At 63.8% G+C, this 56,342-nt stretch carries 53 protein-coding genes and 1 pseudogene (1 of these 54 running past the window's edge); 24 read left to right on the top strand and 30 right to left on the bottom strand.

Annotated elements, in window-relative coordinates:
* Nucleotides 1-461 carry the 5' portion of a LysR family transcriptional regulator gene (locus FJ425_RS07095; protein WP_140629506.1) on the bottom strand. It extends 427 nt beyond the left edge of the window, so 461 of the gene's 888 nt are visible here — the first part of the coding sequence; the start codon lies at nt 459-461; the stop codon falls past the left edge of the window.
* A gap of 124 nt (nt 462-585) precedes the next feature.
* On the opposite strand from FJ425_RS07095, the gene FJ425_RS31495 reads away from it, so the two are divergent.
* From FJ425_RS31495 to FJ425_RS07080, 4 genes are read left to right on the top strand one after another with little or no spacing between them, the layout of a single operon-like run.
* Nucleotides 586-744 (top strand): hypothetical protein, encoded by a 159-nt coding sequence (locus FJ425_RS31495; protein ID WP_181164860.1) that lies wholly within the window; start codon nt 586-588, stop codon nt 742-744.
* Complete coding sequence (locus FJ425_RS07090) at nt 741-3,671, top strand: molybdopterin oxidoreductase family protein (RefSeq protein ID WP_140629503.1); 2,931 nt, start codon at nt 741-743, stop codon at nt 3,669-3,671. The genes FJ425_RS31495 and FJ425_RS07090 overlap by 4 nt, the downstream gene beginning before the upstream one ends.
* Nucleotides 3,668-4,402 carry a 4Fe-4S dicluster domain-containing protein gene (locus tag FJ425_RS07085; protein WP_140629501.1) on the top strand — a complete coding sequence of 245 codons (735 nt, stop codon included), beginning with the start codon at nt 3,668-3,670 and terminating at the stop codon, nt 4,400-4,402. Before FJ425_RS07090 ends, FJ425_RS07085 begins: the two co-directional genes overlap by 4 nt.
* A 2-nt stretch (nt 4,403-4,404) precedes the next feature.
* Entirely contained in the window at nt 4,405-5,343 is a 939-nt protein-coding gene (locus FJ425_RS07080; protein ID WP_140629498.1) for a DmsC/YnfH family molybdoenzyme membrane anchor subunit, read from the top strand.
* Nucleotides 5,344-5,346: 3 nt separating this feature from the next.
* On the opposite strand, the gene pdeM is transcribed toward FJ425_RS07080, so the two are convergent.
* From pdeM to FJ425_RS07055, 5 genes are all read right to left on the bottom strand, one after another.
* Entirely contained in the window at nt 5,347-6,063 is a 717-nt protein-coding gene (gene pdeM / locus FJ425_RS07075) for a ligase-associated DNA damage response endonuclease PdeM (protein WP_140629495.1), read from the bottom strand.
* Between the two features lie 18 nt (nt 6,064-6,081).
* Complete coding sequence (locus FJ425_RS07070; protein ID WP_140629766.1) at nt 6,082-8,613, bottom strand: ligase-associated DNA damage response DEXH box helicase; 2,532 nt, start codon at nt 8,611-8,613, stop codon at nt 6,082-6,084.
* 274 nt (nt 8,614-8,887) lie between these two features.
* Nucleotides 8,888-9,748, bottom strand: coding sequence for an NlpC/P60 family protein (locus FJ425_RS07065; protein WP_140629493.1), 861 nt, complete (start codon nt 9,746-9,748; stop codon nt 8,888-8,890).
* A 49-nt stretch (nt 9,749-9,797) separates the two neighbouring features.
* Nucleotides 9,798-10,148 (bottom strand): MarR family winged helix-turn-helix transcriptional regulator, encoded by a 351-nt coding sequence (locus tag FJ425_RS07060; protein WP_040985896.1) that lies wholly within the window; start codon nt 10,146-10,148, stop codon nt 9,798-9,800.
* A 67-nt stretch (nt 10,149-10,215) separates the two neighbouring features.
* Nucleotides 10,216-11,580 carry a leucyl aminopeptidase family protein gene (locus tag FJ425_RS07055; RefSeq protein ID WP_140629490.1) on the bottom strand — a complete coding sequence of 455 codons (1,365 nt, stop codon included), beginning with the start codon at nt 11,578-11,580 and terminating at the stop codon, nt 10,216-10,218.
* A gap of 125 nt (nt 11,581-11,705) precedes the next feature.
* On the opposite strand from FJ425_RS07055, the gene FJ425_RS07050 reads away from it, so the two are divergent.
* Complete coding sequence (locus FJ425_RS07050) at nt 11,706-12,533, top strand: tetratricopeptide repeat protein (protein WP_140629488.1); 828 nt, start codon at nt 11,706-11,708, stop codon at nt 12,531-12,533.
* Nucleotides 12,534-12,680: 147 nt separating this feature from the next.
* On the opposite strand, the gene FJ425_RS07045 is transcribed toward FJ425_RS07050, so the two are convergent.
* The 9 genes from FJ425_RS07045 to FJ425_RS07005 form a co-directional block, all read right to left on the bottom strand.
* Complete coding sequence (locus FJ425_RS07045; protein ID WP_140542027.1) at nt 12,681-13,697, bottom strand: type II secretion system F family protein; 1,017 nt, start codon at nt 13,695-13,697, stop codon at nt 12,681-12,683.
* A 13-nt stretch (nt 13,698-13,710) separates the two neighbouring features.
* The gene (locus FJ425_RS07040) at nt 13,711-14,724 is read right to left on the bottom strand and encodes a type II secretion system F family protein (RefSeq protein WP_140542026.1); all 1,014 of its coding nucleotides are present in this window, start codon (nt 14,722-14,724) and stop codon (nt 13,711-13,713) included.
* Between the two features lie 155 nt (nt 14,725-14,879).
* Nucleotides 14,880-16,376 (bottom strand): CpaF family protein, encoded by a 1,497-nt coding sequence (locus tag FJ425_RS07035; protein WP_140629486.1) that lies wholly within the window; start codon nt 16,374-16,376, stop codon nt 14,880-14,882.
* 30 nt (nt 16,377-16,406) lie between these two features.
* On the bottom strand, nt 16,407-17,696 hold the full coding sequence (locus FJ425_RS07030; protein WP_140542024.1) for a CpaE family protein: 1,290 nt from the start codon (nt 17,694-17,696) through the stop codon (nt 16,407-16,409).
* A gap of 39 nt (nt 17,697-17,735) precedes the next feature.
* Nucleotides 17,736-18,467: a CpaD family pilus assembly protein gene (locus FJ425_RS07025; protein ID WP_140542023.1), complete on the bottom strand. Its 732-nt coding sequence runs from the start codon at nt 18,465-18,467 to the stop codon at nt 17,736-17,738.
* 14 nt (nt 18,468-18,481) lie between these two features.
* The gene (locus FJ425_RS07020) at nt 18,482-19,990 is read right to left on the bottom strand and encodes a type II and III secretion system protein family protein (protein ID WP_140629483.1); all 1,509 of its coding nucleotides are present in this window, start codon (nt 19,988-19,990) and stop codon (nt 18,482-18,484) included.
* Nucleotides 19,987-20,799 carry a Flp pilus assembly protein CpaB gene (gene cpaB, locus FJ425_RS07015; protein WP_140629481.1) on the bottom strand — a complete coding sequence of 271 codons (813 nt, stop codon included), beginning with the start codon at nt 20,797-20,799 and terminating at the stop codon, nt 19,987-19,989. The genes FJ425_RS07020 and cpaB overlap by 4 nt, the downstream gene beginning before the upstream one ends.
* Before the next feature lie 223 nt (nt 20,800-21,022).
* On the bottom strand, nt 21,023-21,541 hold the full coding sequence (locus FJ425_RS07010) for a prepilin peptidase (RefSeq protein ID WP_140629478.1): 519 nt from the start codon (nt 21,539-21,541) through the stop codon (nt 21,023-21,025).
* Between the two features lie 159 nt (nt 21,542-21,700).
* A complete protein-coding gene (locus tag FJ425_RS07005) occupies nt 21,701-21,880 on the bottom strand; it encodes a Flp family type IVb pilin (protein WP_095765933.1) in 180 nt (59 codons plus the stop codon).
* 344 nt (nt 21,881-22,224) lie between these two features.
* On the opposite strand from FJ425_RS07005, the gene FJ425_RS07000 reads away from it, so the two are divergent.
* The 3 genes from FJ425_RS07000 to FJ425_RS06990 all read left to right on the top strand — a co-directional run bounded on the left by FJ425_RS07000 (nt 22,225) and on the right by FJ425_RS06990 (nt 24,036).
* Complete coding sequence (locus FJ425_RS07000; protein ID WP_140542019.1) at nt 22,225-22,647, top strand: pilus assembly protein N-terminal domain-containing protein; 423 nt, start codon at nt 22,225-22,227, stop codon at nt 22,645-22,647.
* Nucleotides 22,648-22,817: 170 nt separating this feature from the next.
* Nucleotides 22,818-23,381, top strand: coding sequence for a TadE/TadG family type IV pilus assembly protein (locus FJ425_RS06995; RefSeq protein WP_140629764.1), 564 nt, complete (start codon nt 22,818-22,820; stop codon nt 23,379-23,381).
* Nucleotides 23,382-23,418: 37 nt separating this feature from the next.
* Nucleotides 23,419-24,036 (top strand): TadE/TadG family type IV pilus assembly protein, encoded by a 618-nt coding sequence (locus FJ425_RS06990; protein ID WP_140722578.1) that lies wholly within the window; start codon nt 23,419-23,421, stop codon nt 24,034-24,036.
* 3 nt (nt 24,037-24,039) lie between these two features.
* Here the strand turns inward: FJ425_RS06990 and FJ425_RS06985 are convergent, their stop codons facing one another.
* Nucleotides 24,040-24,978: a PhnD/SsuA/transferrin family substrate-binding protein gene (locus FJ425_RS06985; RefSeq protein ID WP_140629476.1), complete on the bottom strand. Its 939-nt coding sequence runs from the start codon at nt 24,976-24,978 to the stop codon at nt 24,040-24,042.
* A 134-nt stretch (nt 24,979-25,112) separates the two neighbouring features.
* Here FJ425_RS06985 and FJ425_RS06980 point away from each other — a divergent pair, with 134 nt between their 5' ends.
* The 5 genes from FJ425_RS06980 to dnaA all read left to right on the top strand — a co-directional run bounded on the left by FJ425_RS06980 (nt 25,113) and on the right by dnaA (nt 30,904).
* The gene (locus FJ425_RS06980) at nt 25,113-26,351 is read left to right on the top strand and encodes a phosphopentomutase (protein WP_140722575.1); all 1,239 of its coding nucleotides are present in this window, start codon (nt 25,113-25,115) and stop codon (nt 26,349-26,351) included.
* Complete coding sequence (mutM, locus tag FJ425_RS06975; protein ID WP_140629473.1) at nt 26,344-27,234, top strand: bifunctional DNA-formamidopyrimidine glycosylase/DNA-(apurinic or apyrimidinic site) lyase; 891 nt, start codon at nt 26,344-26,346, stop codon at nt 27,232-27,234. Before FJ425_RS06980 ends, mutM begins: the two co-directional genes overlap by 8 nt.
* A 46-nt stretch (nt 27,235-27,280) precedes the next feature.
* Entirely contained in the window at nt 27,281-28,054 is a 774-nt protein-coding gene (locus FJ425_RS06970; RefSeq protein ID WP_140629470.1) for an enoyl-CoA hydratase, read from the top strand.
* 194 nt (nt 28,055-28,248) lie between these two features.
* Nucleotides 28,249-28,515 (top strand): 30S ribosomal protein S20, encoded by a 267-nt coding sequence (rpsT, locus tag FJ425_RS06965; protein ID WP_095765940.1) that lies wholly within the window; start codon nt 28,249-28,251, stop codon nt 28,513-28,515.
* An 841-nt stretch (nt 28,516-29,356) separates the two neighbouring features.
* Complete coding sequence (dnaA, locus tag FJ425_RS06960; RefSeq protein ID WP_140629468.1) at nt 29,357-30,904, top strand: chromosomal replication initiator protein DnaA; 1,548 nt, start codon at nt 29,357-29,359, stop codon at nt 30,902-30,904.
* Here the strand turns inward: dnaA and FJ425_RS06955 are convergent.
* The gene (locus tag FJ425_RS06955) at nt 30,888-31,106 is read right to left on the bottom strand and encodes a hypothetical protein (protein ID WP_140629465.1); all 219 of its coding nucleotides are present in this window, start codon (nt 31,104-31,106) and stop codon (nt 30,888-30,890) included. The two genes, dnaA and FJ425_RS06955, sit on opposite strands and share 17 nt — an antisense overlap.
* On the opposite strand from FJ425_RS06955, the gene dnaN reads away from it, so the two are divergent.
* The 6 genes from dnaN (at nt 31,105) to FJ425_RS06925 (ending at nt 36,467) form a co-directional block, all read left to right on the top strand.
* Complete coding sequence (dnaN, locus tag FJ425_RS06950) at nt 31,105-32,223, top strand: DNA polymerase III subunit beta (RefSeq protein ID WP_095765942.1); 1,119 nt, start codon at nt 31,105-31,107, stop codon at nt 32,221-32,223. The two genes, FJ425_RS06955 and dnaN, sit on opposite strands and share 2 nt — an antisense overlap.
* A gap of 82 nt (nt 32,224-32,305) precedes the next feature.
* The gene (gene recF, locus FJ425_RS06945; protein ID WP_281405765.1) at nt 32,306-33,466 is read left to right on the top strand and encodes a DNA replication/repair protein RecF; all 1,161 of its coding nucleotides are present in this window, start codon (nt 32,306-32,308) and stop codon (nt 33,464-33,466) included.
* Nucleotides 33,467-33,558: 92 nt separating this feature from the next.
* Nucleotides 33,559-34,314, top strand: a complete 756-nt coding sequence (locus FJ425_RS06940; protein WP_140629460.1) for a molybdopterin-synthase adenylyltransferase MoeB — start codon at nt 33,559-33,561, stop codon at nt 34,312-34,314.
* A 4-nt stretch (nt 34,315-34,318) separates the two neighbouring features.
* A complete protein-coding gene (locus FJ425_RS06935; protein WP_140722572.1) occupies nt 34,319-34,807 on the top strand; it encodes a GNAT family N-acetyltransferase in 489 nt (162 codons plus the stop codon).
* Complete coding sequence (locus FJ425_RS06930) at nt 34,804-36,057, top strand: aconitase X catalytic domain-containing protein (RefSeq protein ID WP_140722569.1); 1,254 nt, start codon at nt 34,804-34,806, stop codon at nt 36,055-36,057. Before FJ425_RS06935 ends, FJ425_RS06930 begins: the two co-directional genes overlap by 4 nt.
* Nucleotides 36,054-36,467, top strand: a complete 414-nt coding sequence (locus FJ425_RS06925) for a DUF126 domain-containing protein (protein ID WP_140546042.1) — start codon at nt 36,054-36,056, stop codon at nt 36,465-36,467. The genes FJ425_RS06930 and FJ425_RS06925 overlap by 4 nt, the downstream gene beginning before the upstream one ends.
* Nucleotides 36,468-36,473: 6 nt before the next feature.
* Here the strand turns inward: FJ425_RS06925 and FJ425_RS06920 are convergent, their stop codons facing one another.
* Nucleotides 36,474-37,475 (bottom strand): D-glycerate dehydrogenase, encoded by a 1,002-nt coding sequence (locus tag FJ425_RS06920; RefSeq protein WP_140546041.1) that lies wholly within the window; start codon nt 37,473-37,475, stop codon nt 36,474-36,476.
* Nucleotides 37,476-37,745: 270 nt separating this feature from the next.
* Between FJ425_RS06920 and FJ425_RS06915 the strand changes: the two genes are divergently transcribed.
* Nucleotides 37,746-38,303, top strand: coding sequence for an SH3 domain-containing protein (locus FJ425_RS06915; RefSeq protein ID WP_140722566.1), 558 nt, complete (start codon nt 37,746-37,748; stop codon nt 38,301-38,303).
* On the opposite strand, the pseudogene FJ425_RS06910 reads toward FJ425_RS06915, so the two are convergent.
* Nucleotides 38,293-38,472: pseudogene (locus tag FJ425_RS06910) on the bottom strand (DUF4260 family protein); the annotation flags it as partial. The gene FJ425_RS06915 and the pseudogene FJ425_RS06910 overlap by 11 nt on opposite strands.
* 32 nt (nt 38,473-38,504) lie before the next feature.
* Nucleotides 38,505-38,936, bottom strand: a complete 432-nt coding sequence (gene irrA / locus FJ425_RS06905; RefSeq protein ID WP_095766194.1) for an iron response transcriptional regulator IrrA — start codon at nt 38,934-38,936, stop codon at nt 38,505-38,507.
* Nucleotides 38,937-39,185: 249 nt separating this feature from the next.
* Here irrA and fabA point away from each other — a divergent pair, with 249 nt between their 5' ends.
* From fabA to FJ425_RS06885, 4 genes are all read left to right on the top strand, one after another.
* Complete coding sequence (gene fabA / locus FJ425_RS06900) at nt 39,186-39,701, top strand: 3-hydroxyacyl-[acyl-carrier-protein] dehydratase FabA (protein WP_095765952.1); 516 nt, start codon at nt 39,186-39,188, stop codon at nt 39,699-39,701.
* Nucleotides 39,702-39,816: 115 nt separating this feature from the next.
* Nucleotides 39,817-41,037, top strand: coding sequence for a beta-ketoacyl-ACP synthase I (fabB, locus tag FJ425_RS06895; RefSeq protein WP_095765953.1), 1,221 nt, complete (start codon nt 39,817-39,819; stop codon nt 41,035-41,037).
* Between the two features lie 30 nt (nt 41,038-41,067).
* On the top strand, nt 41,068-41,880 hold the full coding sequence (gene fabI / locus FJ425_RS06890; RefSeq protein ID WP_140629444.1) for an enoyl-ACP reductase FabI: 813 nt from the start codon (nt 41,068-41,070) through the stop codon (nt 41,878-41,880).
* 102 nt (nt 41,881-41,982) lie between these two features.
* Nucleotides 41,983-43,536 (top strand): bifunctional diguanylate cyclase/phosphodiesterase, encoded by a 1,554-nt coding sequence (locus FJ425_RS06885; protein WP_140722563.1) that lies wholly within the window; start codon nt 41,983-41,985, stop codon nt 43,534-43,536.
* Between the two features lie 87 nt (nt 43,537-43,623).
* Here the strand turns inward: FJ425_RS06885 and FJ425_RS06880 are convergent, their stop codons facing one another.
* The 10 genes from FJ425_RS06880 to rimP form a co-directional block, all read right to left on the bottom strand.
* Nucleotides 43,624-44,634: a class I SAM-dependent methyltransferase gene (locus FJ425_RS06880; RefSeq protein WP_140722560.1), complete on the bottom strand. Its 1,011-nt coding sequence runs from the start codon at nt 44,632-44,634 to the stop codon at nt 43,624-43,626.
* A gap of 131 nt (nt 44,635-44,765) precedes the next feature.
* Nucleotides 44,766-46,916: a polyribonucleotide nucleotidyltransferase gene (gene pnp / locus FJ425_RS06875; RefSeq protein WP_140722557.1), complete on the bottom strand. Its 2,151-nt coding sequence runs from the start codon at nt 46,914-46,916 to the stop codon at nt 44,766-44,768.
* A 383-nt stretch (nt 46,917-47,299) separates the two neighbouring features.
* Nucleotides 47,300-47,611 carry a 30S ribosomal protein S15 gene (rpsO, locus tag FJ425_RS06870; RefSeq protein WP_281407501.1) on the bottom strand — a complete coding sequence of 104 codons (312 nt, stop codon included), beginning with the start codon at nt 47,609-47,611 and terminating at the stop codon, nt 47,300-47,302.
* A gap of 147 nt (nt 47,612-47,758) precedes the next feature.
* Nucleotides 47,759-48,853, bottom strand: coding sequence for a magnesium/cobalt transporter CorA (gene corA, locus FJ425_RS06865; protein ID WP_140722554.1), 1,095 nt, complete (start codon nt 48,851-48,853; stop codon nt 47,759-47,761).
* A gap of 209 nt (nt 48,854-49,062) precedes the next feature.
* Nucleotides 49,063-50,022, bottom strand: a complete 960-nt coding sequence (gene truB / locus FJ425_RS06860; protein ID WP_140722551.1) for a tRNA pseudouridine(55) synthase TruB — start codon at nt 50,020-50,022, stop codon at nt 49,063-49,065.
* Complete coding sequence (gene rbfA / locus FJ425_RS06855; RefSeq protein ID WP_140722549.1) at nt 50,023-50,439, bottom strand: 30S ribosome-binding factor RbfA; 417 nt, start codon at nt 50,437-50,439, stop codon at nt 50,023-50,025.
* 123 nt (nt 50,440-50,562) lie between these two features.
* Nucleotides 50,563-53,139 carry a translation initiation factor IF-2 gene (gene infB, locus FJ425_RS06850; RefSeq protein ID WP_140629426.1) on the bottom strand — a complete coding sequence of 859 codons (2,577 nt, stop codon included), beginning with the start codon at nt 53,137-53,139 and terminating at the stop codon, nt 50,563-50,565.
* The gene (locus FJ425_RS06845; RefSeq protein ID WP_140546986.1) at nt 53,136-53,786 is read right to left on the bottom strand and encodes an RNA-binding protein; all 651 of its coding nucleotides are present in this window, start codon (nt 53,784-53,786) and stop codon (nt 53,136-53,138) included. Before FJ425_RS06845 ends, infB begins: the two co-directional genes overlap by 4 nt.
* Nucleotides 53,787-53,818: 32 nt before the next feature.
* Nucleotides 53,819-55,414, bottom strand: coding sequence for a transcription termination factor NusA (nusA, locus tag FJ425_RS06840; RefSeq protein WP_095765964.1), 1,596 nt, complete (start codon nt 55,412-55,414; stop codon nt 53,819-53,821).
* 46 nt (nt 55,415-55,460) lie between these two features.
* Nucleotides 55,461-56,093, bottom strand: coding sequence for a ribosome maturation factor RimP (gene rimP, locus FJ425_RS06835; protein WP_140629422.1), 633 nt, complete (start codon nt 56,091-56,093; stop codon nt 55,461-55,463).
* Nucleotides 56,094-56,342 lie beyond the last annotated feature (249 nt).

The raw sequence follows: 56,342 nt of genomic DNA, 5'->3' as shown, positions 1-56,342 counted from the left end.
ATGTCGGACTCGGTGCGGCCCTCGACCAGGCCGAAATCGGCGCGGCCGTCCAGCACATTGGTCTCGACCTGCCGGGTGTTGCCGATCGTCACGCTAAGCTTCACGGCAGGATAGGCCTCATGGAAGGCAGCCAGGCGGCGCGGCAGCCAATAGCTGGCGATGGTCTGGCTGGCCGCGATCGACAGGCTGCCGGCGACGGTCTGCGAGACATCCTCCAGCACGCCGCGGGCGGCCGCGGCGCGATCCAGGACCGCCTTCGCCTCCGGCAGGAAGCGATGGCCGGTCTGGGCCAGCTCGATGTTGCGGCCGACCCGGTTGAACAGGCGCACACCGTGCTGGCTTTCGAGCGCGCGGATGGCGGCCGACGCCGCCGACTGCGAGATGCCGAGCCGCTCGGCGGCCTTGGTCATATGGCCGTGCTCGGCGACGGCGACGAAGATGCGCAACTGATCGAGGGTCATGGGCTAACTAAGAAGCAAAATCGATTGGAATTACAAGAGCTGCTTGTTAGACGCATCAATGGCTTTGTTCTAAGTTTTTATCGGAAGTTGGAAAAAATTAGCTGCATTTCCGCCAAGGGTTGAAATGATCGAGCGCTTCAAATCCTTGTTCGCGCATTGGAACCGTCGTCTGAAGCGGCAGCTCGCCGGCGAGCGCTATCACCCCGAACTCCATTATATGCGCGGCCCGGGTCCCAAGACGAAGGCCAAGACGGCGAGCGGCAAGAGCGTTCGCGGAGCATGAATCCCGGCGCGCCGCGCGGCACCAATTCCGCCCCTTCGCAGCGGCCGCTGGCCGACAGCCGAGCGCCTGACGAGGGCGACGGCGTCGAGACATCGCCAAGCGTCTCCGACCGCATCGCCAAGACCACCTGCTACATGTGCGCCTGCCGCTGCGGCATCGACGTCCACATCAAGGACGGCAAGGTCCGCTACATCAACGGCAACAAGGACCATCCGGTCAACCGGGGCGTGATCTGCGGCAAGGGCAGCGCCGGCATCATGCAGCATTACAGTCCGGCGCGGCTGAAGAAGCCGCTGCTGCGCACAGGTCCGCGCGGCTCCGGCGAGTTCCGCGAGATCGAGTGGGACGAAGCGCTGACCATCGCCACCGAACGACTGTCGGCGATCCGCCGCACCGATCCGAGGAAGCTTGCCTTCTTCACCGGGCGCGACCAGTCGCAATCGCTGACCGGCTGGTGGGCGTCGAAGTTCGGCACGCCCAATTTCGCCGCGCATGGCGGTTTCTGCTCCGTCAACATGGCGGCCGGCGGGCTCTACACGATCGGCGGCTCGTTCTGGGAGTTCGGCGAGCCAGACTGGGACAACACGAAATACTTCATGCTGTTCGGCGTCGCCGAGGACCACGATTCCAACCCGATCAAGATCGGTCTCGGCAAGCTCAAGGCGCGCGGCGCCAAGGTGGTTTCGATCAACCCCTGCCGCACCGGCTACAACGCGATCGCCGACGACTGGATCGGCATCCGGCCGGGCACGGACGGTCTGTTCGTGCTGGCGCTTGTCCATGAATTGCTCAAGGCCGGCCGCGTCGATCTCGACTATCTGCTACGCTACACCAACGCGCCGGTGCTGGTCGTGCAGGAATCGGGGACCGCCGACGACGGGCTGTTCGTGCGAGACGGCGACGGCAATCCGCTGGCTTGGGACCGTGTGGCCAAGCAACCGATCGACGCAACCGACCCCGAAGCAAAGCCGGCGTTGACCGGCAGCTATGAGATCGGCGGACAGCGCTGCGTGCCTGTCTTCCAGCTCATCGCCGAACGCTATCTTGACGAGACCTATTCGCCGGACGCGGTAGCTGAGCGCTGCGGTGTCGACGCCGACACGATCAGGCGCATCGCGGCGGAGCTGGCGCATGTCGCCTTTGAGCAGGCGATCGAGCTGCCGGTCGCCTGGACCGACTGGGCGGGCCGCCGGCACGAGACGATCAGGGGCCGTCCTGTCTCGATGCATGCCATGCGCGGTATTTCGGCCCATTCCAACGGCTTTCACACCTGCCGCGCCATCCATCTGCTGCAGGTTCTGCTGGGCACTGTCGATGTTCCAGGCGGTTTCCGTTTCAAGCCGCCCTACCCGCGCCCGGCGCCGCCGGAGCCGAAGCCATGCGGAAAAAACGTTCGGCCGATGACGCCGCTGGACGGCATGCCGCTCGGCTTCGTCTGCAGCCCGGACGATCTTCTCGTCGACGATGACGGGCGGCCTACCCGCATCGACAAAGCCTATTCCTGGGAAGCGCCCCTGGCCGCGCACGGGCTTATGCACTCGGTCATCCGCAACGCCTGGGCCGGCGATCCTTATCCGATCGACACGCTGATGATGTACATGTCGAACATGGCGTGGAACTCGTCGATGAATACGGTCGAGGCCATTCGTATGCTGACCGACAAGGACGAGGCGGGCGCCTACAAGATCCCGTTCATCATCTATTCCGACGCCTATTATTCCGAAACGGTGGCTTTCGCCGACCTGGTGCTGCCCGACACCACCTATCTCGAGCGGCACGACTGCATCAGCCTGCTCGACCGGCCGATCAGCCATGCCGACGGTCCGGGCGACGCCATCCGCCATCCCGTGGTGCAGCCGGACCGCGACGTGCGGCCGTTCCAGTCCGTGCTGATAGAGCTCGGCGCGCGGCTTGGCCTGCCGGGCTTCGTCGACGAAGACGGCTCAGCCAAATACCGCGACTATGCCGACTACATCGTCAACCACGAGCGCACGCCCGGCATCGGCCCTTTAGCCGGCTGGCGCGGCGAGAATGGCGGCTCGATCGGCAGGGGCGCCGCCAACCCCAACCAGCTGCAGCGCTACATCGACAATGGCGGCTTCTGGCACCACGCTTTTTCCGACGACCAGCGCTATTACAAAATGGGCAACCGCGCCTATCTCGATTTCGCGGTCGAGATGGGTTTCATTTCCAAGGCCGAGCCTATCGTCTTCCAGCTCTACTCGGAGCCGATGCAGCGGTTCAGGCTTGCCGGGCGCGGCCATGGCAAGGTGCAGCCGCCGGACGCCGAGCGCGGCCGCATCGAGGCCTATATGGACCCGCTGCCCTTCTGGTACGCGCCCTTCGAGGAGGACACCGTCGACCTGCAAAAATATCCGCTGCATGCGCTGACGCAGCGGCCGATGCACATGTACCATTCCTGGGGCTCGCAGAATGCGTGGCTGCGGCAGATCACCAGCCAGAACCGGCTGTTTGTGCATACGCAGACCGCCACCGGTCTTGGCCTTTCCGACGACGACTGGGTGTGGATCGAAAGCGTCAACGGAAGGGTGAAGGGCCAGATCAAGCTGATCGACGGCGTGAACCCGGACACGGTGTGGACCTGGAACGCGATCGGCAAGCGGCGCGGCAGCTGGGGCCTGAAGGACGATGCGGCGGAGAGCAATCGCGGCTTCCTGCTCAACCATATCGTCGGCGACCAGACTGCGACGAACGCCAACGGCAAGCGCTATTCGAATTCGGATCCGGTCACCGGCCAGGCGGCGTGGTTCGACGTTCGCGTGCGGATCATCAAATGCGCGCCTGAGGAAGCCGGCTTCACAGAGCCGCAATTCGAGCGTTTCGCCCAGCCGCCGCATTTCGAGCCTTCGCCTGACGTGCTTCGCTTCGGCGCCGCGTTTCGCATGAAGAGGGAAGCCGCCGAATGACCTGTCTTCCCGCTCGAACCGAGAAAAAACTCGGCCTCGTCATCGACCTCGACACTTGCGTCGGCTGCCAAGCCTGCGTGACCGCCTGCAAGGAGTGGAACACCGGCGGCCACATGGCGCCGCTGACCGATATCGATCCCTATGGCGGACATGTCGACGGCGTCTGGTTCAACCGGGTGCATAGTTACGAGCATACGACGGAGCTGGGCGGCCGCACGGTGAATTTCCCGCGCTCCTGCCTGCATTGCGAGCAGCCGGCCTGCGTCACCGTCTGCCCGACCGGCGCCTCCTACAAACGCGCCTCGGACGGCATCGTGCTGGTCGACGAGGACAAGTGCATCGGCTGCAAATTGTGCAGCTGGGCCTGTCCTTATGGCGCGCGCGAGCTCGACACCGATGTCGGCGTGATGAAGAAATGCACGCTGTGCGTCGACCGCATCTACAACGACAATCTGGCCGAGGAAGACCGCGTGCCGGCCTGCGTGGCGGCCTGCCCGACCAGCGCCCGGCATTTCGGCGATCTCGGCGATCCGGCCTCGGCGATCTCGCAGCTTGTCGAGGAGCGTGGCGGCGTCGCGCTGATGCCGGAGCTCGGCTACCAGCCGACCAACAGATATCTGCCGCCGCGCGCCCGCAGCCAACGCGCGGCGAAGGTGGACGCGCCGGCGCTGGAGCCGATCCGGGCCGAGGGCGGCTTCCTCGGCTGGATCGACCGCATGCTTTCGAACTGACCATGCATCCCGCTTTCTCGGTCGTCTTCTTCACCACTGCCACAGGCGCCGGCTACGGCCTGCTGGCACTGCTCGGCCTGCTTGGCGGATTTGGCGTGATCCCGGCCGATTTCTGGCTTGGCCTTGTCGGCATGGGGCTGGCGCTCGGCCTGATCGCGGCCGGCCTGTTGTCCTCCGCCGGCCATCTCGGCCGTCCCGAGCGCGCCTGGCGGGCCTTCTCGCAATGGCGCAGTTCGTGGCTGTCGCGCGAAGGCGTGGCCTCGGTCGCGACCTTCATCCCGGCCGGCCTGTTCGGCATCGGCTGGGTGTTTCTCGGCAAGAGCAGCGGCGGGGTGGCGGCCGCCGGCCTGCTGACGGCGGCAGGCGCGGTCATGACAATCTGCACGACCGGCATGATCTATGCTTCGTTGAAGCCGATCGCGCAGTGGCACAGCCGCTATACTTTGCCGGCCTATCTCATCTTCGCGGCGATGACCGGAAGCGTTCTCGCCAACGCCTTGCTCCAGGGGTTCAAGCTGGGTTCAACGGCGATGCCGATCTGGGCTCTGCTTGCCACGCTCGCCGGCTGGGGCTGGAAGCTTGCGACCTGGCGCTACAATGACCGGCTGGAGATCCCGACCACCGCCAACACTGCGACCGGGCTCGCAGGTGGCACAGTGCGGTCGATCGAGTGGCCGCACACGGAAGAAAACTATCTGCTGAAGGAAATGGGATTCCGCATCGCGCGCAAGCATAGCGCCAAGCTGCGGCGGATCACGCAGGCGCTGGCCTTTGCCGTGCCCTCCATCCTGCTGGCTGCCGTGTTCTTCCTGCCATGGCCGTTGGGCGCGGTCGCATCCGTGCTTGCAGCCGTCGCCCAGCTTACCGGCATGCTGGTCGAGCGCTGGCTGTTCTTCGCCGAGGCGAAGCATACGGTCACCCTCTATTATGGCAGGGAGTAAGCTTCAGCCCGGCCTGAGCATCGAGCCGGAAATGGCGAAGATGCGCTCGGCACCGAGCATGTAAGCCATCAGCGTTTCCAGGCGGAACAGGCCGGCATAGGCGCGGTCGAGAACGTTGAGCGAGCCGGTATAGGCGCCGAAGGCCGGCATGATCATGCGGCCGCCGTCGCCGGCAAAGCAGCGCCGCCGGACCGAGCGGCCGCGCTGGACGATGCGCGCGCAAGGGTGGAGATGGCCGGCGATCTCGCCTTCGACCCGCAGCTTCGACGGCTCGTGGCGGAAGAGCAGCGAGCCGATGGCGAGTTCCCGCACGGTCTCGCCCGGCAGGTCGGCTGGCGCATCCGGGTCGTGGTTGCCGGCGACCCAGAACCAGTCGCGGCCGGCCATCATCGCCTCCAGCCTTTCGCGGAAACTCAGATGCATGCGCTCGGCACCGCCGCCGTCGTGGAAGGAATCACCCAGGCTGACGACGATCCGCGGCTGGTAGTCGGCGATCACCGCCTGAAGCCGCAGCAACGTTGCGCCGGTATCGTAGGGCGGGATCAGCGCGCCGCGCCTGGCGAAGGATGAGCCTTTTTCGAGATGCAGGTCGGAGACCGCGAGCAGCCGCAGATCGGGGAAATAGAGCACGCCGCGCCGGTCGCAGACCGCGCGCTCGCAGGCGATGCCGACAGGGTCGGCCTCGGCGATCAGCGTTGCGCGCGACAGCGAAAAATTCATCCCCTCCTAGACCTTCTTTCAATCCATCATTTCGGGCCCCATGGCCTCTTCGACGAGGGTGGCGGCATCCATCAGCAGCGTTTCGTCCGCCTCGCCATTCACCGGCATTTTGCCGATTTCGAGCATGATCGGCACGGCGAGCGGCGATATCTGTTCGAGATTCTTATGCATGATTCGACCGCGGATGCGCGAGAGCATCTCGGCAAGCCTGCTGACATCGAGCAACCCGGTCGCGGCATCCGTGCGGGTAGCCTGCAGCAGAATATGGTCGGGTTCATGGCTGCGCAGCACGTCATAGATCAGGTCTGTCGAGACGGTCACCTGGCGGCCGCTTTTCTCTTTGCCGGGATGGCGTTTTTCGATCAGTCCGGAAATAAGCGCGCAGTTGCGGAAGGTGCGCTTTAGCAGCCAGCTGTCGGCAAACCAGGCTTCGAGGTCATCGCCCAGCATGTCCTGATCGAACAGCGTGGCCAGCGACGGTTTTCTGTTCTTGAACATCCAGCCCATGTCGGCCAGCGACCAGATGGCCAGCGCATAATCGGTGGCGACGAAGCCGACCGGCTTGGCTCCCGCCCGATCCAGCCGGCGGGTGAGCAGCATGCCGAGTGTCTGATGCGCAAGCCTACCCTCAAACGGATAGGCCACGAGGTAGTAGCGGTTGCCGCGTGGAAAAGTCTCGATCAGCAGATCATCGCGTTTCGGCAAAACGGACTTGTCCGCCTGAAATCTTAACCAGTCGGCGACCTGCTCAGGCAGTTTCTTCCAGCGTTGCGGGTCATCGAGCATGGCCCGCACCTGCTCGGCGAGATAGGTCGAAAGCGGGAATTTGCCGCCGCCATAATAGGGCACCTTCGCGTCGCTGCCGGGCGCGTTCGAGACGAAGCACTCGTTTTCGCGAATGCCTTCGAAGCGCAGGATCTTGCCACCGAACATGAAGGTGTCGCCGTGGGTCAAAGTCTCCAGGAATGCTTCCTCGATCTTTCCCAGCACCCTGCCGCCGCGCGAGGCCGCCCCTCTGCTGCCGGTCTGGACGTAACGCACATTGAGCGCCGGCACTTCGATGATGGTGCCGACATTGAGCCTGTATTGCTGGGCGACACCCGGATTTGAAACCCGCCACAAGCCTTCCTTGGTCTGCCGGACGCGGGCATAGCGCTCGTAATTTTTCAGCGCGTACCCGCCGGTGGCGACGAAGTCGATGACCCGGTCGAATGTCGGCCTGTCCAGGCTGGCATAAGGCGCAGCCGTCCTTACTTCATCGAACAGCGTGTCGGCATGGAACGGCGCCCCGCAGGCGCAGCCCAGCACATGCTGGGCCAGCACGTCGAACCCGCCATTGACCAGCGGCGGCGTGTCCTGGGCGCCGAGATAATTGGCATCCAGCGCCGCCCGGCATTCCAGCACCTCGAAGCGGTTCGCCGGGATCAGGATCGCTTTCGATGGCTCGTCCATGCGGTGGTTGGCGCGACCGATGCGCTGCGCCAGGCGGCTCGCTCCTTTCGGCGCACCAACATGCACAACCAGATCCACATCGCCCCAGTCGATGCCGAGGTCCAGCGTCGAGGTGGCGACGATGGCGCGCAACGCATTTTCGCCCATGGCCTTCTCGACGCGGCGGCGCTGGGCGACATCCAGCGAGCCGTGATGGAGCGCGATCGGCAAAGTGTCTTCATTGACGCGCCATAGCTCCTGGAACAGCAGCTCGGCCTGGCTGCGGGTGTTGACGAACAGCAGCGTGGTCTTGTGCCGCTTGATCTCGCGGTAGATCTCAGGCGTGGCGTAGCGGGCGGAGTGACCGGCCCAGGGCACCCGCTCTTCCGAGTCGAGGATCGATATCTCGGGCTTCGCGCCGCCCGTGACGACGATGAGCTCGGACATGGCGCCTGGAGAAGCCTGGCTCACCAGCCAGCGGCGCAACTCGTCGGGCTCGGCCACGGTCGCCGACAGGCCTATGGTCTGCAACCCGGGAACAAAAGCGCGCAAGCGCGCCAGGCCGAGCGCCAGAAGATGGCCGCGCTTCGAGGTGACCAGCGAATGGAGCTCGTCGAGCACGACATAACGCAGATCCTCGAAGAAGCGCTTGGCGTCGTTCGAAGCGATCAGCAAAGCGAGCTGTTCTGGCGTGGTTAGCAATATGTCGGGCGGCGCCAGTTTCTGCCGCTGGCGCTTGTGCGAAGGCGTGTCGCCGGTGCGCGTCTCGATGGTGACAGGTAAGCCGATCTCCTCGACCGGCTTGCCGAGATTGCGCTCGATGTCGACGGCCAACGCCTTGAGCGGCGAGATATAGAGTGTGTGGATGCCGCGGCGGGCTTCGCCCGGCTTTCGCTTCGGACGGTTGGCCAGCTCGGTCAGCGACGGCAGGAAGCCGGCCAGCGTCTTGCCGGCGCCGGTCGGCGCGATCAGCAGCACCGACTGGCCGCTTTGAGCCTTCGCCAGCAGCTCGAGCTGATGGACGCGCGGCGACCAGCCCTTCTCGCCGAACCATCTGACGAATGGCTCAGGCAGCAGGATGGCGGCATTCTGCTCGGCAAGGCGCGGCTGCTCGGTCACGCGCAAGACGTAGCGCGGCGGCAAGCAATCGCCAAGGAAAATCGGAACAAAAGGGGATCAGCGCGATTCTTCCTTCCCCCCTTGTGGGGGAAGGTGGATCGGCGTGCTAGCGCCGAGACGGATGAGGGGTGCTGGAAGAAATGAGACCTGACTAGATAGAGGTGCGAAAGACGCTTAGCTCTTCAACGTAGCGATCCGTCCAGCACCCCTCATCCGTCTCGGCGCTGCGCGCCGATCCACCTTCTCCCACAAGGGTGGAGAAGGGAGGCTGGCGCTACGGCCTCCGAAACCCCGTCGGACCGCCATAGAGATAACCGATGCGGTCGACCGCCTCTTTAAGGCCTTCGCGCGAGACCAGCATGGTGTGGCCATTGGCGTGGATCATGTCTCTTTCGTCGGTCATGATCGCGACATGGCCTTTCCAGAAGACGAGATCGCCGCGCCGGAGACCTGAATAGTCCGGACCCGGCTCCAACGGCGTGCCGATCGACGCCGCCTGCATGTCGGCGTCGCGCAGGACATCCTTGCCCGTCATGCGCATTGCCAACTGCACGAGGCCGGAACAATCGATGCCGAAGCCCGAGACCCCGCCCCAGAGATAAGGCGTGCCGAGGAAGCTCTCGGCGACCGTGACGTAGTCCTCCGCCAGTTCCGCGATCGGCCGCAGATGGCCGACGATGACCGCCTGGCCGGAGGGCAGCAGCGCATAATTCGTGCCGCGCGTTTCGGCCGAGCCGGTTACCGTCACTGTCGATCCCATCGACAGCTGTCCGCTGACCGGAAAGCGGAGATCCGGTGCGGGATAGAGGAAGGTGCGCGGCACGGAAACGATATGCGTGGGCGCATGTTCGCGCGCGCCAAGCAGATTGTCGGCCACATAGCCGACATAACCGTCGCGCTCGGCCTGCACCCAGGCCCAACCCTCGGCATCCTCAAAGACCAGCACGTCGTCGCCGAACAGCGCCTGCGTGTTAACGCCGGCGTCGGGACGCGGCGCCTTGCGCAGGTCGGCGACCGACGCCGTGATCCGCGCCGGGCGGCCGTTGACGAAGCGGTCGGCGGCGACCTCGCCCTTCAGCCTCGCATCGGCAAGGTCGGAGCGGAAGGCATGAAGGCGGGCATCTCTGGCGGTCAAATCGATAATCCAGTCAAATCAGCAGTGAACTCAGATGGGGGCAATGAGGTCAGATGGGCAGTTCGTGCGCCCTGGCGACGATACCATCGCCGAAGCGCTCGACAAAGAGCGCGCCTTCCACCGTGCGCCGGATCAGCACGTTGCGCTTGTCGAGCTCGTCGCGGTGGCGCGAGACCAGCTTCAGCGCGCCCATCGTGTCCAGCGCCCGGGTGATGACAGGCTTGGTGACGTTGAGCTTGGCGGCCAGCCCGCGCACCGTATGGGGCGGCGGATCGAGATAGATGGTGAACAGGATAGCCGTCTGGCGCATGGTGAGATCGGGCTCGCCGTCGCGCACCTGGGCCAGCATCACCTGCTGCCACAGTCGCAAGGCCTGGCTCGGGCGCATCGAGATCGACATCGTCCAAGCATGCCGGCAAATTGTTTCGGTTCCGTTTCAGTGACGATCTGCCGCTTGGTCTTCCGGCTCAGGCAAATCGCTGCGTAATTATCCGCTCCAGCGCACGAATGCCTTGGGCTTCGCCGCCGGTCAGGCCGTAGGGTCGGTCGGCCGGGTTCCAGGCGAAGATGTCGAAATGTGCCCAGCTGTCGGTCTTCTCGACGAAGCGCTTGAGGAAAAGCGCGGCGGTGATCGATCCGGCAAAGCCGTCCGTCGTCACATTGTTGATGTCGGCGATCTTCGAGGAAAGCTTTGCATCGTAAGGTCGCCACAAAGGCATGCGCCACAGTGGATCCTCGACCGCCACCGACGCCGCGGCCAGGTCGGCGGCAAGCGTCTCGTCGTTGGTGTAGAAAGGCGGCAGATCGGGCCCCAGCGCGACGCGGGCGGCTCCGGTCAGCGTCGCCATGTCGACCAGCAAAGCGGGCTGCTCCTCGTCGGCCAGCGCCAGCGCGTCGGCCAGGATCAGCCTGCCTTCGGCGTCCGTGTTGCCGATCTCGACCGTGATGCCCTTGCGGCTCCTGAGCACGTCGCCGGGCCGGAAGGCATTGCCGGCGATCGAATTCTCGACGGCGGGGATCAGCACGCGCAGCCGGACATTCAGTCTCGCCGCCATGATCATAGCGGCGAGACCCAGCACGTTGGCGGCGCCGCCCATGTCCTTCTTCATCAGAAGCATGCCCGACGACGGCTTGATGTCGAGGCCGCCGGTATCGAAGCAGACGCCCTTGCCGACCAGCGTCACCTTCGGCGCGTCGCCCGGTCCCCAGCTCATGTCGATCAGCCGCGGCGCGCCAGTGGAGGCCCGGCCGACGGCGTGGATCATCGGGAAATTCCGCATCAGGAGATCGTCACCATGGATCACCGAGATATCGGCGCCGTGGGCGGTCGCCAGTTTTCGGGCGGCTTCTTCCAATTCGACCGGACCGAGGTCGCTGGTCGGCGTGTTGACGAGGTCGCGTGTCAGGAACACGCTGTCGGCGACACGGCTGACATGCGCCGCGTCGGTGCCCTCCGGAAGCGCGAAGCGCAAAGTCTTGCCGGGCTTCTTGCCGTAACGAGTAAAGACATAGCCGCCGAGGACAAGCGCGAGCGCCGCGAGATCGGGTTGCGCCGGGCGCGATGCGAAATGCCAGTCGCCCTCCGGCAACGCCCTTGCGAGCGCGCCGAGGGCAAGAACGCTTTCGCCATCGCCTGTCCCGAACAGCGCGCCGGCAAGCCCGCCACCCTCGCCCGGCAGGACCAGCGTGCGCCCTGCCTCGCCGGAAAAACCGTTGGCTCTTGCCCAGGCGACGGCGGAGGGCGGCAGCGCCGCGGCTTCAAGGGCGTCCTTCGCCACCAGATAGACAGGCAAGGCGGCTTCCGGCTTCTGCTCAATGAGTTCGACAGGCATGCGATGATCTCCGGCCGAACAGTTCGAGTCGGCGCTTCTTAACGGTCCGTTAGGGTTAACAGAATATTTCTGCCGGAGGGAAGACGGCCAGCCAATGGCCGCACAGGAATGGAGACCGGGCGCCGATGCCGACCGAAGCGTTGAACCTTACAGCCAAGCGTCTGATCACCACGGCTTTCATGGCGGCGCTGGCGGCCAGCGTGGCGGGTTGCGGCAGCACCAGCAAGTTCACCACGGGCTCCATCTCCCGCCCCGACAGCAGGCCGCTGGAAACGATGTCGTCCGGCGAATTGCGTACCGCCACGTCCAGGCTCGGCCAGTCCTATGCCCGCAATCCGGGCGACAAGCGCGTCGCGATGAATTTCGCGGCGGCGCTGCAGATGGACGGCGATGCCGACCAGTCTTTGGCGGTGATGCGCAAGCTGGCGATCGCCTATCCCAAGGATCGCGAGGTGCTTGCAGCCTATGGCAAGGCGCTTGCCGCCAACGGCCAGTTCGAACCGGCCCTCGATGCCGTGCGGCGCGCGCAGACGCCCGAATATCCGGACTGGAAGCTGGTGTCGGCGGAAGCCGCCATTCTCGACCAGATGGGACAGAAAGACGAAGCGCGGCAAGACTATCGCAAGGCGCTGGAACTGAAGCCGAACGAGCCTTCGGTGCTGTCCAATCTCGGCATGTCCTATGTGCTCGAAGGCGACCTGCGCACGGCAGAAACCTATATGCGCTCCGCCGCGCAGCAGCCCGGCGCCGACAGCAGAGTGCGGCAGAACCTCGCTCTGGTCGTCGGCCTGCAGGGCCGCTTCGACGAAGCCGAGAAGATCGCCTCGCAGGAACTGTCGCCCGAACAGGCGCAGGCCAACGTCGCCTATCTGCGCCAGATGCTTGCCCAGCAGAACGCCTGGAGCCAATTGAAGGATCAGGACAAGGCCAAGGCGAAGATCGCCACGAACTGACCGCGGACGGCATTGCCAAATCGACCACCGTTCAAAAAAAGCCGCGCGGATCCCGCGCGGCTTTTTGATTTGAAGCGAACGGCCCTAACTCTTTGTTTTTACGCAATTCCGGACGGAAAACCGCTCGACCCTTTTCCTGGAATTGCTTTACTGGCTCGAGGAGCTGTGCTGGTCGCCGAAGATGCCGCGCTGGCTGACCTGGATGCCGGCCGGTCCCAGAATGATGGCGAACAGAACCGGCAGGAAGAACAGGATCATCGGCACGGTAAGCTTCGGCGGAAGTGCCGCGGCCTTCTTCTCGGCGGCGTTCATGCGCATGTCGCGGCTTTCCGAGGCGAGCACGCGTAGCGCGTGCGCCACCGGCGTGCCGTAGCGCTCAGCCTGGACCAGGGCCTGGGATACCGACTTCACCGATTCCAGGCCAGTGCGGCTTGCCAGGTTCTCATAGGCGTTCTTGCGGTCCTGCAGATAGGACAGCTCCGCATTGGTGAGCACGAATTCCTCGGCAAGCGCCACCGACTGCGTGCCGATCTCGTCGGCTACCCTGCGCAGGGCCGCTTCCACCGACATGCCGGATTCCACGCAGATCAGCATCAGGTCGAGCGCGTCCGGCCACGCCAGCTGGATCGACTGCTTGCGCTTGGTCGCGCGGTTGTTGACGTAGAGGATCGGCGCATAGAAGCCGCCATAGGCGACAACGACACAGACGAACAGCTTGATGAAGGCCGGCTGCTGCGGCAGGCCGCCGAGCACGAACAGATAGATGGCCGCCAAGGCAAAACCGACGAATGGCAGGACCAGGCGGAAAAAGAGGAAGCGTGTCAGCGGGTTCTGGCCGCGGAAGCCCGCGACCTTGAGCTTCTGGATCGTGCTCTCGTCGGCAAGCGCGCGCCTGAGATCCAGGCGGTCGACGATGTTGCGCATGCCGATGGACTGTTCCTCGCGCAGGCCCTTGCGGCGGCGGTCGGCCTCGTTGGCCAGCCGCGCACGCTGCTCGGCGCGCATTTTGTCGCGTTCGAGCGCCACGCTTTTCATGCGCGACTTGAGCGACGTGCCGCCGAACGCCGGCAGGAGCGTGAAGACGGTCGCGAACACGGCGATGCCGACCAGCATCGCGATCAGGAAAGAAGGGTCGGTGAGTGTTTTGACGACCTGCTCTGTCACCGGATCCGCGCCCCTACACTTCGAAGTTCATCATCTTGCGCATCACCAGGATGCCGATCGACATCCACACACCCGAGCAGCCGAGGATCAGGTTGCCGACGTTGGTGGTGAACAGCGGCATGATGTAGTTCGGGCTCGACAGATAGACGAGGAAGGCGACGACGAACGGCAAGGCGCCGATGATGACGGCCGATGCCTTGGCTTCCATCGACAGCGCCTGGACCTTGGCCTTCATCTTCTTGCGGTCGCGCAGGACGCGCGAAAGGTTGCCCAGCGCCTCGGACAGGTTGCCGCCGGCCTGCGACTGAATCTGGATGACGATGCCGAAGAAGCCGGCTTCGCTGCACGGCATCGTCTCGGGCATGCGCATGGCGGCGTCGGGCACCGACATGCCCATCTGCTGGGAATCGACGATGCGGCGGAATTCGGACCGGACCGGTTCGGGCGATTCGTTGGCGATCAGGCGGATCGCATCATTGAGCGGCAGGCCGGACTTGACCGCGCGCACGATGATGTCGAGCGCGTTCGGAAATTCTTCCAGGAAGGCCTTGGTGCGACGTGTGCGGCGAAACGACACGAACCAGCGCGGCAGGCCGAGGCCGCCCACCAGCAGGGCACCGGGCAGCGCCCATAGGGGCGCGCCGAGGAAAAAGAGAACGGCCGTCAGGATGATCCCGCAAACAGCGGAATAGATATAGAAACGCTCGATCGGAACCTGCATGCCGGCTTGGCGGATCTGAACCTTCAGCGGCGGTTTCTTGACGTTGCGATCATTGGTCTTCTGCTTCTCGTCGAGCTGCTTCAGCGTGTCCTGAACGTTTTTTCGCCGCTTGACCGCTTCCGCGGCGCGGTCGCGCGTCGCTTTCACCACCGACCGGTCCGTTTCGGCTGTCTTGATGGTCTGAAGCCGCTTGCCGGCCTGCTTCTCGTTGTCGATGCGCGTGAACAGGAAAGCATAGGCCACCGCGCCGGCGCTGAAGCCGGCAAGCACGATGAAAGCCAGTACGGTGGTGTCAATTCCGAACATCGACCGGGGTCCCTAGGACATTTCGCCGTTCCAAGGAAACGGCGAACCGCCCTGTCTCTTTGTCTTGACGCAATTGCGGACGGAAAGTTACGGCGAAGTCGCCGAACCCGACCGCATCACACTTTTCCTGGAATTGCTTCCAACCTCCAGATGCATCAGTCAGCGCGTTTCTCCATCGCCTCGAGCGCATTGGCGAGGCGCTGCTCCTCGCCATAATAGCGGGCGCGGTCCCAGAATTGCGGACGGCCGATGCCTGTCGACACATGCTCGCCGACCAGCCGGCCGCCGGCGTCTTCACCCTTGATGTTGTAGAGCACAAGATCCTGGGTGATGATGACATCGCCTTCCATGCCGACCACCTCGGTGATGTGGGTGATGCGGCGTGAGCCATCGCGCAGGCGAGCCGCCTGGATGATCACGTCGATCGAGCCGACGACGATCTCGCGCACCGTCCGCTGCGGCAGAGAATAGCCGCCCATGGCGATCATCGATTCGATACGATTGAGGCATTCGCGCGGGCTGTTCGAGTGGATCGTGCCCATCGAGCCGTCGTGACCGGTATTCATCGCCTGAAGAAGGTCGAACACCTCCGGTCCGCGCACTTCGCCGACGATGATCCGCTCCGGCCGCATGCGCAGGCAGTTCTTGACCAGGTCGCGCATGGTCACCTCGCCTTCGCCCTCCAGATTGGGCGGCCGGGTTTCGAGACGGACCACATGCGGCTGCTGCAGCTGTAGTTCCGCCGAATCCTCGCAGGTGATGACGCGCTCCTCGCGGTCGATATAGTTGGTCAGACAGTTGAGCAGCGTCGTCTTGCCAGAGCCCGTGCCGCCCGAGATGACGACGTTGCAGCGGACGCGGCCTATGATCTTGAGGATTTCCGCGCCTTGCGGCGAGATGGCGCCGAACTTGACCAGCTGGTCCAGCGTCAGCTTGTCCTTCTTGAACTTGCGGATGGTGAGCGCGGTGCCGTCGATCGACAGCGGCGGCGCGATGACGTTGACGCGCGAGCCGTCGGGCAGGCGCGCGTCGCAGATCGGGCTCGATTCGTCGACGCGGCGGCCGACCTGGCTGACGATGCGCTGGCAGATGTTGAGCAGCTGCTGGTTATCGCGGAAACGGACGCCGGTCTGTTCGACCTTGCCATTGACTTCGATGTAGACGTTCTTGGAGCCGTTGACCATGATGTCGGCTATGTCGTCGCGGGCAAGCAACGGCTCCAGCGGTCCATAACCCAGAACGTCGTTGCAGATGTCCTCGAGCAGTTCTTCCTGCTCGGAGATCGACATCGCGAAATTCTTGATCGCGATGATGTCGTTGACGATGTCGCGGATTTCCTCGCGCGCGCTTTCGGGATCGAGCTTGGCGAGCTGCGACAGGTCGATCGTGTCGATGAGCGCCGAAAACACCTGGCTCTTGGTGTCGTAATAGGTCTCGGAGCGCTCGCGCTGAACCCTTCTTGGCGGCTCCGGCGCCATGGGCGGCGCCTCGACGGGCCGGCGCGCCGGCGGCGTGGCCGGCGTGCCGGACGGCGGCGCGGCCGGTCGTTCGGCCGTCATCGTCCCGGTTGGAGCGGCGGCGGGAGCGGATGCCGGCGGACGGAATTCGGGCGTTGCCCGGCTGCCGTCGTCTTTGCCTCTTTTACCAAACATGATCGACTACCCGATGCCGCTCAATCAGCGTCACTTCTTGTTGCGCGAGAGCTTGCCGAGGATCGAGCCCAGGCCTGCTTTCTTCCTTGTCTTGATTTCGCTGCGTCCGGTCAGCACATGCGCTATTTCATTGATGGTGGTCACGACGGGGCTCTTGGCGTCCATCTCGGAGAGCATGCGGCCGTTGTTGGCGGCATTGCCGAACAGCAGCGGTTCGAAGTTGATCACCGCCATCGGCGTGATGCCGAGCGGTTCGGCGAAATCGGACGCCGCGATCTCGGGCCGTTTCGGCACTCCCGCCTGGTTGATGATCAGCTTCGGTGGCGGATCGTTCGGACGCAGCCGCTTCAGCATGTCCACCATGTTCTTGGTGTTGCGAAGATTTGCGAGCTCGGGCGTGGCCGTGATGACGATCTCGTCCGCCTTGATCAGCGTGCTCTTGGTCCACCCGCTCCAGACGTGAGGGACATCGAGGACAAGCAGAGGCGCGCTGCGCTGCGCTGTCTCTATGATCTGCGCGAAGGCCTCGGAGTCGAAATCGTAGACGCGCTCGAGCGTGGAGGGAGCTGCGAGCAACGACAGATGCTCGGCGCATTGCGCAAGCAGACGGTCAAGATAGACCTCGTCCACCCGCTCCGGTGAAAACACCGCCTCGGCGATGCCTTGCGCCGGATCCTGATCGAAATTGATGTTGGCGGTGCCGAAGGCGAGATCGAGATCGGCGATGACGACCTCGGACTTGAACAGGGAAGACATCGCCCAGGCGACATTGTGAGCGATGGTCGAGGAGCCGACGCCGCCCTTGGCGCCGATGAACGCGATCGAGCGGCCGATCGGCTCCGAATCCGGATCGACGAAGATCGACGACACGACGCTGACGATGTCTGTCATCGAGACCGGCGCGATGACATATTCGGAAATGCCCGAACGGATCAGCTCGCGGTAGAGCCCGACGTCGTTGTAGTGGCCGATAACCACCACCTTGGAGGACGGATCACAATATTCCGAGAGCTGCCCGAGCTGTTCGAGCAGCTGCTGCGGTTCGCTGCGCGATTCCAGCAGGATCAGGTTCGGTGTCGGCGCGGACTGGTAGAACTCGATCGCGGTCGGGATGCCGCCCATATGGACCTTGAGATGGGCCTTGGCCATCCGGCGATCCTCGCCGGCGCGCTCGACGGGGTTGGCGACCCCCTCGGTCTCGCAGAAGGCCTGGATCGAAATACGCGGCACGGGGCGCAGCGCCTGCATGGCGGCGATGTCCTGCTGCGAAAGGTCGCCGGTTTCGGCGGGCGTGTCGTAGGCAAGATTGCTCATCGTCATGCTCTTTCCGTGACTGCTTTCTTCGTCGTCCGGCGCAGCTTAGTAGGTTACTTCCGAATTGCCGAGGAACTCGTCCGAGATGCCCCTCTCGCGGTACTTGTCGATCACCGCGCCGCGATTTTCGGCGTCTATGTCGGACTGTTTGCGCGGCCCGATCAGATCATTGGGATTGGCCAGCTGTGCTGCGAGGTTGTTCTGATAGGAGCAGCCGAAGTCGGCGTAGTGCTTGTTCTGCGACGTCTCCAGCATGTCCTCGGGCCAACGCCCGCATTTGTCGGTCTGGGCCCTCACCGCGACGAAGGCGACGCGCACCGGCGCTGACGCCTCCGGCACCGCCGACTGATAGGATGTCATGACGATGCGGTTGCGCTTGACGCCTGCCGCCATGGCGAGCCTGGCAAAATCGCGACCGGCGGCCCTGGCGGCAAGCTCATTGGCGGATCCGGCCGGCATCGCGATCGTCAGCGCCGGCGCGGCGCTCTTGTCGTAGCCGTCGAGAAAACCGAGCAGCGTATCGCGCTGCGCACCGGTCATGCCGCGATCACCGGCGCCGACCGGCAGGTCGATCTTCTGGTTCTTCTCGGCAATGACGATCGGATGGGTCGTGCGGTAGTCGTCCGGTATCGACCCGACGGTTACGCTGTCGCGGTTGGCGCAACCTGCGAGCGACGCGGCAAGCATGACCGCCAATGCCGGGACCACCTGCCGACGGATCCTTGCGATACCGGATGCTGTCCGGACCGTCATGACCTTCGATGCTGACTTGGACATATCCGCATTCCCACTCATTTGTAGATGAAGCCCACGACGCCGTGGTAGCGGCCGGCTGGCCTGTCGGTCTGCATGGTGCCGTAGACGCGGTTGACGCGGCCGAGGAACATGCCGGCGCCGTCGCTCGCAGGATTGAAATTGTCATCAGGCTTCGCCAGATCGTTGCGTGCCACAGGCTTGACTAGGTAAGGCGTGATGATGATGACGAGCTCGCTTTCGTTGCGCACGAAGTCACGGCTACGAAACAGAGCGCCGAGGACCGGTATCTTTGTCAGGCCAGGCAGGCCGTTGAGGGCCTGGCGCACATCGTCACGAACAAGTCCGGCGATCATCATCGATCCCCCGGAAGGCAGCTCCACGGTCGTATCCGCCAAGCGCTTGCGCAGCGATATGATATTGGTATCGCCAAATGCAACGGAGCCTTCCGTCGTCGGCTCTGACACCGCGGTTCTCACTTTCAGGCTGATACGGCCAGCCGACAGGACCACCGGCTGGAATTCCAGTCCGATGCCATAGTCGACCTTCGATGACGTCCAGGTTCTGTCGGCATTCTGATTGTCTGTCGATTTGTTGCTGGTGACGGCGGTCACTATGTTGTATTCGCCGCCGACCTTGAACGTCGCCTTCTCCCCGGAGACCGCCGTTAACGTTGGCTCCGCCAGTGTCTTCATGGCACCAGACTGCTCCATGGCGTTGATGGTGCCTTGCAGGGATGAAGTGGCGAAGTTCAAGCCTGAGGCGGACAGTGGCTTGCCCAGACCCGGGAAAGTATCGCTGATCGCACCATAGCTGATGCCATTGCTGCCACCGCGGCCAACCAAGTTAACGCCGAGCTGCTTCATCACCGAGCGGCTGACTTCGGCGACGGTCACCTTGAGCGTCACCTGGTCATCGCCGATGATCTGCAAGAGGTTGACGATCTTGGAGGTCCGGCGCTCCTGGTCGGGGTTGTTGATGTCGACGCCGCCATTGACCGAGCCGCCGGCGGCGGTCTGCGAATATTGACCCGTCGTCGCTTCGCCGCCGGACACGAAGATGGTTGCAAGGTCGACGGCCCGCTTGGCATCGAGGGGCGTGTCGACCATGCCCGTCAGGACGACGTTATCATTGAGAAGCTCGACGTTGATCTGCGAGGATGGGATGAAGCGCTTGAGATAGTCTTCCAGCCCTGCGACGTCGCGCTCGACGGCCAGATCCAGGCTGACGATCTGCTCGCCATTGGGGCCGAAGACGAAAATGTTGGTCTCGCCGACCGCCTTGCCGAACAGGTAGATGCGCCGCGCGGTGCGCGTCACGGCATCGGCAACCGCCGGATTGGCGACGAGGATATCATAGGCGTCGCTGGGCAAGTCGATGACCACGGATTTGTTGAGGCCGAGCTTGACGCGCTGCGTGGCAACGGAAGCCGACACGCCGGCTCCCGCGGCCTTGGCTTCGACCAGCCCCGGGGCGCCGGTGCCGAGCACGAAAAAACCGATCGCCGCGGCGGCCAGGAAGGGCAGCAGTTTACCGTTCAGCCTCATTTCCTTGCTCCCACCTCGGAAACCTCGCCGGACTTGATCAGCCGCACGGTTCCGCGTCGGCCGTTGCCGTTGACCAGATAGTCGGCTTCGTCCGTCGTCTTTTCATGGATGTCGGTGATCGGGCGCAGCGCCAGCGTCAGGCGGTCGGCCATCTGCTGCGCCACTGTGATGATCTCCGCCTGCTGCGGCGTCAGCTCCAGCGTCGCGGTCTGGCCGACCCTGGTCTTCTTGCCTTCCTCGTCTTCCTGGATGGTCTGGTCGATGGCCAGCACGCGGATGTTCTTGAGGATCGTCTCCGTGTTGAAGCCGCTGCCGCCATTGCCGGTGTCGGCGCGGCGCGTCATGATGACGTCGACGAAGTCGTTGGGCAGGATGAAGCCGCCCGCGGACGTATCGGCCGATATCGCGGTCGCGACGGCGCGCATGCCGGAAGGCAGGATCGACGACATGAAGCTCTGCCCCTCGCCGACCAGCTTGGAGCGCCGCAACGGCTCGCCGGTATACATGGCAACGCGGGCGACCGAGCCCTTGAGCTTTTCGATCGCGTCAGGCTCGGCGGCGCGCGTGATGAAATTGGCGTTGACGCCATCGGCCGGCCATTCTTCCCAGCTGATGTTGGTGCCGAGCTGGCTGCCCATCGACACGTCACCGGAAAGCACCAGCACATCCTGCAATGCGATCGCCGGCTGCTTGGGCGCATCGACGATGACCTGAGGCGGCGGCGCGACGACCATGTTCTTCGCCACGTAGCCCGCGCCACCCGCCGCGACCGCAGCCACGCCCAGAATAATCAATCGGGATGCTGGCATTCGTCCGAAACCCTTCGCCTCATGGCAAACCACCTCGCCAGGCCGGACTTTGCAGCTGCAATCGTCAAAACAAGGTTAATGTAATGCTTACGATCGTGATTAATTTAAGGTTTACTCAAATTGGATTGAACGGCCCGCCGTTAACAGAAAAAGCGGCCCGGGGCCGCCTTCCGATCTGATAAAAGGCGGCCGCCTGGGATCGCCGACATCGAGATCGCGGGGCCTATGTCGTGAGCCTCTCCAGCGCCCAGACCATCAGCGGCGAATCCGGGAAAGTGATCAGTCCACCCGCGCCAAGCGCGATGCCATATGGGATGCCAACGCTCTCATCCGCGAAATGGCGCAGAAATCGGCTGTGGCCGGTGTACGTGGCGAGCGGCGATTTCCGGTAGGCAAGGATTGCGAGGGTAAGCAGGCCGCCGATGAAAGCCGACGTCACCAGATAGCCGATCAGGTTGATGTTGAGGCCCATCCACAGAGCGGTCGCGGCCAGAAGCTTGGCGTCGCCGCCGCCCATGCCGCCGAGCGCAAAAAGGCCGAAGGTCGTGGCAAGCACAAGGGCGCCGGCGGCGAAGTGCCAGCCATAGGTTGCCCAGTCCATGCCGGCGAGCGGCGCAACAAGCGCGAATGTCGCCACCAACAGCACAGGAACGCGGTTGGCGATCGTCATCGACAGGGTGTCCGAGATCGCAGCGAACAGCATGCAGAAAGGAAAGACGACGAAGATCACGGCTTCAAGCATGGATGCGGCGTGCCTGTGGCATGTTTTCAGCGGCATCCTAGGCGCGCTGGATTAACGATCGATGAGGCCGGACGATCAAAATCGGCCGACTGCATGAAAAAGGGCCACCAGCTGGCGGCCCTTTTCCTTTCTGCCGAAAAAGCGCGATACGCAGCCTTATTACGGAGCCGTGGCGCCGTTCAGGGTAGCAGCGATGTTGGCGAACTTGGCGTTCAGCGCGCCGCCGAGCTGGGTAGCGCCAACCATGATGGCAAGCGCGATGAGAGCGGCGATCAGACCGTATTCGATGGCGGTCGCGCCGGATTCGTCCTTCACGAAACGTGCGATAAGATTAGACATTCGAGAGCTCCTACTCCACGTGTTACAGCACTTCCGTCAACTTCTCTTCCGGGTTGATCGGATGCTGCAAATCTAGGGAGAAGCCGTTTCGATCGGCTTAATAAACAGCCTTACCGATTCCTTTCCGGTGGCGAATGCCCTGTGTGGTTAACCGTGGCCTAAACATCGCCAGAGGTCCGGGTTTCCGAGAAACCGGCGCTTGTGCAATATTCCTAAAACAGTAAGGCCATCGACGCATGGCGCACCATGCAGGCGATCCTTAATCATGCCGGGCCGGGTTTAACCGTTACTTCACCAATCTCGTTCATGTTCCGTTGAAGAATCTGCCTGCCGGGAGCGCTTCAATGACCTTGTCGAGATCGCTGTTTCCAGTCGCCGCGCTGCTGGCAACTGCTGCCTTGGTCATGCCGGCCAGGGCCGGCGCCGGCATAGAAGTCACCATGAACCAGGCCAAGATCGTCAAATTGTCACGCGGGGCCGATACGGTCGTCATCGGCAATCCGGCAATCGCCGACGCCTCCGTGCAGGACGCCTCGACCATCGTTCTCACCGGTAAGGGCTTCGGCGTCACCAATCTGGTCGTGCTCGATTCGGAAGGCAGCCCGATCATCGACGAACAGGTGACCGTCGTGCGACAAGCCGCCTCCTCGGTGCGCATCTACCGACGCGCCGACGTCCAGACCATGTCCTGCACGCCCTATTGCGAGAGCGCCTTCAAGAGCGAGGCCGAGAAAACTTCCGAAGCCGAAATGAGCGCCGGGCACTGAGCCCTGCGAGGGCGAACCTATGGGCATTAAAGACAGCTTAAAGCGTGCCCGACGAATTTAACGATCATCAAAACCGGAACTCAATGGGTTATCGCTAACCTTGCCGCCGGTACCGCAAAGGGGATCGGCAGGAACGCAATATGAGCAAGGATGCCACATCCGGCAACGGCATGGACAACAGGGCGCGGGTCAGAGTCCGCCCCGGCTTCTTCAGCGACAGGCGCGGCAGCACGGCGATGGAATTCGCGATGCTGGCCATCCCGTTCGCGCTTCTCGTCTTCGCCATCCTCGAGAGCTGCATTTCGTTCGCAGGCCAGGAGGTGATGGCCAACGTCACCGACGATGTCGCCCGCCAGCTGCGGACCGGGCAGTTGCAGCAGTCGAACGTCACAGAAGCCTCGATCAAGCAGCTGATCTGCAGCAGACTTGAGATCATGGTGGCCAAGGACTGCCCGGGATTGCTGGTCGATTTGCGCGAATATCCGAGTTTCGCCGACGCCGCCACGGCGGGCTTCAAGATCGTGGATGGAGATATCGTGCTTACACAGGGGACGAACTCGACGACCCCAACCGTCTCGCCCGGATTGGCAGAGACCATCAACATGCTGCGCGTGTTCTACAAATGGCCGGTGATGACCGATTTCCTGGCCCAGTCGATGGCAAATCTGAAGGACAAGAAAACGCTGCATTTCGCATCGGTGACCTGGCAGAACGAACCGTTCGACGACAATTGAGACTGCTCGACGGCTAAGCCGCGGCGTGGAGGACGATATGCATAGTGCGGGGGCACTCCGGGGGATTTCGGCGAAGGTGGCGCGGTGTTGCCGCGATCGCCGCGGCGTCGCGGCGATCGAGTTCGCGTTCATCGTGCCGGTGCTCCTGATCATGTACTTCATAACGATGGAGGCCTCGCAGGCCATCGAGACCGGCAAGAAGGTCAGCCGCATCGGCAGCATGGTCGCGGACCTCGTCACGCAGCAGCAGGCCGTCGTGAAGGCTAACCTCGATGCAATGATGAAGATCGGCATATCGACGCTTCGGCCCTACAATCGCTCGGATCCGACGATCATCATCACCGGCATACAGATATCCGACGAGGCGTCGCCGACAGTGAGGGTGGCGTGGTCGCGCAAGCTGGTGGGCAACACCTACAGCGTCGATGCCAATCCCGGCGACACCACGACCGTCCCCTCGACGCTGATAATCCGCAACACTTTCCTGGTCCGCGTGGAAAGCGACCTCGGCTATGTGCCCGTCATCGCCTGGAGCGAGAACAACAACCAGCAGAAGGCGCTTGGATTGTTGTCGACCTTTAGCCACATAAAGATGAGCGAGACCTATTATCTCCGGCCTCGCCGGAGCCCAAAGATCCCCTGCAGCGATTGCTGACGGTCAGTCCCGGCCGTCGGATGCGTGCCGCACAATGGCCGTGGCCATAGCGTAATCCTTGGACGCCGCCGGCACAAAGCCACCGGAATGCGCCGCCTCCAGCAGGTCGTATATGTCGGGCGTCTGGGACCTGAGATTGGTCAGGAAGACCGTCAGCCGGCGCTTTGCCTCGGGATCGAGATCATTGCGGACGGCGTGCGGGCCGAAGCGCAAGAGGCCCGAGGTCCACAACACCCGAAGCGACGCCTCGGGGACGCCGGCAGCCTCCAGCCGCGCGACGGTGCCCTCGGAACGGCTGGACCGGCCGCCGGTATCGGCCGGTTCCCAGCCGAACATGGCGTCCGCTTCGCCGCCGCTCAGCATCGTCTCGGCCGCGGCGGCTGAAGCGGCGCGCGCCAGAAAGGGCGAATCCCGCGTGATGTTGACGCCTTCGGCCGGCAGCGCCGCCAGCGGCAGCAGCGCGCCGCCGACATTTTCGGCCGGCGCTATCGCGATCCGGTGCGAAGCCATGGCGGCAAGGTCCGGAAGCCGGCCGTCGCGCGTCACAAGGACGGAACGGATGCCGACGGCGCCGTCCGCATCGACCGGCGCCACCAGAGCCTCGACACAGCCGCAGCGTTCCGAGGCCGTGGCATAGGCGAGAGCGGAATAGATCGCATATTGCACGCGCCCGCTCGCCTGCGCCTCGATCAGCGCCGCGTAGTCGCGCGCAACGACGAACTCGACCTTCATGCCGAGCGCATTGGCATAGGCGTCGGTCAGGCGCGCGAGGCCCGGGACGGTGTTGCCCCCGCCCGGTTCGGCGACGATGCCGATGCGGAACGTGCCGATGTCGTCACGCCAGTCGGCGCGTGCCGGCGAGGAGGCGGCGCCTAAGGCCGCGAGAGCGGCCGCGCACATCTTCACGGCCTGCTTTGCCGCGGTTTTGCCGCGCCTTGCCATACCTGCCACGCTCCCGCCCCGCATCCGCGCCTCGCCGCAACTATGGCGCCAAGCCGTTGCGGTTTGGTTTCCGATTTGCCAACGCCGCCGGGGAACCTTATGTCTGGCGATCAAGGCTGACAACAAAGATACCCATGGCGCGCGCGTTCCTGTTCGTTCTCGATTCTTTCGGCATCGGCGGCGCGGCCGACGCCGAACGCTATGGCGATGCGGGCGCCGACACGTTCGGACATATTTTTCAGGCCTGCGCCGATGGTCGTGCCGATCGGCAAGGTTTGCGCAAAGGGCCGCTCGCGGTGCCCAACATGATGTCGCTCGGCCTTGGCCGGGCGGCGCAAACCGCGACGGGACTGAAAACCGGTATCGACGCGCCCCCGGTCGCCTCGGCCTTTCATGGAGCCGCCCAGGAAGTGTCGAGCGGCAAGGACACGCCCTCCGGCCACTGGGAGATCGCCGGCCTGCCGGTGCGTTTCAATTGGGGCTATTTCCCCGATACGGTGCCCGCCTTTCCGGCCGACCTGACCGACGCCATCATCCGCGAGGGCAAGCTGCCGGGGATCCTCGGCAACTGCCATGCACCCGGAACCCAGATCATCGAGCGGCTCGGCGAGGAGCATATCCGCACCGGCAAGCCGATCTGCTACACGTCGATCGATTCCGTGCTGCAGATCGCCGCGCATGAGACGCATTTCGGCCTGGAGCGGCTTTATGAGCTTTGCCTCACGGTGCGTCGGCTGGTTGAGCCGCTCAAGATCGGGCGGGTGATCGCTCGGCCATTCGTGGGCGAGACGCCGGCCACATTTCAGCGCACCCACAATCGCCGCGACTATGCGGTGCCGCCGCCGGAGCCGACCCTGCTCGACCGGCTGACCGGGCGCGGCAGCAAGGTCATCGCCGTCGGCAAGATCGGCGACATCTTCGCTCATTGCGGCATTTCGGAAGTGCGCAAGGCCGGCGGCAACATGGCAATGTTCGACAAAGCGCTCGGCGCGATGGACGATGCCGGCGACGGCGACCTGGTTTTTGCCAATTTTGTCGATTTCGATACCGAGTTCGGTCACCGGCGCGACGTCGCCGGCTATGCCGGAGCGCTTGAAGCGTTCGACCGCCGGCTGCCGGAGGCGCTGTCGCGGATAAGGCCTGGCGACCTGCTCATCCTCACAGCCGATCATGGCAACGATCCGACCTGGCGCGGCACCGACCATACGCGCGAACGCATTCCGGTGATCGGTATCGGGCCGGGACTGACGGGCGGCGACATCGGGCTCAGGCCGACCTTCGCCGATATCGGCGAGACCGTCGCGGACCACCTCGGCCTGGCTGCCGGTCGCCACGGAACATCGTTCCTTGCGACGATAGGCGGCGATGCCTGAGCTGCCCGAAGTCGAGACCGTCCGGCGCGGTCTGCAGCCGGTCCTGGAAGGGGCGCGGCTCGTCAAGGTCAAGGCGCGCAGGCCCGACCTTCGCTTTCCTTTCCCCGAACGCTTTTCGGAACGGCTTGCCGGCAAGACCGTGACGGCGCTTGGTCGGCGCGCCAAATACCTGACGATGCATATCGAAAACGGGCCGGTTCTCATCTGCCATCTCGGCATGTCGGGGTCGTTCCGGATCGAAGCCGCGGATAGCAGCGACGTCCCCGGCGCCTTCCACCACGAGCGCCCGAAAAGCGCGGCGCACGACCATGTCGTGTTCGACGTCGTCTCTCCGAGGGACGAGCGCTCCCGCGTCATCTTCAACGACCCGCGCCGCTTCGGCTTCATGCTGTTTGCCGAAGGAGCGCCGGACACGCATCCGATGCTGGCGGGGCTCGGCATCGAGCCAACTGGCAACGCGCTCGACGGTCCCCTGCTCGCCTCGCTGTTGAAGGGTCGCAGATCGCCGCTCAAGGCAGCGCTGCTCGACCAGCGGCTGATCGCCGGACTCGGCAACATATACGTGGCTGAGGCCTTGTGGCGCGCCGGCCTCTCGCCGCTGCGCGAAGCCGGCACCATCGCCGGGTCGGCCAAGAAGGCGAAAGAGCAAAGCGCGCGCCTTGCCGAAGCGATCCGCTCGGTCATCGCCGATGCGATCGCCGCCGGCGGCTCCTCGCTGCGCGACTATGTCCAGGCCGACGGATCGCTCGGCTATTTCCAGCATTCCTTCGCGGTCTACGATCGCGAGGGGGAGCCATGCCCGAAGCCGGGCTGCCGCGGCCACGTCGAACGCATCGTGCAAAGCGGCCGCTCGACCTTCTATTGCCGGACCTGTCAGCGGTAAGCTAGGAACGTATCGATCGTCCCACTGCCGCGGAAGGAAGCGAACCATGGCCTATGAAACCATTATCGTGGAAACACGCGGCAAGGTCGGGCTGATCACGCTGAACCGGCCTAAGGCGCTCAATGCGCTGAATTCGCAGGTCCTTGTGGAGGTCGTGGCGGCGGCGCGTGCGTTCAATGCCGATCCCGAGATCGGCGCGATGGTGCTTACAGGCTCGGAGAAGGCGTTTGCCGCCGGCGCCGACATCAAGGAAATGCAGGCGATGTCCTTCGCCGACGCCTACACGCAGGACTTCTTCGTCGGCTGGGAGGAATTCACGCGCACGCGCAAGCCCATCATCGCGGCGGTCGCGGGCTATGCGCTCGGCGGCGGCTGCGAATTGGCCATGATGTGCGATTTCATCATCGCCGGCGACAACGCCAAGTTCGGCCAGCCCGAAATCACGCTCGGCGTCATGCCGGGCATGGGCGGCTCGCAGCGGCTGACCCGTTTCGTCGGCAAGTCGAAGGCGATGGACATGTGCCTGACCGGGCGGATGATGGACGCTGCCGAAGCCGAGCGCAGCGGACTTGTCTCGCGGGTGGTGCCGGTCGCCGAGCTCGCCGAGGAGGCGCTGAAGGCGGCGGCCAAGATCGCCGAGTTCTCGCTGCCGTCGGTCATGATGACCAAGGAGGCCGTCAACCGCGCCTACGAGACGACGCTCGCTGAAGGGCTGCGCTTCGAGCGCCGCCTGTTCCATTCGCTGTTCGCGCTCGACGACCAGAAGGAAGGCATGGCCGCGTTCGTGGAGAAGCGGAAGCCGAATTTCACCAACCGCTAGGGCATGATGCCGAATGACTGAAGGCGGGCCATGACGTGATGCGTTTTCAGCTCCAAAAAGACCGCCAAGTGGCGTTGACGCGCCGGAAAAGCTGAACTATAAGCCGCACCAACCGAGGCGGCCTGTGGCTGCCCGTTTGTTTTTTGCGCCCTGCGGCACCCCGCTGGCGCCCACCAGATCGGAAGAGAGGCATCATGGCCAACACGTCTTCGGCCAAAAAGGCAACGCGCAAGATCGCCCGCCGCGCGGCGATCAACAAGAACCGCCGCTCGCGTGTCCGCACCTATGTGCGCCAGGTCGAAGAGGCGCTGGCCGCCGGCGACAAGGCCGCGGCGGTGGCAGCCTTCAAGGCGGCGGAGCCGGAACTGATGCGCGCCGCCACCAAGGGCGTCGTTCACAAGAACACGGCTTCCCGCAAGGTTTCGCGGCTGGCCCAGCGGGTCAAGACGCTGTCGGCCTGACCGACTTAATCCTTACTCCATCGATGTTGAACCCGGTCGCATAGACCGGGTTTTTTTCGTTTGCCGGCAAGTACTTAAAAAAATTGCTCGTGAGCAACGCTTGCGACGTGATTCCAACGCCAGTAATGTTTTGCCGGCATATTCAACGCCGCTGACAACGGAACGCCTTCCCCGCGGCAACTGCCTAAATTTGCCTGGCAAAAAATCATCAGTTTTTTCAGAGACTTACAGCCGGTCGTCCACAGCTTGTTCAGCTCAAGGTCGAGCGGCGGGGGAGAAGTAGCTGTCAAGACAATTATTTCAGAATATTTCGTTTCGGGCGGCCTTTTTCATATTCGCCGGAAAAGGGTTTGAATCACAATGGCTTTGTCAAAACCTGCCGGCGCAGCTCCCGATTTCAAGCCCCGTCCGGTAACCAGATTCGTTAAAAAACCGTTAGATGTGGCCTTGCCCTATCCACAGCGATTTCGGTAATGTCCATCCATCGAAGGGACGGGCTCTTGCCCCTGACCCAGCCTGAATCGGCCAGCACAAAATGGCGGAATTCATGACGTGGAGCAATTCCGCGTACGGCTTGGTTTGTCTCTTCGGTGGGTAGGGGACTGGCGTAATTGTACATGGCAGTCGATATCTCGCCGGCGTTTTCGCCGGAGGGTGAGGTATTGACTTGTTTTTGTCGGAGGCCGGCGTGCGGAGCCGGCAGCTGGTCCCTTGCGCGAGTTGCGACGATCGTTGCCGGCGGCGGCAATGGCATCGCGGCTGAATGAGGGTCGCCGGACCAAGGATGCAGGAGGCGCATCCCCGGCGGAAAAGGGTACGAGAAGACAAAGGGACTTTGATCATGCAGAGCGGCATTGACAGGGAGATAGCAGGCGAGCTCCCATTTCCAGCAACTTTTGTCGGAGGGGGCGACGTGGCGGTATCCAGCGACGCGGAACAGAAGTTCGAACGGGTCAAGGCCCAGCTGAAGGCGCGTCTTGGAGCCGAGGTCTATTCGAGCTGGTTCGGTCGCATGAAGGTCGCCGAGGCTTCCCGCGGCGTTGTTCGCATCTCCGTGCCTACAGCCTTCCTGCGGTCCTGGATCAACGGCCATTATCTCGAGCTTATCGCGGAGCTGTGGCGGCATGAGGATGCGGACGTCCTCAAGATCGAGATCGTCGTGCGCACCGCGACGCGCCAGGGGCGCAACCCTGTCGAGCCCGAGGTCGCGCCGGCGCGCAAGATGACCAAGCAGACGCATACCGCGCTTGCCAACGGCACCGCGAGCGCCGGGCGTGTGGAGCAACGGGCGCCGGCGCCTCGCCAGGGCGTGTCAGCGGAACCGGAGTTCCGCCACAATGTGCTGGGGTCGCCGCTTGACCCGCGTTACACTTTCTCCTCCTTCATCGAGGGGCCGTCGAACAGGGTGGCCTTCGCCGCGGCCAGGGCGGTGGCGGAATCGCAGTCGAGCGCGGTACGTTTCAACCCGCTTTTCCTGCATGCGACCGTCGGGCTCGGCAAGACGCACCTCCTGCAAGCGATCGCCGCGGAATCGCTGCGGCAAAACCCGAAGTCGCGCGTCGTCTACCTGACGGCGGAATATTTCATGTGGCGCTTCGCCACCGCGATCCGCGACAACAACGCGCTGACGCTGAAGGAGCAGCTGCGCGATATCGATCTCTTGATCATCGACGACATGCAGTTCTTGCAGGGCAAGTCGATCCAGCACGAATTCTGCCACCTCATCAACATGCTGCTCGACAGCGCCAAGCAGGTGGTGGTCGCGGCCGACCGGCCGCCCTCGGAATTGGAATCACTGGAGCCGCGCGTGCGTTCGCGCCTCAATGGCGGCGTGGCGCTGGAAATGTCGGCGCCGGATTTCGCCATGCGGCTCGGCATGCTGAAACTGCGCCGCGCCAGCACCAAGACCGACGACACCTCGCTCGACATATCGGACGAGATCCTGGAGCATGTCGCGCGCACGGTGACCGGCAGCGGGCGCGAGCTCGAAGGCGCCTTCAACCAGCTTCTGTTCCGCCAGTCCTTCGAGCCGCAGATCACTATCGACCGCATCGACGAGATCCTCGGCCACATCTACCGCTCCGGCGAGCCGAAGCGGGTGCGCATCGAGGACATCCAGCGCATCGTGGCGCGCCACTACAACGTGTCGAAGACCGAGCTTCTGTCCAATCGGCGCACGCGCACGATCGTCAAGCCGCGGCAAGTGGCGATGTATCTGTCGAAAGTGATGACACCGCGCTCATTGCCGGAGATCGGGCGGCGGTTCGGCGGCCGCGACCACACGACCGTGCTGCATGCCGTGCGCAAGATCGAGGACCTTTCAGGCGGGGACAATACGCTGGCGCAGGAACTCGAACTGCTCAGAAGACTGATCAACGACCAGGCCTGAAGGGGCGCAGAAATAGCCGGCGGCACGCTTCGCCGGCTTTATCCCCAGAAAGCCCGCGCCGCCGGCCGGAACCGGTGCCGCGGGCTTGCGTTTGCAGGCTTTTTACTGTCAGCTTACACAGATTCTGAAAGCCTTTCAGAGCTTTCACGGGATGCCGCCTGCCGGTGACCTGTTCATTCTTGAAGCGAGCCTGTTTCGTCATGCGTGTTATCCTGGAACGGTCAAATCTCTTGAAGTCCCTCAACCACGTCCACCGCGTGGTCGAGCGTCGCAACACCATACCGATCCTGTCCAATGTGCTGCTCAGCGCCGAAGGCGCCAGCCTCGAGATGAAGGCGACCGACCTCGATCTTGAAGTGACGGAGGCGACGCCCGCCAAGGTCGAGCGCGGCGGCGCGACGACGGTGCCGGCGCATCTGCTCTACGACATCGTGCGCAAGCTTTCCGACGGCGCGGAGGTGATGCTGAAGACGGATGAGGATGGCAATGCGATGACCGTCACCTCCGGCCGTTCGAGCTTCCGCCTGCAGTGCCTGCCGCAATCCGACTTCCCGGAGCTTTCTGCCGGTTCGTTCTCGCATATCTTCCGGCTGGAATCGGCGGCGCTCAAAGGGCTGATCGACAAGACGCAATTCGCCATCTCCACCGAAGAGACGCGCTATTATCTCAACGGCATCTTCCTGCACACGCATGAGGTGGGCGGCAAATTGAAGCTGCGCTCGGTGGCGACCGACGGGCATCGCCTGGCGCGGGCCGAGATCGACGCGCCGGCAGGCTCCGAAGGCATGCCCGGCATCATCATTCCGCGCAAGACGGTGAGCGAGTTGCAGAAGCTGGTCGACGATCCCGACGTGGCGGTGACCACGGAGCTGTCGGACACCAAGATCCGCTTCACCATCGGCAGCGTCGTTTTGACCTCGAAGCTGATCGACGGCACCTTCCCCGACTATCAGCGCGTCATTCCGACCGGCAACGACAAGAAGCTGATCATCGACCGGCAGAGCTTCGCCGCGGCAGTAGACCGCGTTTCGACCATTTCCTCCGAACGCGGCCGGGCGGTGAAGCTTTCGATCAATGATGGCCAAGTGACGCTCGCGGTCAACAATCCGGATTCGGGCAGCGCCACCGAGGAACTGGCGGCCGACTACTCGTCGGACCCGATCGAGATCGGCTTCAACGCCAAATATCTGCTCGACGTCGCGGCCCAGCTCACCGGCACGGAGGCGAAATTCATGCTGGCCGATGCCGGCTCGCCGACGCTGATCCACGACATGGCCGACGAGACCGCGCTCTACGTGCTGATGCCGATGCGGGTCTAGGCTCAGTCTCTTGACGCAATTCCGGACGGAAAACCGCTGTGCACTTTTCCTGGAATTGCTCTGACGGACCTGATGTGTCGCCGTGAACTCGGATGCGAAACAGCTTCGGCAGCAAAGCTATGTAAGTAAGCTGATGCTTACGAATTTCCGCAACTACGCGACACTGTCGCTCGAGCTCGCGCCCGGCGCGGTGGTGCTGTCAGGCGACAATGGCGCCGGCAAGACCAATCTCCTGGAAGCGATCTCGTTCCTGACGCCGGGCCGCGGCCTGCGCCGCGCGCCCTATGGCGATGTGGCGCGCGAAGGCGGCGATGGCGGCTTCGCCTTGCATGCGCGCATCGAGGGGCCGGAAGGCCAGATCGAGATCGGCACCGGAATTTCCGGCGGCGACGCCGCCGGCGAAGGCGGCAGGAAGGTGCGGATAAACGGCGCGCCGGCGCGGTCGGCCGAGGATATGCTGGAATGGCTGCGGGTCGTGTGGCTGACGCCGGCGATGGACGGGCTGTTTCCAGGGCCGGCGGCCGACCGCCGCCGCTTCCTCGACCGGCTTGTGCTGGCGATCGATCCCGGCCATGGCCAGCGCGCGCTCGATTATGAGAAAGCCATGCGTGGCCGTAACCGCCTGCTTACCGAAGGCTCCCGCGACGGCGCATGGTTCGACGCGATCGAGACGCAGATGGCCGAGACCGGGGTGGCGATCGCCGCGGCGCGGGCCGAGCTGGTAAGGCTGCTTGCCGCCATGATCGACAGATTGCCAGGCAGCGGACCGTTTCCGCAGGCTGACATCAGCCTTGCCGGGGACCTGGAGAGCGAGGTCGCCGTTGCGCCGGCCGTCGATGTCGAGGAGCGCTTCCGCCGCGCGCTTGCCAATGGCCGCGAGCGCGACCGCGCCGCCGGCCGCACGCTGGACGGTCCGCATCGTTCCGATCTCGTGGTGCGGCACCGGCCGAAGTCGATGCCGGCCGAGCTTTGTTCGACCGGCGAGCAGAAGGCGCTGCTGGTCGGCATCGTGCTGTCGCATGCCAGGCTGACCGGCGAGATGTCGGGACTGACGCCGATCCTTCTGCTGGACGAGATCGCCGCGCATCTCGACGCAGGCCGGCGCGCGGCGCTGTTCTCCATCCTGGAGGAACTGAACTGCCAGGCCTTCATGACCGGCACCGATGCCGCCTTGTTTTCCAGCCTTGCCGGCCGGGCGCAGTTCCTGACCGTCGATCACGCCAACGTTGAGCCGACCGGCTGACCTTTTGAACCGAGTTCTGCACTTGCGTATACGCGACAAGGCCGCGCCTTGCGCTTACTGACAAGGCCTCGCCACGGCGATATGGTCCAGCCATGACCGATGCCGCGCTGACCGACGAAGAGCTCGAACGCTATGCCCGCCACATCGTGCTGCCGGAGATCGGCGGGCCGGGCCAGCAGAAGCTGAAACGGGCGCGGGTGCTGGTGATCGGCGCCGGCGGGCTCGGCGCGCCGGTGCTCGAATATCTTGCCGCCGCCGGCGTCGGCACGCTCGGCATCGTCGATGACGACACCGTCTCCTTGTCCAACCTGCAACGGCAGGTGATCCATGGCAGCGACAGGGTTGGCGTGGCCAAGACCGACAGCGCACGGGAAGCGATCATGCGCATCAACCCCAACGTCACGGTGGAATCGCATCGCCTGAGGTTGACGGAGGAGAATGCCCCTGCCCTCGTCGCCCGCTACGATATCGTCGTCGACGGCTCCGACAATTTCGAAACGCGCTACGCGGTCGCCGATGCCTGCGCGGACGAGAAGAAACCCCTCGTCACGGCGGCCGTCGGGCGCTTCGACGGCTCGGTGACGGTGCTGAAGCCGTTCGAGGCTGGCGCCGACGGCAAGCGCAATCCGAGCTATCGCGACCTTTTTCCGGAAGCCCCGCCCGAAGGGCTGGTGCCGTCCTGTGCCGTCGCCGGCATCGTCGGCGCGCTGACGGGCGTCATCGGCACGCTGGAGGCGATGGAGGCGATCAAGCTGATCACCGGCATAGGCGAGCCGCTAATCGGCCGGCTGCTGCTCTATGACGGGCTCACGGCCCGCTTCGACACGATCCGCTACAAGGCCGTCTGAGCGCATGGACCAGGGCATCGGCATCTCCATAACCGGCCTTCCAGCGGATTTCGATCGGTGGGACGACCTGCTCGCGCTGATCCGGCGCGCCTTCGCCTATATGGCCGGGGTGATCGACCCGCCGTCATCGGCGCATCTTTTAACCGCGGAGGCGCTTGCCGCGAAGGCGAGCCGGGAGACCGCGTTTCTGGTCGTCGAGAACGGCCGCATCGTCGGCTGTGTCTTCGCTCTGGAACGGTCGCGGGATTTCTATGTCGGCAAGCTCGCGGTCGAGCCACGGCTGCAGGGCCAAGGCATCGGAACCCGGCTGATGCGGGCGGTGGAGGATCTTGCCCGCGAGCGCGGCATGGACGCGATCGAGCTTCAGACCCGTATCGAACTGACCTCAAACCATGCAGCCTTCGCCCAGCTCGGCTTCCGCGAGACCGAGCGCACGTCGCATGCGGGCTATGACAGGCCTACCTCCATCACCATGCGCAAGGTGCTGTCTTGAGCCTGGTCCTCAGCCCGGAAGAACAGGCGATCGCCGCCGGCCGGGACGGCGCGGGCATGGCGATGCGCATCGTCGCCGAAAGCGCCCGGCTGCTCGGCGCGCCGCGACTGATCCCGATCGCCTCCACGCATGTCGACGGCGCGCTTTACCACGGCGATTCCGGCACGTTGTTTGCCGAGCGGCTGGTCGAAGGCGGTGCGAAGGTCGCGGTGCGCTCGACGCTCAATGTCGGGGCGCTCGACCTGATGGGCTGCTCGCGCATCCGCCTCGAGGAGCCGCAGCGCGGCATGGCGCGGCGGATGATGGAGGCCTATCGCAAGCTGGGCTGCGAGCAGAGCTGGACCTGCGCCCCATACCAGGCCGGACACAGGCCCGCGCTCGGCAGCGACGTTGCCTGGGGCGAGTCCAACGCGGTCGTCTTCTGCAATTCGGTGCTGGGCGCGCGTACCAACCGCTATGGCGATTTCCTGGACATTGCCTGCGCCATCACTGCCAGAGCGCCTGACTACGGCCTGCATCGGACGGAGAACCGCCGCGCGCGGCTCATTTTCGATGTCTCGGGCCTGTCGCCATCCTTCCTCGCCTCGGAGATCGCATGGCCGGTGCTGGGCAGCCTCTATGGCCGCGAGGTGGGCAACGCCATCGCCGTCGTCAGAGGCGTGACGGCTCATCCCGGCGAAGACGCGCTGAAAGCCTTCGGCGCGGCGGCCGCATCGTCCGGCGCGGTCGGCCTGTTCCACGTTGCCGGCGTGACGCCCGAGGCTCCCGACGTCGAAGCCATTCTGGCCGGGCCGGAGCCGGAAGCGGTGATCCGCGTGACGCCCGACATGGTGGCGACGGCGCGCGCGGGCCTGTCGACAACGGCCGCGACCAAGACCATCGATGCGGTGGCGATCGGCAGCCCGCATCTGTCGCACGCCGAGTTCGACAGCCTGGAGCGGCTGATCGCCGGACGGCGGCTCGCGGTGCCGATCTACGCCTGCACCGGCCGCCACGCGCTTGCCCTGCTGGAGCAGGACGGCCGGCGGAAGCGGCTCGAAGCCAGCGGCGTCGTCATCGTCGCCGACACCTGCGTGGTGGTGACGCCGATCATGCCGGACCTTGCGGGCGGCGTTTTGATGACCAATTCGGGCAAGTTCGCGCATTACGCGCCGGGCAACACCGGCTATGCGGTGCTCTACGCCTCGCTTGCCGACTGCGTCGAAAGCGCGGTCCTCGGCAAGCCGGTCTTCACGGATATCGCGGCATGAGCGCGAGGGCCGAAATCCTGGTGCCGGGCAAGGCGGGCGAAGGCGACGCGCTGGTGCTGACGGCGCCGATCAGCTTCTGGGGCGGCGTCGACCCCAGCACCGGGCGTATCGCCGACGTTCGCCACCCGCAGCATGGCGAAGTCATCGCCGGCCGGGTTCTGTTCCTGCCGGGCACGATCGGCTCGTCATCCGCTTCGGCGGTGCTGATGGAGCTCGTCCACAACGGCCGCGCGCCGGCCGCCCTAGTGCTGCACGAGCCGGACGCCATCCTGCTGCTCGGCCTGATCGTAGCGCGGGAAATGGGTTGGGAAACGCCGATGGCGGTGAGGCTCGAACGCGGCGCGTTCGACAGCTACCGCGGAGCCGCCGTCACGGTCGCTTCGGACGGCGCAGTGACCGCCGCCGTCTAACCTTTTTCAGGTCCTGAGCGGCAGGACACGATCAGGCGGACGGTGGCCGTCGAAGAAGGCGCGGATGTTGATGATCACCTTCTCGCCCATGTCGATGCGGCCCTCGAGCGTGGCCGATCCCATATGCGGCAACAGCACCACCTTGCCCTTGGCGGCGAGCTTCAACAGCTTACTGTTCAGCGCCGGCTCATGCTCGTAGACGTCGAGGCCGGCGCCGGCGATCTTGCCGTCGTGGATGAGCTTGATCAGCGATTCCTCGTCGATGATATCGCCGCGCGCGGTGTTGACGAGGTAGGCCGAAGGCTGCATCAGCGCGAGCCGACGGCCGGACAAAAGGTGGAACGTCGCCGGCGTCGACGGGCAGTTGACCGAGATGATGTCCATGCGGGCCAGCATCTGGTCGAGGCTTTCCCAGTAGGTCGCCTCCAGTTCCTCCTCGACCGCCGGCAGCACGCGGTGCCGGTTGTGATAGTGGATCGAGAGGCCGAAGGCCTTGGCCCGCCTGGCGACCGCCGTGCCGATGCGGCCCATGCCGACGATGCCGAGACGTTTGCCCCAGATGCGCCGGCCGAGCATCCAGGTCGGCGACCAGCCGGCCCATTTCTTGTCACCCGTCAGCACATTGGCGCCTTCGGCCAGCCTGCGCGGCACGGCGAGCATCAGCGCCATGGTCATGTCGGCGGTGTCTTCGGTGAGCACATTCGGCGTGTTGGTGACGGTGATGCCTTTCTTGGCGGCCGCCGCGACGTCGATCTTGTCGACGCCGTTGCCGAAATTCGCGATCAGCTTGAGGTTCTCGCCGGCCTGGGCGATCAGCGCGGCATCGATATGGTCGGTGATGGTAGGGACCAGCACATCGGCTTCCTTGACCGCCGCGACCAGCTCCGGCTGCGTCATCGGCCGGTCCTCGACATTCAGCCTTGCATCGAACAGCTCGCGCATACGCGTTTCGACCGGATCGGGCAGCTTGCGCGTGATGACGACGAGGGGCCGTTTTTTGCCTGCCATTTTATCCCCGAAGCTTCTTCGATCAGGATGACGTTTCGTCGAATCGTCATCCTGATCCTACTCTTTGTTGCAGCAAGATCTCTTCCGAAAACCGGTACCCACTTTTCGGGATCATGCTCTCGAAACCGATCTCGTTGAGACCTCTTTAACCAAGACCGGCGAAACTTGCAGCCAGTCGCGGCATCAGCCCACTCCTGTAACAAGCGGTGCCGCCGAAGACAAAGAAAAAGGGGCGCTCATCCGCACGGACCGGCGCCGAAAGGAACGAAAGTGTCTGGTTTCGCGTCGCTTCGCCTGGCCTTCAGCGCAGCCATTCTTGGCGCCCTGCTTTGCGCGCCGCAGGCATTCGCGCAAAGCGCGGCCGCGCCGGCGCAAACCATAACGCTTGGCCCGAGCGGGCTGCCGCTGCCGCGTTTCGTCAGCCTCAAGCCGGCCCGGGTCAACTCGCGCGTCGGCCCCGGCGCCAATTATTCCGTCAACTGGATGTATCTGAAGGCCGGCCTGCCGATGGAAGTCATCCAGGAATTCGACACATGGCGCCGCGTGCGCGATGCCGACGGCTCGGAAGGCTGGATCAACCAGTCGCTGCTCTCCGGCCGACGCACCGCGATCGTCGCGCCGTGGCAGCGCGGCAAGGGCGGGCGAATCAACCTGCTCGACGAGCCCGATAAGGATGCCGGTGTCGTCGCCATTATCGAGCCGGGCGTGATCGGCTCGATCAAGAAATGCGACGGCCAATGGTGCGAGATGACCTTCGACGGCCATACCGGTTGGATGGCCCAGTCGCAGGTGTGGGGCGCTTATCCCGGCGAGAAGGTCAAGAACTGAGTTCGCTGGCCTTGCTGTTGCGGTCGCGGCCGATGCGGCCGAGACGCGTATCCTGGAAACCGGTGGGCAGCTTGAGGCCGTAGCCGAGGGCACGGTCGATGGCGATGTGCGCGATCCAGATCAGCGCCACGGCAGTGGTGATCGGGCCGGCGAGCAACGCGCCCGCAAGCAATGAAATCGACGGGCCGCATCACCACGGGATCAGTTGCCGCGCTTCGGGCGAAGCCTCACGACGATGTCGACATTGGCGATCTCCATGCCTTCCGGAGGCGCCGGCAGGTTGGAGACGGTCACCGGTCCGCTCTCGATATCGAAAATCCGGTTCTCGCCCTCGACGTAGAAGTGATGGTGGTCGGAGGTGTTGGTGTCGAAATAGGTTTTCGAGCCTTCGACCGCCAGGATGCGGAGCAGTCCTGCCTGGGTGAACTGGTGGAGCGCGTTATAGACCGTCGCCAGCGAAACCGGCACGCCGGCGGCGATCGCCTCTTCGTGCAGTTCCTCGGCCGAAAGGTGACGGTCGCCCTTGGCGAAAAGCAGGTCGGCCAGCGCAATGCGCTGGCGCGTCGGCCTCAGGCCGGCTTCGCGAACCCGCTTGTCCACAGCGACATTTTCCTTCCTGTAGCCCGAATCCATCTCTTCGCGTCGAAGCTTTGCTGCCCAGCCCACCAACAGGTCCAGAATGGCAAAAAGACGTCAAAAGCCAAAACCAGACATCAGCCGACATATATTCTGTAGTCCGAATGCGATCAATAGCGCGCATTGACCCGGGCAGGCGCACGGGTTAAGCGCAAACGCCGGTTTCCGGCCGCAAACAGAGTGTGTTAGGAAACCAACGAGAAGGGCGCCCTGCCGCCCGCGAAGGAACACGGGGACAGAAATTTGATGGCGGGTCAAAAGTCCAGCTACGATTACGAGGAACTGCTTGCCTGCGCCCGCGGCGACCTGTTCGGGCCAGGCAATGCCCAGCTGCCCTACCCACCGATGCTGATGTTCGACCGCATAACCGAGATCAGCGAGACCGGCGGTGCTTTCGACAAAGGCTTCATCCGCGCCGAGTTCGACATCAAGCCGGACCTGTGGTTCTTCGCCTGCCACTTTATCGGCAACCCGATCATGCCGGGCTGCCTCGGCCTCGACGCCATGTGGCAGTTGACCGGCTTCTATCTCGGCTGGCTGGGCGAACCGGGTAAAGGCATGGCGCTTTCGACCGGCGAGGTGAAATTCAAGGGCATGGTGACGCCGTCGGTGAAGAAGGTCGAATACGGCATCGATTTCAAGCGCGTGATGCGCGGCCGCCTGGTGCTCGGCATCGCCGATGGCTGGCTCAAGGCGGATGGCGAACCCATATATGCGGCTACGGATCTGAAGGTCGGCCTGTCCAAGCAGCCGGCCGCCTGACCGTTTTCCGCCACGGCGCCCGCGTAGCTAACGGATGCCACGTCAGTTTGTTTGCGTATGATCAAGGGCGAAGCCGGTTAAATCTTTCGCCCGAATACGCGGGAAGGAGTTGCGAATGAGACGGGTCGTAGTGACAGGGCTCGGCATTGTGTCGTCGATCGGCAACAATGCCAATGAGGTGCAGAGCTCGCTTTACGATGCCAAATCAGGCATCAGCTTTTCCAATTCCTTCGCCGAACACGGCTTCCGCTGCCAGGTCTGGGGCGCGCCGACGCTCGATCCCACCCCGATGATCGACCGCCGCGCCATGCGCTTCTTGAGCCAAGGCGCTGCCTGGAATCACGTCGCCATGGACCAGGCGATCGCCGATGCCGGCTTAAGCGAAGGCGACATCACCAATGAGCGGACCGGCATCGTGATGGGTTCCGGCGGGCCTTCGACCCGCACCATCGTCGAAGCGGCCGAAACCACGATCAAGAACAACAGCCCCAAGCGCATCGGCCCGTTCGCCGTGCCGAAAGCCATGTCGTCGACGGCGTCGGCCACCTTGGCCACATGGTTCAAGATCCACGGCGTCAACTATTCGATCTCGTCGGCCTGCTCGACCTCCGCGCATTGCATAGGCAATGCCTATGAGCTCATCCAGTGGGGCAAGCAGGACGTGATGTTTGCCGGCGGCCACGAGGACCTCGACTGGACCATGTCGGACCTGTTCGACGCCATGGGCGCCATGTCGTCGAAGTTCAACGACAACGCATCGGCCGCTTCGCGCGCTTATGACGTCAACCGCGACGGTTTCGTCATCGCCGGCGGCGCCGGCGTGCTGGTGCTGGAGGAACTGGAGCACGCCAAGGCGCGCGGCGCCAAGATATACGCCGAGGTCGTCGGCTACGGCGCGACTTCCGACGGCTACGACATGGTCGCACCTTCGGGCGAAGGCGCTATCCGCTGCATGCGCCAGGCGCTTGCCACGGTGTCTTCGCCGGTCGACTACATCAACACCCACGGCACCTCGACGCCGGTCGGCGATTCCAAAGAAATGGGCGCCATCCGCGAGGTGTTCGGCGACAAGATGCCTTACATCACCTCGACCAAGTCGCTCACCGGCCATTCGCTGGGCGCGGCCGGCGTGCAGGAATCGATCTATTCGATCCTAATGATGCAGGGCGGCTTCATCGGCGAGAGCGCCCATATCGAGGAGCTCGATCCGGAATTCGAGGGCATGCCGATCGTGCGCAAGCGTATCGACGACGCCAGGATCGACACCGTCCTGTCCAACTCCTTCGGTTTCGGCGGCACCAACGCAACGCTGATTTTCCAGCGCTATTCCGCATAAGACCAGCGTTTTTCATAAGGATTGCCAGGCATGGAAGGGTTGATGAAGGGCAAGCGCGGGCTTGTCATGGGTGTTGCCAACGACCATTCGATTGCCTGGGGCATCGCCAAGAAGCTGTCGGAACATGGGGCCGAGCTCGCTTTCACCTATCAGGGCGACGCCTTCGGGCGGCGGGTCAAGCCGCTTGCCGAGAAAGTGGGAGCCTCGCTGATCGTGCCTTGCGATGTCGAGGACAGCGCCTCGGTCAGCGCGACCTTCGAGACCCTTGGCGAGGCCTGGGGCGGGCTGGATTTCGTGGTGCACGCCATCGGCTTTTCCGACAAGAACGAGCTGAAGGGCCTTTACGCCGACACCAGCCGCGACAACTTCGTGCGCACCATGGTGATCTCCTGCTATTCCTTCACCGAGATCGCCCGCAACGCCGCCGCGTTGATGGGCAATGGCGGCTCGATGATCACGCTCACCTATGCCGGCTCGGTCAGGGTGATGCCGAACTACAACGTCATGGGCGTCGCCAAGGCCGGGCTGGAAGCCAGCGTGCGCTACCTGGCCAACGACTACGGCCCGCGCGGCATCAGGGTGAACGGCATCTCGGCCGGGCCGGTGCGGACGCTGGCCGGCTCCGGCGTGTCCGATGCCCGCCACATGTTCTCCTACCAGCAGCGAAATTCGCCTTTGCGGCGCACCGTGACCATCGACGAAGTCGGCGGCTCGGCGCTTTACCTGCTTTCCGATCTATCGTCGGGCGTCACCGGTGAAATCCACTATGTCGATTCCGGCTATCACATCGTTTCGATGCCGGCACTGGAGGAATTGAAGCAGACCGACGGCACGCGGGAATAGTTCGCGGCGCCGACAGTTGCGTTCCAGTAAAATTGGATGCATCGGCGGAAACTCATTTTAAGGAGATATCCGCTATAAGGCCCCGCAATCTGGGGACAATGCATGCCTGCAGTCAGCAATCCCAAACGGACTCCGCTGTTCCGGCTGATCACCATCGCCAGTTCGGGGATGGGCAGTTTCATCCTTGGACTGTGGGGGCTGAGGTTCGGCTTCGGCGACGGCATGGCCGGCATGCCGGCCGAAACGATGGCCGGCGTCATTGCCGCGCTCTGCGCCCTTGCCGCCGGCGGAGCAGCACTCTCGTTCTTTGCCGGCGTCGATGAATCCGCGGCCTATGTCTTCAAGGAAACCCATTTCGACAAGCTGACCGGCCTTTTGTCGCGCCAGGCCATGGTCGGCAAGATAGCCGAAGCCGCTTCCGGAACGATCCGAACCGGCGAGCCGGTGTTCCTGATCGACATCGATATCGACCGCTTCAAGCAGATCAACGACGCCATCGGCTACAGCCAGGGCGACGAACTGATCCGCGCCTTCACAAGCAGGCTGACGGAGAATATGCCGAAGGATGCGGTGATCGGCCGTATCGGCGCCGGCGAATTCGCGGTGCTTTTGCCGGATCGCCAGATCAGGGGCTCGATCGAGCGGCTGATCGAGAAGCTCATCAACGAGATGATGGAGCCCTATCAGCTGCAGACGCATCTGCAGTCGGTCAGCCTGTCGGTCGGCATCGTGGCGATGCCAAAGGACGGCGTCGACCCGGTCCTGATCCTGCGCCGCTCGAACCTTGCGCTGCAGAACGCGCGCGCCAGCGGCATCGGCAACTGGTCTGTCTTCCATGCCGACATGGGCCGCGTTGCGGACTATCGGCAATGGATCGAGTCGGAGCTGAAAACCGCCTTCGACCGAGGCGACTTCAGCCTCCACTATCAGCCGCAGCTCGACCTGCCGAGCGGCCGCATCGTCGGTTATGAGGCGCTGATCCGCTGGAAGCACCCGGAGCGCGGCATGATCCCGCCGATGGAATTCATTCCGATCGCCGAGGAAACCGGCATGATCAATCCGATCGGCGAGTGGGTGCTGCGCAAGGCTTGCAGCGACGCCCGGTACCTGCCGGAGGAATGCTTCGTCGCCGTCAACATCTCGCCTGTCCAGTTCATGACCAGGGATTTCGTCGGCATCGTGCGGGAGGTGATGGAATCGACCGGCATCAAGCCCTCGCGGCTGGAGCTCGAGGTCACCGAGACGGCGATGATGCAGGACCGCGACCGCGCCGCAGCCATCCTGGAACAGCTTGCCGAGATGGGTATCTCCGTGGCCGTCGACGATTTCGGCACGGGCTATTCCAATTTGAGCTACCTGATCGATTTCTCCTTCGGCAAGCTGAAGATCGACCGTTCCTTCGTCAGCCGCATCGACACCGATTCCAGCTCCGGCGCAATCGTGTCGACCATTGTCGGCCTGTCACGGGCGCTGGGCGTGGGCATTATCGCCGAAGGCGTAGAGACCGAGAACCAGGCCACCCTGCTCCGAGCGGCCGGCTGCCAGGTTGTGCAGGGCTATCTGTTCGGCCGGCCGGCTCCGCTCAAGGTCGAGCTTGGCGAAGCGCGGTCCGCCTTCGGCACGCACGAGCCGGCCCGCATCGTCAGCCTGCAATAGAACAAGCATTTTTCCCACCGCAATTGTGGATGCAAGGCTACGGCGAAGGCGCCGAATCCACCCGCTGTACGCTTTTGCTTGATTGCTTCAGCGGCGCGCCGAAAACACCTTGAACATGCCGTCGCGGGCGATCTCGGCATGGCTGGCGAAGATCGCCGAGAGCGCCTGTTCGTAAGGAAGCTGGCGGTTGGCGACCATGAACAGGCGGCCGCCCGGTTTCAACGCCTTCGACGCGGCGCGGATCATGCCGGCACCGATCTCCGGCTCGGACGCGCGACCGCGGTGGAAGGGTGGATTCATGACGATCGCGTCGTAGCGCCGTTCGACCGCCTCGGTGAGCAAATCGGTCCAGAAGAAACGCGGCTCGATGGCGCCGCCGTGGACATTCAACCTGGCTGCTTCCAGGGCGTCAAAGTCCGCTTCGTAGAGATCGAGTGCGGTGAGGCCTTGCGGGCGCAGCAGGATTTCCGCCGCCAGATAACCCCAGCCGGCGCAGAAATCAGCGACGTTGCCTTTGAGATCGTCAGGCAGGTTCGCGGCCAGCAGTTTCGAACCGGCGTCGATGCGATCGAAGGAGAACATGCCAGGCCTGGTTTTGAAACGGCCTTCGACGATCACATCGGGGTTGCCGGCGCGCAGCGTCGCGGCCGTCTCCGCGCCGGCTCGCTTGAACCAGAAGGCAACGCCGTGATGCTTCGGCAGATGGCCTTCGAGCGGCACCAGGGCGTTGATCCGCTTGCGCAGGCTGTCGATGCCGTCCTCCTTGCCACCGGCAACGACGACCAGCCCACTCGGCAGGACGCGCTCTATCGCCTCGGCGACGCGCTGCTCGTTCTGGCCGCGATGACGGCCAGCAAGCACCAACGCCAGGTCGAAGCCGGTATCCTCGGCGCGCGGCGTGACCGCGTAGCCGGACGCCTGCAGCGTTCGAAAATCTGGCCGAAAGCCTTGCACGAGATGCAGCGCCGCCTCGAAGCCGGCGGGCAAGCGGAAGCCGGGCTCGGCGCCGAGAAACAGGACACGGGCATGCTTTCGCGGCAGAGGCAGCGCCTCGGCCTCGAACGGGTAGAACAGCGTCTTCAGCGGCTCCGCGGCCATTCACCTGCTCCGTAGGACCTTTGCCCGACGCAATTCCGGACGGAAACGGGTGCCGCTTTCCTGGAACTGCCCTGAAACAAAACGGGCGCGACCTCGCGGCGCGCCCGTTGTAGATTATTCGGTCAAACCGATCAGGCGGCGTCTTCCTCGCCGTCCGACTTCTTCTTGTCCTGGACGATTTCCTTGCCGGTCGCCTGGTCGACGACCTTCATCGACAGGCGGACCTTGCCGCGCTCGTCGAAGCCCATCAACTTGACCCAAACCTTGTCGCCTTCCTTGACGACGTCCGAGGTCTTGGCGACGCGCTCATTGGCGAGCTGCGAGATGTGGACGAGACCGTCGCGCGGGCCGAAGAAGTTGACGAACGCGCCGAAGTCGGCCGTCTTGACGACGGTGCCTTCGTAGATCTCGCCGACTTCCGGCTCGGCGACGATGGTGTGGATCCACTTCTTCGCCGCCTCGATCTCCTTGGCGTTCGCCGAAGCGATCTTGACCGTGCCGTCGTCCTCGATGTTGATCTTGGCGCCGGTCTTCTCGACGATCTCGCGGATCACCTTGCCGCCGGAACCGATGACGTCGCGGATCTTGTCGGTCGGGATATGCATGACCTCGATGCGCGGGGCGAATTCGCCGAGCTCGGCGCGGGCGCCGGACAGCGCATGCGCCATCTCGCCGAGGATATGCAGGCGGCCGTCCTTGGCCTGGGCCAGGGCAATGCCCATGATCTCCTCGGTGATGCCATCGATCTTGATGTCCATCTGCAACGAGGTGACGCCGTTGGCGGTGCCGGCGACCTTGAAGTCCATATCGCCGAGGTGGTCCTCGTCACCGAGGATGTCGGAGAGCACCGCGAAGCGCTCGCCTTCCTTGATCAGGCCCATGGCGATGCCGGCGACCGGCTTTGCCAGCGGCACGCCGGCATCCATCAGCGCCAGCGAGGTGCCGCAGACGGTCGCCATCGAGGACGAGCCGTTGGACTCGGTGATCTCCGAAACGACGCGCAGCGTGTAGGGGAACTGGTCCGCGCTCGGCAGCATCGGGCGGATGGCGCGCCAGGCGAGCTTGCCGTGGCCGATTTCGCGGCGGCCCGGCGAACCCATGCGGCCGGTCTCGCCGACGGAGTAGGGCGGGAAATTGTAGTGAAGGAGGAACTTCTCCTTGTACATGCCTGTCAGCGAATCGACATACTGCTCGTCCTCGCCGGTGCCGAGTGTGGCAACGACCAGCGCCTGGGTCTCGCCGCGCGTGAACAGCGCCGAACCATGGGTGCGCGCCAGGACGCCGACTTCGGAGACGATCTTGCGGACCGTCTTCAGGTCGCGGCCGTCAATGCGCGAGCCGGTGTCGAGGATGTTCCAGCGCACGACCTTGGCCTGGAGCTCCTTGAACACCGAGCCGATCTGCTCGGACGTGTATTTGGCCTCTTCGCCTTCGGCCGGCGCAAACGCGGCCTTGACCTTCGACTTGACTGCATCGACGGCGGCATAGCGCTTCTGCTTGTCGGTGATCTTGTAGGCCTCGCGAAGCTCGTCGCCGACGATCTTCAGCATCTCGGCTTCAAGCGCGGAGTAATCCGGCGCGGAGAAGTCGCGCGGCTCCTTGGCGGCGACCTCGGCCAGCTTGATGATCGCGTCGATCACAGGCTGGAAGCTCTTGTGGCCGAACACGACGGCACCGAGCATCAGTTCCTCGGAGAGTTCCTTGGCCTCGGATTCGACCATCAGCACGGCGTCGCCGGTGCCGGCAACGACGAGGTCGAGCTTGGATTCCTGCATTTCGTCGATATGCGGATTGAGCACATATTCGCCGTTGATGTAGCCGACGCGGGCGCCGCCGATCGGGCCCATGAAGGGCACGCCGGAAAGCGTGAGCGCAGCGGAGGTGGCCACGATCGACAGGATATCGGGATCGTTCTCGAGATCATGCTGGACGACGGTGACGACGATCTGGGTGTCGTTCTTGTAGCCGTCGGCGAAAAGCGGGCGGATCGGGCGGTCGATCAGGCGGGAAACCAGCGTTTCCTTTTCGCTCGGGCGGCCCTCACGCTTGAAGTAGCCGCCCGGGATCTTGCCGGCGGCGTAGGTCTTTTCCTGGTAGTTGACGGTAAGCGGGAAGAAATCGAGGCCGGGCTTCGGTTCCTTCATCGAAACGACGGTGGCGAGAACGACGGTCTCGCCATAGGTGGCGAGCACCGCGCCGTCAGCCTGGCGTGCGATCTTGCCGGTTTCCAGGATGAGCGGACGGCCGCCCCATTCGATTTCCACTTTGTGTTGATTAAACATGTCTTGTCCTTCATATGCGGAAAGGGCCGCGCCGTCCTAACGGTCACGGGTTCTCCCTTTCCTGGCTTCCTTCGGGCAGCCACGGGCAAGACAACGGGAAGCTCGTAGGTCCGGCTCATAAGCCCAAGCGAGCATCCTGCAATCCTGCCCCATGACCGTCCATGGGGCGGTTCCGAATGGCCCTCTGCGCGTCCGGAACCGTGTTTGGCCGACCGATCGGCCGGCTTTTGCGCATGACGCCGGAAACCGCTGTTTCCGGAACGCGCCCTGCGCGAATGCGAAATTTCTAGAGCGCGTCGCGCTCCGCCATTATCGCACCGGATCGACCGATGCGCCAATGCGCGACCGGCGGGCCCTCCGAGGAAGACCCGCCGGTCAATTCGTCAGCGACGCAGACCGAGCTTGTCGATCAGCGTCTGATAGCGCCCGTCATCCTTGCGCTTGAGGTAGTCAAGCAGGCTGCGGCGCTGGGAGACCAGAGCAAGCAGGCCACGGCGGGAATGGTTATCCTTCTTGTGGTCCTTGAAGTGCTCGGTCAGGTTCTTGATGCGCTCGGAAAGAATGGCAACCTGGACTTCCGGAGATCCGGTGTCGCCCTTGGCGGTTGCGAATTCGGTCATCAATTCCTTCTTGCGTTCGGCAGTGATCGACATCGTGCTTTTCCTTATCTGTTGGAGGAAACGGGACGCCCACAGCCGGGATGTCGTCCAGCAGGGGCCAGTGCAAGCGACGCGTCAGGGCGCGAAGCTGCGGCGCATATAGTCCAATTCCGGAATAAACACCAGCCCAAATGTCAAGCCGGCTTGTCGCAGGTCTTGCCACGAAAACAAAGGGTTCAGCGGCTATAGCCACTTCTTCCATTTGAAGAAGAAGATCAGTCCGGCGGCGACAAGCGCCATGAACAGAATTGCCACCGGATAACCGTAATAGGCTTTCAGCTCCGGCATGTTCCAGGGCGAGCTTTGCGGATCGAAATTCATCCCCCAGACGCCGACCAGGAAGGTCAGCGGCATGAAGATCACCGAGACGATCGTCAAATAGGAAATGACGTCGTTGGTGCGGGCTTGGGTCAGCGAGACATGCATCTCGATCAGGCCGGTGAGCATGTCGCGCTGGTTCTCGACCAGCTCGATCAGACGCAGCGAATGGTCGAGCGTGTCGTTGAAGAAGATCTTGGTTTCCGCCTTCACGAAGGCCACGTCGTTGCGGATCAGCGTCGCCAGCGTGTCGCGCATCGGCCACAGCACGCCTTTGAGCACGTTGGCGTCGCGCCGCAATTCATGCAGCTTCCGCATCTGGTGCTTGTGCGGCTTATTCAGCATCTCGTCCTCGATGCCGTCGACCAATTCGCTCGCCGCCTCGATCGGTGGGAAATAGCTGTCGACGATGGCATCGATCAACGCATAGCCAAGATAATCGGCGCCGCGCGAGCGCAGGCGGTTGGGCATCGCGCCCGCAATGCGCTTGCGCACCGGATCGAACGGATCGCCTTCGCGCTCCTGGAACGTGACGACGAAATTGCCGCCGAAGAACAGCGCGATCTGCTCGTAGCGATGCGAGGTGACATCGTCGATCATGCGCATGACGACAAAGGCATGATCCTCGAAGAAATCCACCTTGGGCCGCTGTCCAGTGTTGACGACGTCCTCCAGCGCCAGCGGGTGCAGGCTGAAGATGCGGCCGATCTCCTCGATCAGCGGGATATTGGCAAGTCCGGTGCAATCCAGCCAGACGACAGGCCATTTCTCGCAATGCGCGTTGAGATCGTCGATCGAGGCATTGTCGATGGTTTTGTATTTCTCGGGCGAGATCAGCGTCAGCCGCAGTTCGCTGCGCCGCGCCGCCGGATCGGCGATAAGCGTGCCTGGCGACGCCCCGACCGGTGGCCGGCGGGTTGTCAGCGATGCCCGCTTCTTGCCTGCATCAGCCTTGGCCATGAGATATCCTCGGAACTCAGCATTCGGCCTAGATTAGAGCAATTCCAGCAAAAGTGCGCAGCGGTTTCCCGTCCGGAATTGCGTAATAACAAACACTTAAAGCGCGTCGCGCTGAGACGGATTGAGTCGACGCGCTTTAAGTCTTGTGTTGACGCATGTCGTTCTCCCAAACCGCTGCGCACTTTTGGGCGACATGCGCTAGGCCGGATTCACCCGACAAAGACCCGCTTGGGCTTGAACATGCCCTGCTCGATGGCGCCGATAGCGACGAGCTTGCCGCGCGCGGTGGCACAGGCCTCCTCGGCCTCGACCGGCGCGTCGCGGCCGCGAATGATGACGGGATTGCCGAGGCGGATCTTCGTCGCCGCGTCGTCGCTGACCGCGACCTGCGGCAGGCAGTCGAGCGCCGCCGCCGTTTCGACAAGCAGCGCATCGATGGCGCTGAAATCGACCGGAGCGTCCATTTCATCGGATTTGTCGTCATTCTTTTCGCCAAAGCGAGCCGCTTCCAGCTCGGCGACAGTGACGAAATCCTCCGGCGTGAACGGCTCGACCTCGATGCGGCGCAATTCGGCGATGTGGCCGAAGCAGCCGAGATCGCGGCCCATGTCGCGGGCCAGCGAGCGCACATAGGTGCCCTTGCCGCATTCGACCTCGAAGACGGTTTTGTCGGTGCCATGCTCGACAATATCCAAACGGCCGATTTCAATTTCCCGCGCGGGTATCTCGACTGTCTCGCCTTCACGGGCAAGGTCATAGGCGCGCTCGCCGGCGATCTTGATGGCCGAGAATTGCGGCGGCGTCTGCATGATGACGCCGGTATATTTCGGCAGCAGCGCCCTCACCTGCGCCTCGTCCGGCCGACGGTCGGAATAGTTGGTCACCGGGCCTTCGAGATCGTCGGTCGAGCGCTCTTCGCCCCAGGCGACGGTGAAGCGGTAGACCTTGGCGCCGTCCTGCACATAAGGAACGGTCTTGGTCGCCTCGCCGAGCGCGATCGGCAGCATGCCGGAAGCGAGCGGGTCGAGCGTGCCGGCATGGCCGGCCTTCTCGGCCTGGAACAGCCATTTGATCTTGGAAACCGCCTCGGTCGAGCCCATGCCGACCGGCTTGTCCAGCACCACCCAACCGGAGACCGGCCGCCCCTTCTTCTTGCCGCGACGCGCCACCTATTCCTCGTCCTTGTCGTTGTTCTTGTCGTCACCGAGATCGCGCGCGACTTCGGGCGATTTCAGCAGTTCATTGATCTTCGCGAAATTGTCGAAGGAAGTGTCGAGCCTGAAGCGAAACTCCGGCATGTACTTCATCTGCCTAAGCGCGCCGGAGACGCGGCCGCGGATGAATTTCGCGTGCCTGTTGAGCGCCTCGATCACGGCGCCTTCATCGCCTGCGCCAAGCGGCGAGACGAAGGCGGTGGCGATCTTGAGGTCGGGTGACATGCGCACCTCGGACACCGAGACGACGCTGTTCTCGATCACCGGATCGATGATCTCGCCGCGCTGCAAGGTCTCGGAAAGGGCATGGCGCACCTGCTCGCCGACGCGCAGCATGCGCTGGGAGGGGCCTGACGGTGTCGAACGGGGCATTTTCTCTGGTCCTGAAATCGTGAAGCGCGGGATGGGACCGCGCCACATGTCTCAACATGCATGAAGGATCTGGGCGGCAGCCTTTCGGCCGCCGCCCGTTATTATTCGGCAAGTATACCCGAATTAGAGCGTTCTGGTTACCATCTCGACGCGGAAGCACTCGATGACGTCGCCGACACGCATGTCCTCGTAGTTCTGGAAGGCCATGCCGCATTCCTGACCGCCCGGCACTTCCGCAACCTCGTCCTTGAAGCGCTTCAGCGTCTTCAGCGTGCCTTCGTGGATCACGACGTTGTCGCGGATCAGGCGAACACCCGCGCCACGCTCGACCTTGCCTTCGGTGACACGGCAGCCGGCGATCTTGCCGACCTTGGAGATGTCGAAGATCTCGAGGATCTCGGCATTGCCGATGAAGGTCTCGCGCCGCTCCGGCGAAAGCATGCCGGAAAGCGCTGCCTTCACGTCATCGACGAGGTTGTAGATGATCGAGTAGTAGCGGATCTCGATGCCGGCCGCGGCCGCGGCCGCACGCGCCTGCGCATTGGCACGGACGTTGAAGCCGATGATCGCCGCTCCGGACGTCTCGGCGAGCGAGACATCGCTTTCGGTGATGCCGCCGGCGCCGGCATGGACGATGCGTGCGCGCACCTCGTCATTGCCGAGCTTTTCAAGGGCGGCATTGATCGCCTCGATCGAACCCTGCACGTCGCCCTTGATGACCAGCGGGAATTCCTTCAATCCGCTCGTCTGCAGCTGCGACATCATCTGCTCGAGCGAGCCGCGCTGGCCGGCATGCTTGGCCACCGCCTTGTCGCGCGCCAGGCGCTGGCGGTATTCGGTGATCTCACGGGCGCGCGCCTCGTTGTTGACGACGGCGAAGCGGTCGCCCGCCTGCGGCGTGCCCTGGAGGCCAAGCACCTCGACCGGCATTGCCGGCGGCGCTTCCGGCACATGCTCGCCCCGATCGTTGACGAGCGCGCGCACACGGCCCCACTCGTTGCCGGCGACGATGATGTCGCCCGGCATCAGCGTGCCGGTCTGCACCAGCACGGTGGCGACGGGACCGCGTCCCTTGTCCAGCTGCGCCTCGATGACCGCGCCTTCGGCGGTGCGGTCGGGATTGGCCTTGAGGTCGAGGACCTCGGACTGCAGCAGGATCGCTTCCAAGAGCTTGTCGAGATTGATGCCCTTGGTCGCCGAAACCTCGACGTCCAACACCTCACCGCCCATCGATTCCACGAACACTTCGTGGCGCAGCAGTTCGGTCCGTACCTTCTGCGGGTCGGCGTCGCGCTTGTCGATCTTGTTGATGGCCACGATGATCGGCACGCCGGCCGCCTTGGCGTGATTGATCGATTCGATCGTCTGCGGCATCACGCTGTCGTCGGCCGCCACCACCAGCACCGCGATGTCGGTAACCTGCGCGCCACGGGCGCGCATGGCCGTGAAGGCCGCGTGGCCGGGCGTGTCGATGAAGGTGATCTTCTGACCGTTCTTCTCGATCTGGTAGGCACCGATATGCTGGGTAATGCCGCCGGCCTCGCCGGAGACGACATTGGCGTTGCGGATGGCGTCGAGCAGCGAGGTCTTGCCGTGGTCGACATGGCCCATGATGGTCACGACCGGCGGACGCGACACAAGGTCTTCCGGGCGGTCGGCGATGTTGAAGAGGCCTTCTTCGATGTCGGACTCGGCGACGCGGCGGACGGTGTGACCGAATTCGGAGGCGACCAGCTCAGCCGTGTCGGCGTCGATGACGTCGCCCGGCTTCAGGATCTGGCCCTGCTTCATGAAGAACTTGACCACGTCCACGGCGCGCTCGGACATGCGCTGCGCCAGTTCCTGGATGGTGATGGTTTCGGGCAGGATCACTTCGCGCATGACTTTCTCGCGCGGCTCATTGTGAAGCGCGCGTTTGAATTTTTCCTGGCGGCGACGCATCGACGACAGCGAGCGGGCGCGCGCATCGTCATCCGACAGCGCCGAGTTCAGCGTCAGCTTGCCGCGGCGGCGATCTTCCTCGCCCTTTGTCGGCTTGGCCGGCCTTGCCACTTCCGGCGTCGCAAGACGGCGCGGCGGCGCACTCGCGGCACCGGCACCGGTGCGCCTCGGCTTGGCCTCCTCCTCGTCATCAGCCGTGGCGACCTCCGCCGCCAGCGGCGCGCGGCGGCGAGCCTCTTCCTCGGCGCGCCGGCGGGCCTCGGCCTCAGTCTGCAGGCGTGCCTCCTCCTCGGCCTGACGGCGCGCGGATTCGTCGCGCTCGCGCTTGCGGCGTTCCTCTTCCTCGGCGCGGCGCTTGGCATCTTCCTGAGCGCGCTGGCGATCCTCGGCCTCGCGGGCCTTGGAGCCTTCCAGCGCCTTGCGGCGCGCTTCCATCTCGCCGCGCGAGAGCTCGTTCAGGACCATGCCGGAACGCTCCGGCGGTGGAGGCGGCGCCTTCGGCGCTTCCTGCACGACAGGGGCGGCGGCAACAGGGGCAGCGGCGGGCTTCGGCGTGAAGACGGACGCAGCCACCGGCTCCGGCTTGTCGCCGGGCAGCGAGAACTTGCGCTTCTTGGTCTCGACCACGACCGACTTGGTGCGGCCATGCGAGAAATTCTGGCGCACAGTGCCCTGCTCGAGGCCGGGGCGCTTCAGCGTCAAGGTCTTCTTCGGCGTCACGCTCAACGTCTTGTCGTCGCCCGATTTCGTATCGCTCATTCCATATCCTCTGCGGCATCATCTTCGTCAGCAACGGCCGCAAGCATTGCCAGATCGTTCGGGGTACCGCCCCGATATCGGTCGAGCGCCACTACGCGCTTCTCAACCGCCTGTCCCGCGTCCTGCGCGAGAACGGCAGCATGTATCACATTTGTACCCCCCAATGCCAAGCTCAACTCGGCTTCGGGGAAAAGTTTGTAGGCAAGGATGGCCGGTCCGCCGAGATGGACGGTTGCCCGCCGCGCCTGACTGATCTTGCGGACACCGTCGTCCGAAGCCTCGGTCGCATGCAGCACCAGAAGCGCCTGCCCGTCGCGCACCGCACCTTCGACCTTGGCGGCGCCAAGGACGACGGCGCCAGCCTTGCGAGCAAGGCCAAGCATGCCCAGAGCGGATCTGGAGAGCAGCCCGTCGACCATGCCGCCGAGATCGGCCGGAACGGTCACCTGCGCCTTGAAGGCACGGGCAAACAGGTTCTTGGCCGCTGCCTTCTCGATATGTAGGCGATCGGCAGTAACCCAGCAACCGCGGCCGGGCAGATTTCTCTTGATGTCCGGAACGACGGCCGAATCCGGGCCGACGACGAAGCGGATCAGTTCATCCGCTTCGGCCTGCCTGCGCGTAACGATGCAAGTGCGATCGTTCATCTCGTCCACGGGCTTTGCGATTGGCGGTCACCTCACGCACCGACGGTTTCGTCGGCCGCTGCCTCTTCGGCAGCGAGTTCTTCCTCGGTGATCCAGCCGGCCTGCTTGCGGGCGGCGAGCACCATCTGCTCCGCCTCGGCGCGCGAGACGCCGTGGCTGGCGAGCACGCCCGGATAGACCTTGGTCTCGCCGTCCTTGCGCTCTTTCCAGCCGATCAGATCGTCGGCGGCATAGCCGGCGAAGTCCTCGACCGTCTTCACGCCGTCCTCGCCGAGCGTCACCATCATGGCGGTGGTAATGCCGGGGATGTCGCGCAGCTCGTCCTTGACGCCCAGCGCCTTGCGCTTTTCGTCGTGCTCGGCCTCGATCTTCTCCAGATATTCGCGGGCGCGGGTCTGGATTTCCGAAGCGGTGTCCTCGTCGAAGCCATCGATCGAGGAGATTTCGCCAGAGTCGACATAGGCGACTTCCTCGACGCTGGTGAAGCCTTCGGAGGCAAGCACCTGGCCGACCATCTCGTCGACGTCGAGCGCTTCCATGAAGAGCGCCGAACGCTCGACGAATTCCTTCTGGCGACGCTCGCTTTCTTCCTGCTCGGTCAGGATGTCGATATCCCAGCCGGTGAGCTGCGAGGCAAGGCGCACGTTCTGGCCGCGGCGGCCGATGGCCAGCGACAATTGGTCATCCGGCACCACCACCTCGATGCGCTCGGCGTCCTCGTCCAGCACCACCTTGGCGACCTCGGCCGGCTGCAGCGCGTTGACGATGAAGGACGCGGCCGATGGCGACCACGGAATGATGTCGATCTTCTCGCCCTGCAATTCGCCGACCACCGCCTGGACGCGGCTGCCGCGCATGCCGACGCAGGCGCCGACCGGATCGATCGAGGAATCGCGCGAGATGACGGCGATCTTGGCGCGCGAGCCCGGATCGCGGGCGACCGACTTGATCTCGATGATGCCGTCGTAGATTTCCGGCACTTCCATGGTGAACAGCTTGGCCATGAACTGCGGATGGGTGCGCGACAGGAAGATCTGCGGGCCGCGCTGCTCGCGGCGCACGTCATAGACATAGGCCCGCACGCGGTCGCCATATTTGTAGTTCTCGCGCGGGATCAGCTCGTCGCGACGGATGATCGCCTCGCCTCGGCCGAGATCGACGATGACATTGCCGTACTCGACGCGCTTGACGGTGCCGTTGACGATCTCGCCGATGCGATCCTTGTACTCGTCATACTGGCGATCGCGCTCGGCCTCGCGCACCTTCTGCACGATGACCTGCTTGGCCGACTGGGCGGCGATGCGGCCGAAATCCATGGGCGGCAGCTGCTCGGCGATGAAGTCGCCGATCTGGGCGTCGGGGTTGCGCTCGCGCGCCGTTGAAAGCGCGATCTGCGTCGCATAGTCCTCGACCTTCTCGACCACTTCCATCAGCCGCTGCAGCTTCATCTCACCGGTGTTCGGATTGATGTCGGCGCGGATGTTGGTTTCTTGGCCGTAACGAGAACGCGCTGCCTTCTGGATCGCATCGGCCATGGCGGCGATAACGATCTGCTTGTCGATCGACTTTTCACGCGCGACCGCGTCGGCGATCTGCAGCAGTTCAAGCCTGTTGGCGCTTACAACCATTGTCTTTCTCCCGATTTCGCGCCGGGCATATGGCCCGGCTACTCAATCAACTTTCCTGTTCGGTTTCATTTTCCTCGCCGTCGGCGGCGTCTTCCGCTTCGCCACGGCGCTTCCTGGCTTCCTTGCGCGCCCGGTTGTCCTTCGACAGTGCATCGCGGATGAGATCGTCGGTCAGCACCAGCCGGGCCTCGGCGATCGCGTCATAAGGCACGCGCACCGTCGGCTCTTCGCCATAGGCCGCCTTGTCGCGCTCGATCAGGATGCCATCGGCATCCGCCTCGGCGATCTTGCCCTTGAAGCGTTTGCGGTCGCCGACAAGAACCGAAGTCTCCAGCTTGACCAGATGGCCGGTCCAGGCGGTGAAATCGGACTTGCGCACCAGCGGCCGGTCGATGCCTGGCGAGGAAACTTCCAAATGATACGCTTTTTCGATCGGATCATCGACATCGAGCGCCGGCGACACGGCGCGGCTGACCTCTTCGCAATCCTCGACGGTCATGGTGCCGTCCTCGCGTTCGGCCATGATCTGCAGCGTCAGCCCGTTCTGGCCAGTCAACTGCACCCGCACGAGCCGGAAGCCGATGGCCTTGAGCACCGGCTGCACGATCAGCGCAATGCGCGCATCGATGCCGCTTTCGCGGATGATACGGTCGTCGGCCTCGCTTGCCGCTGCAGTCATCAGATCCCTGTCGCTTTTTGCTTCCGGCCGGGCAGGTAACAAAAAAGAGCGGGACCGGGTGGACCCACTCTTCGTCATACCGACCAAGAATTTGAGGTTGATATAGACGATTGCCGCCGGCGTTTCAAGCCTTCAGGCACAGGCTAGCGGTGGTGTCTACAACTGGCGTGGCCATCGCTGGGCCGCATGCATCACGGTGAGTATCTCGATCTCCTCGCCGATAACACGGTAGGGAATTATGTATGGGAC

Origin of the sequence: Mesorhizobium sp. B2-7-2 (assembly GCF_006440775.1) — a bacterium.
In the GTDB taxonomy this organism is placed as follows: domain Bacteria; phylum Pseudomonadota; class Alphaproteobacteria; order Rhizobiales; family Rhizobiaceae; genus Mesorhizobium.
The sequence above is the reverse complement of the archived record's forward strand: the minus strand, read 5'-3'. Positions and strand labels throughout refer to the sequence as shown.

Excerpts from the sequence above, each read along its gene's own strand:
- FJ425_RS31495 (WP_181164860.1), top strand. The coding sequence starts at position 586 with ATGATCGAGCGCTTCAAATCCTTGTTCGCGCATTGGAACCGTCGTCTG.
- FJ425_RS07040 (WP_140542026.1), bottom strand. The coding sequence starts at position 14,724 with ATGTTCGGAATTGACACCACCGTACTGGCTTTCATCGTGCTTGCCGGC.
- FJ425_RS07025 (WP_140542023.1), bottom strand. The coding sequence starts at position 18,467 with ATGTCCAAGTCAGCATCGAAGGTCATGACGGTCCGGACAGCATCCGGT.
- FJ425_RS06940 (WP_140629460.1), top strand. The coding sequence starts at position 33,559 with ATGACCGATGCCGCGCTGACCGACGAAGAGCTCGAACGCTATGCCCGC.
- fabA (WP_095765952.1), top strand. The coding sequence starts at position 39,186 with ATGGCGGGTCAAAAGTCCAGCTACGATTACGAGGAACTGCTTGCCTGC.
- FJ425_RS07010 (WP_140629478.1), bottom strand. The coding sequence starts at position 21,541 with ATGCTTGAAGCCGTGATCTTCGTCGTCTTTCCTTTCTGCATGCTGTTC.
- FJ425_RS06845 (WP_140546986.1), bottom strand. The coding sequence starts at position 53,786 with ATGAACGATCGCACTTGCATCGTTACGCGCAGGCAGGCCGAAGCGGAT.
- irrA (WP_095766194.1), bottom strand. The coding sequence starts at position 38,936 with ATGGATTCGGGCTACAGGAAGGAAAATGTCGCTGTGGACAAGCGGGTT.
- FJ425_RS06925 (WP_140546042.1), top strand. The coding sequence starts at position 36,054 with ATGAGCGCGAGGGCCGAAATCCTGGTGCCGGGCAAGGCGGGCGAAGGC.
- FJ425_RS07000 (WP_140542019.1), top strand. The coding sequence starts at position 22,225 with ATGACCTTGTCGAGATCGCTGTTTCCAGTCGCCGCGCTGCTGGCAACT.
- FJ425_RS06955 (WP_140629465.1), bottom strand. The coding sequence starts at position 31,106 with ATGACGAAACAGGCTCGCTTCAAGAATGAACAGGTCACCGGCAGGCGG.
- FJ425_RS06970 (WP_140629470.1), top strand. The coding sequence starts at position 27,281 with ATGGCCTATGAAACCATTATCGTGGAAACACGCGGCAAGGTCGGGCTG.
- FJ425_RS06980 (WP_140722575.1), top strand. The coding sequence starts at position 25,113 with ATGGCGCGCGCGTTCCTGTTCGTTCTCGATTCTTTCGGCATCGGCGGC.
- pdeM (WP_140629495.1), bottom strand. The coding sequence starts at position 6,063 with ATGAATTTTTCGCTGTCGCGCGCAACGCTGATCGCCGAGGCCGACCCT.
- dnaN (WP_095765942.1), top strand. The coding sequence starts at position 31,105 with ATGCGTGTTATCCTGGAACGGTCAAATCTCTTGAAGTCCCTCAACCAC.
- FJ425_RS07005 (WP_095765933.1), bottom strand. The coding sequence starts at position 21,880 with ATGTCTAATCTTATCGCACGTTTCGTGAAGGACGAATCCGGCGCGACC.
- FJ425_RS06935 (WP_140722572.1), top strand. The coding sequence starts at position 34,319 with ATGGACCAGGGCATCGGCATCTCCATAACCGGCCTTCCAGCGGATTTC.
- cpaB (WP_140629481.1), bottom strand. The coding sequence starts at position 20,799 with ATGCCAGCATCCCGATTGATTATTCTGGGCGTGGCTGCGGTCGCGGCG.
- mutM (WP_140629473.1), top strand. The coding sequence starts at position 26,344 with ATGCCTGAGCTGCCCGAAGTCGAGACCGTCCGGCGCGGTCTGCAGCCG.
- FJ425_RS07030 (WP_140542024.1), bottom strand. The coding sequence starts at position 17,696 with ATGACGATGAGCAATCTTGCCTACGACACGCCCGCCGAAACCGGCGAC.
- infB (WP_140629426.1), bottom strand. The coding sequence starts at position 53,139 with ATGAGCGATACGAAATCGGGCGACGACAAGACGTTGAGCGTGACGCCG.
- FJ425_RS06920 (WP_140546041.1), bottom strand. The coding sequence starts at position 37,475 with ATGGCAGGCAAAAAACGGCCCCTCGTCGTCATCACGCGCAAGCTGCCC.
- corA (WP_140722554.1), bottom strand. The coding sequence starts at position 48,853 with ATGGCCAAGGCTGATGCAGGCAAGAAGCGGGCATCGCTGACAACCCGC.
- FJ425_RS06880 (WP_140722560.1), bottom strand. The coding sequence starts at position 44,634 with ATGGCCGCGGAGCCGCTGAAGACGCTGTTCTACCCGTTCGAGGCCGAG.
- FJ425_RS06985 (WP_140629476.1), bottom strand. The coding sequence starts at position 24,978 with ATGGCAAGGCGCGGCAAAACCGCGGCAAAGCAGGCCGTGAAGATGTGC.
- FJ425_RS07080 (WP_140629498.1), top strand. The coding sequence starts at position 4,405 with ATGCATCCCGCTTTCTCGGTCGTCTTCTTCACCACTGCCACAGGCGCC.
- rbfA (WP_140722549.1), bottom strand. The coding sequence starts at position 50,439 with ATGCCCCGTTCGACACCGTCAGGCCCCTCCCAGCGCATGCTGCGCGTC.
- fabI (WP_140629444.1), top strand. The coding sequence starts at position 41,068 with ATGGAAGGGTTGATGAAGGGCAAGCGCGGGCTTGTCATGGGTGTTGCC.
- fabB (WP_095765953.1), top strand. The coding sequence starts at position 39,817 with ATGAGACGGGTCGTAGTGACAGGGCTCGGCATTGTGTCGTCGATCGGC.
- FJ425_RS07090 (WP_140629503.1), top strand. The coding sequence starts at position 741 with ATGAATCCCGGCGCGCCGCGCGGCACCAATTCCGCCCCTTCGCAGCGG.
- FJ425_RS07085 (WP_140629501.1), top strand. The coding sequence starts at position 3,668 with ATGACCTGTCTTCCCGCTCGAACCGAGAAAAAACTCGGCCTCGTCATC.
- rpsT (WP_095765940.1), top strand. The coding sequence starts at position 28,249 with ATGGCCAACACGTCTTCGGCCAAAAAGGCAACGCGCAAGATCGCCCGC.
- rimP (WP_140629422.1), bottom strand. The coding sequence starts at position 56,093 with ATGACTGCAGCGGCAAGCGAGGCCGACGACCGTATCATCCGCGAAAGC.
- FJ425_RS07020 (WP_140629483.1), bottom strand. The coding sequence starts at position 19,990 with ATGAGGCTGAACGGTAAACTGCTGCCCTTCCTGGCCGCCGCGGCGATC.
- FJ425_RS07035 (WP_140629486.1), bottom strand. The coding sequence starts at position 16,376 with ATGTTTGGTAAAAGAGGCAAAGACGACGGCAGCCGGGCAACGCCCGAA.
- FJ425_RS07050 (WP_140629488.1), top strand. The coding sequence starts at position 11,706 with ATGCCGACCGAAGCGTTGAACCTTACAGCCAAGCGTCTGATCACCACG.
- FJ425_RS07055 (WP_140629490.1), bottom strand. The coding sequence starts at position 11,580 with ATGCCTGTCGAACTCATTGAGCAGAAGCCGGAAGCCGCCTTGCCTGTC.
- pnp (WP_140722557.1), bottom strand. The coding sequence starts at position 46,916 with ATGTTTAATCAACACAAAGTGGAAATCGAATGGGGCGGCCGTCCGCTC.
- nusA (WP_095765964.1), bottom strand. The coding sequence starts at position 55,414 with ATGGTTGTAAGCGCCAACAGGCTTGAACTGCTGCAGATCGCCGACGCG.
- FJ425_RS06885 (WP_140722563.1), top strand. The coding sequence starts at position 41,983 with ATGCCTGCAGTCAGCAATCCCAAACGGACTCCGCTGTTCCGGCTGATC.
- FJ425_RS06990 (WP_140722578.1), top strand. The coding sequence starts at position 23,419 with ATGCATAGTGCGGGGGCACTCCGGGGGATTTCGGCGAAGGTGGCGCGG.
- FJ425_RS06995 (WP_140629764.1), top strand. The coding sequence starts at position 22,818 with ATGGACAACAGGGCGCGGGTCAGAGTCCGCCCCGGCTTCTTCAGCGAC.
- FJ425_RS07060 (WP_040985896.1), bottom strand. The coding sequence starts at position 10,148 with ATGTCGATCTCGATGCGCCCGAGCCAGGCCTTGCGACTGTGGCAGCAG.
- dnaA (WP_140629468.1), top strand. The coding sequence starts at position 29,357 with ATGCAGAGCGGCATTGACAGGGAGATAGCAGGCGAGCTCCCATTTCCA.